Origin of the sequence: Virgibacillus oceani, assembly GCF_014638995.1 — a bacterium.
GTDB classification, from domain to species: Bacteria; Bacillota; Bacilli; order Bacillales; family Amphibacillaceae; genus Virgibacillus_E; species Virgibacillus_E oceani.
The window spans coordinates 1-57,671 of record NZ_BMFR01000014.1 but is presented as its reverse complement, the minus strand read 5'-3'; the positions used below and the strand labels follow the sequence as shown (position 1 = coordinate 57,671).

Annotated in this window: 63 protein-coding genes and 1 tRNA gene (1 of these 64 running past the window's edge); 57 read left to right on the top strand and 7 right to left on the bottom strand. The window is 38.0% G+C overall.

The window, feature by feature from the left end:
• From dnaX to IEV74_RS14895, 5 genes are all read left to right on the top strand, one after another.
• Nucleotides 1-71, top strand: the end of a protein-coding gene (dnaX, locus tag IEV74_RS14915; protein WP_188456176.1) for a DNA polymerase III subunit gamma/tau. Its footprint begins 1,615 nt before the window's first position; only the last 71 of its 1,686 coding nucleotides appear in the window; its start codon lies beyond the left edge, outside the window; it ends in the stop codon at nucleotides 69-71.
• A gap of 78 nt (nucleotides 72-149) precedes the next feature.
• Complete coding sequence (locus IEV74_RS14910) at nucleotides 150-461, top strand: YbaB/EbfC family nucleoid-associated protein (protein ID WP_188456175.1); 312 nt, start codon at nucleotides 150-152, stop codon at nucleotides 459-461.
• 11 nt (nucleotides 462-472) lie between these two features.
• On the top strand, nucleotides 473-1,069 hold the full coding sequence (gene recR / locus IEV74_RS14905; protein ID WP_188456174.1) for a recombination mediator RecR: 597 nt from the start codon (nucleotides 473-475) through the stop codon (nucleotides 1,067-1,069).
• A gap of 10 nt (nucleotides 1,070-1,079) precedes the next feature.
• Nucleotides 1,080-1,298: a YaaL family protein gene (locus IEV74_RS14900; protein WP_188456173.1), complete on the top strand. Its 219-nt coding sequence runs from the start codon at nucleotides 1,080-1,082 to the stop codon at nucleotides 1,296-1,298.
• A 72-nt stretch (nucleotides 1,299-1,370) separates the two neighbouring features.
• Nucleotides 1,371-1,637: a pro-sigmaK processing inhibitor BofA family protein gene (locus IEV74_RS14895; protein WP_188456172.1), complete on the top strand. Its 267-nt coding sequence runs from the start codon at nucleotides 1,371-1,373 to the stop codon at nucleotides 1,635-1,637.
• A gap of 213 nt (nucleotides 1,638-1,850) precedes the next feature.
• Here the strand turns inward: IEV74_RS14895 and IEV74_RS14890 are convergent, their stop codons facing one another.
• Entirely contained in the window at nucleotides 1,851-3,029 is a 1,179-nt protein-coding gene (locus IEV74_RS14890; RefSeq protein WP_188456171.1) for a hypothetical protein, read from the bottom strand.
• Between the two features lie 833 nt (nucleotides 3,030-3,862).
• Here IEV74_RS14890 and IEV74_RS14885 point away from each other — a divergent pair.
• The 11 genes from IEV74_RS14885 (at nucleotide 3,863) to rsmI (ending at nucleotide 11,365) form a co-directional block, all read left to right on the top strand.
• Nucleotides 3,863-4,054 carry a sigma factor G inhibitor Gin gene (locus IEV74_RS14885; RefSeq protein WP_188456170.1) on the top strand — a complete coding sequence of 64 codons (192 nt, stop codon included), beginning with the start codon at nucleotides 3,863-3,865 and terminating at the stop codon, nucleotides 4,052-4,054.
• A 167-nt stretch (nucleotides 4,055-4,221) separates the two neighbouring features.
• Entirely contained in the window at nucleotides 4,222-5,658 is a 1,437-nt protein-coding gene (locus tag IEV74_RS14880) for an aminotransferase class I/II-fold pyridoxal phosphate-dependent enzyme (protein ID WP_188456169.1), read from the top strand.
• Nucleotides 5,655-6,293, top strand: coding sequence for a dTMP kinase (tmk, locus tag IEV74_RS14875; protein ID WP_188456168.1), 639 nt, complete (start codon nucleotides 5,655-5,657; stop codon nucleotides 6,291-6,293). Before IEV74_RS14880 ends, tmk begins: the two co-directional genes overlap by 4 nt.
• Before the next feature lie 14 nt (nucleotides 6,294-6,307).
• Nucleotides 6,308-6,637 (top strand): cyclic di-AMP receptor DarA, encoded by a 330-nt coding sequence (gene darA / locus IEV74_RS14870; RefSeq protein WP_099158919.1) that lies wholly within the window; start codon nucleotides 6,308-6,310, stop codon nucleotides 6,635-6,637.
• 42 nt (nucleotides 6,638-6,679) lie between these two features.
• A complete protein-coding gene (locus tag IEV74_RS14865; RefSeq protein WP_188456167.1) occupies nucleotides 6,680-7,117 on the top strand; it encodes a YaaR family protein in 438 nt (145 codons plus the stop codon).
• 19 nt (nucleotides 7,118-7,136) lie between these two features.
• Complete coding sequence (gene holB / locus IEV74_RS14860; RefSeq protein ID WP_188456166.1) at nucleotides 7,137-8,126, top strand: DNA polymerase III subunit delta'; 990 nt, start codon at nucleotides 7,137-7,139, stop codon at nucleotides 8,124-8,126.
• Nucleotides 8,127-8,131: 5 nt separating this feature from the next.
• The gene (locus IEV74_RS14855; protein ID WP_188456209.1) at nucleotides 8,132-8,959 is read left to right on the top strand and encodes a PSP1 domain-containing protein; all 828 of its coding nucleotides are present in this window, start codon (nucleotides 8,132-8,134) and stop codon (nucleotides 8,957-8,959) included.
• Nucleotides 8,960-9,017: 58 nt separating this feature from the next.
• On the top strand, nucleotides 9,018-9,329 hold the full coding sequence (gene yabA, locus IEV74_RS14850) for a DNA replication initiation control protein YabA (protein WP_188456208.1): 312 nt from the start codon (nucleotides 9,018-9,020) through the stop codon (nucleotides 9,327-9,329).
• A gap of 159 nt (nucleotides 9,330-9,488) precedes the next feature.
• Nucleotides 9,489-10,232, top strand: a complete 744-nt coding sequence (locus IEV74_RS14845; protein ID WP_188456165.1) for a tRNA1(Val) (adenine(37)-N6)-methyltransferase — start codon at nucleotides 9,489-9,491, stop codon at nucleotides 10,230-10,232.
• Nucleotides 10,222-10,515: a GIY-YIG nuclease family protein gene (locus IEV74_RS14840; protein WP_188456164.1), complete on the top strand. Its 294-nt coding sequence runs from the start codon at nucleotides 10,222-10,224 to the stop codon at nucleotides 10,513-10,515. Before IEV74_RS14845 ends, IEV74_RS14840 begins: the two co-directional genes overlap by 11 nt.
• A complete protein-coding gene (gene rsmI, locus IEV74_RS14835; protein ID WP_188456163.1) occupies nucleotides 10,493-11,365 on the top strand; it encodes a 16S rRNA (cytidine(1402)-2'-O)-methyltransferase in 873 nt (290 codons plus the stop codon). The genes IEV74_RS14840 and rsmI overlap by 23 nt, the downstream gene beginning before the upstream one ends.
• Before the next feature lie 63 nt (nucleotides 11,366-11,428).
• On the opposite strand, the gene abrB is transcribed toward rsmI, so the two are convergent.
• Nucleotides 11,429-11,707 carry a transition state genes transcriptional regulator AbrB gene (abrB, locus tag IEV74_RS14830; protein WP_188456162.1) on the bottom strand — a complete coding sequence of 93 codons (279 nt, stop codon included), beginning with the start codon at nucleotides 11,705-11,707 and terminating at the stop codon, nucleotides 11,429-11,431.
• Nucleotides 11,708-12,096: 389 nt separating this feature from the next.
• Between abrB and metG the strand changes: the two genes are divergently transcribed.
• The 5 genes from metG (at nucleotide 12,097) to rsmA (ending at nucleotide 18,060) form a co-directional block, all read left to right on the top strand.
• The gene (metG, locus tag IEV74_RS14825) at nucleotides 12,097-14,055 is read left to right on the top strand and encodes a methionine--tRNA ligase (RefSeq protein ID WP_188456161.1); all 1,959 of its coding nucleotides are present in this window, start codon (nucleotides 12,097-12,099) and stop codon (nucleotides 14,053-14,055) included.
• A 250-nt stretch (nucleotides 14,056-14,305) separates the two neighbouring features.
• Nucleotides 14,306-15,076 (top strand): TatD family hydrolase, encoded by a 771-nt coding sequence (locus tag IEV74_RS14820; protein ID WP_188456160.1) that lies wholly within the window; start codon nucleotides 14,306-14,308, stop codon nucleotides 15,074-15,076.
• 279 nt (nucleotides 15,077-15,355) lie between these two features.
• Nucleotides 15,356-16,549 carry a resuscitation-promoting factor gene (locus tag IEV74_RS14815; RefSeq protein WP_188456159.1) on the top strand — a complete coding sequence of 398 codons (1,194 nt, stop codon included), beginning with the start codon at nucleotides 15,356-15,358 and terminating at the stop codon, nucleotides 16,547-16,549.
• A 67-nt stretch (nucleotides 16,550-16,616) separates the two neighbouring features.
• Nucleotides 16,617-17,186, top strand: coding sequence for a ribonuclease M5 (gene rnmV, locus IEV74_RS14810; protein ID WP_188456158.1), 570 nt, complete (start codon nucleotides 16,617-16,619; stop codon nucleotides 17,184-17,186).
• Nucleotides 17,176-18,060, top strand: a complete 885-nt coding sequence (gene rsmA / locus IEV74_RS14805; RefSeq protein WP_188456157.1) for a 16S rRNA (adenine(1518)-N(6)/adenine(1519)-N(6))-dimethyltransferase RsmA — start codon at nucleotides 17,176-17,178, stop codon at nucleotides 18,058-18,060. The genes rnmV and rsmA overlap by 11 nt, the downstream gene beginning before the upstream one ends.
• A 36-nt stretch (nucleotides 18,061-18,096) precedes the next feature.
• Here rsmA and IEV74_RS14800 read toward each other — a convergent pair whose 3' ends face one another.
• Nucleotides 18,097-18,255, bottom strand: a complete 159-nt coding sequence (locus IEV74_RS14800) for a hypothetical protein (RefSeq protein ID WP_188456156.1) — start codon at nucleotides 18,253-18,255, stop codon at nucleotides 18,097-18,099.
• Nucleotides 18,256-18,372: 117 nt separating this feature from the next.
• Here IEV74_RS14800 and yabG point away from each other — a divergent pair, with 117 nt between their 5' ends.
• The 4 genes from yabG to IEV74_RS14780 all read left to right on the top strand — a co-directional run bounded on the left by yabG (nucleotide 18,373) and on the right by IEV74_RS14780 (nucleotide 20,424).
• Nucleotides 18,373-19,248 (top strand): sporulation peptidase YabG, encoded by an 876-nt coding sequence (gene yabG, locus IEV74_RS14795; RefSeq protein ID WP_188456155.1) that lies wholly within the window; start codon nucleotides 18,373-18,375, stop codon nucleotides 19,246-19,248.
• Between the two features lie 195 nt (nucleotides 19,249-19,443).
• Nucleotides 19,444-19,710: a biofilm formation stimulator Veg gene (gene veg, locus IEV74_RS14790; RefSeq protein ID WP_188456154.1), complete on the top strand. Its 267-nt coding sequence runs from the start codon at nucleotides 19,444-19,446 to the stop codon at nucleotides 19,708-19,710.
• Between the two features lie 66 nt (nucleotides 19,711-19,776).
• The gene (locus IEV74_RS14785) at nucleotides 19,777-20,079 is read left to right on the top strand and encodes an SCP2 sterol-binding domain-containing protein (RefSeq protein WP_188456153.1); all 303 of its coding nucleotides are present in this window, start codon (nucleotides 19,777-19,779) and stop codon (nucleotides 20,077-20,079) included.
• Between the two features lie 165 nt (nucleotides 20,080-20,244).
• Nucleotides 20,245-20,424, top strand: a complete 180-nt coding sequence (locus IEV74_RS14780; RefSeq protein WP_188456152.1) for a small, acid-soluble spore protein, alpha/beta type — start codon at nucleotides 20,245-20,247, stop codon at nucleotides 20,422-20,424.
• Between the two features lie 215 nt (nucleotides 20,425-20,639).
• Here IEV74_RS14780 and IEV74_RS14775 read toward each other — a convergent pair whose 3' ends face one another.
• Nucleotides 20,640-21,137 (bottom strand): hypothetical protein, encoded by a 498-nt coding sequence (locus IEV74_RS14775; RefSeq protein ID WP_188456151.1) that lies wholly within the window; start codon nucleotides 21,135-21,137, stop codon nucleotides 20,640-20,642.
• A 566-nt stretch (nucleotides 21,138-21,703) separates the two neighbouring features.
• Between IEV74_RS14775 and ispE the strand changes: the two genes are divergently transcribed.
• The 17 genes from ispE (at nucleotide 21,704) to IEV74_RS14690 (ending at nucleotide 37,926) form a co-directional block, all read left to right on the top strand.
• Nucleotides 21,704-22,561, top strand: coding sequence for a 4-(cytidine 5'-diphospho)-2-C-methyl-D-erythritol kinase (ispE, locus tag IEV74_RS14770; protein WP_188456150.1), 858 nt, complete (start codon nucleotides 21,704-21,706; stop codon nucleotides 22,559-22,561).
• A 68-nt stretch (nucleotides 22,562-22,629) separates the two neighbouring features.
• Nucleotides 22,630-23,445, top strand: a complete 816-nt coding sequence (gene purR, locus IEV74_RS14765) for a pur operon repressor (RefSeq protein WP_188456149.1) — start codon at nucleotides 22,630-22,632, stop codon at nucleotides 23,443-23,445.
• Between the two features lie 157 nt (nucleotides 23,446-23,602).
• Nucleotides 23,603-23,893, top strand: a complete 291-nt coding sequence (gene spoVG, locus IEV74_RS14760; RefSeq protein WP_099158900.1) for a septation regulator SpoVG — start codon at nucleotides 23,603-23,605, stop codon at nucleotides 23,891-23,893.
• 171 nt (nucleotides 23,894-24,064) lie between these two features.
• Nucleotides 24,065-25,438, top strand: a complete 1,374-nt coding sequence (gene glmU / locus IEV74_RS14755; RefSeq protein WP_188456148.1) for a bifunctional UDP-N-acetylglucosamine diphosphorylase/glucosamine-1-phosphate N-acetyltransferase GlmU — start codon at nucleotides 24,065-24,067, stop codon at nucleotides 25,436-25,438.
• Between the two features lie 22 nt (nucleotides 25,439-25,460).
• On the top strand, nucleotides 25,461-26,414 hold the full coding sequence (locus tag IEV74_RS14750) for a ribose-phosphate diphosphokinase (protein WP_188456147.1): 954 nt from the start codon (nucleotides 25,461-25,463) through the stop codon (nucleotides 26,412-26,414).
• Between the two features lie 147 nt (nucleotides 26,415-26,561).
• A complete protein-coding gene (locus tag IEV74_RS14745) occupies nucleotides 26,562-27,197 on the top strand; it encodes a 50S ribosomal protein L25/general stress protein Ctc (RefSeq protein WP_188456146.1) in 636 nt (211 codons plus the stop codon).
• Nucleotides 27,198-27,314: 117 nt separating this feature from the next.
• Complete coding sequence (gene pth / locus IEV74_RS14740) at nucleotides 27,315-27,884, top strand: aminoacyl-tRNA hydrolase (protein WP_188456145.1); 570 nt, start codon at nucleotides 27,315-27,317, stop codon at nucleotides 27,882-27,884.
• 77 nt (nucleotides 27,885-27,961) lie between these two features.
• Nucleotides 27,962-28,192, top strand: a complete 231-nt coding sequence (fin, locus tag IEV74_RS14735; protein ID WP_188456144.1) for an anti-sigma-F factor Fin — start codon at nucleotides 27,962-27,964, stop codon at nucleotides 28,190-28,192.
• Between the two features lie 111 nt (nucleotides 28,193-28,303).
• Entirely contained in the window at nucleotides 28,304-31,828 is a 3,525-nt protein-coding gene (mfd, locus tag IEV74_RS14730) for a transcription-repair coupling factor (protein WP_188456143.1), read from the top strand.
• Between the two features lie 294 nt (nucleotides 31,829-32,122).
• Entirely contained in the window at nucleotides 32,123-32,659 is a 537-nt protein-coding gene (gene spoVT / locus IEV74_RS14725; RefSeq protein ID WP_188456142.1) for a stage V sporulation protein T, read from the top strand.
• 164 nt (nucleotides 32,660-32,823) lie between these two features.
• On the top strand, nucleotides 32,824-34,413 hold the full coding sequence (locus IEV74_RS14720; protein WP_188456141.1) for a putative polysaccharide biosynthesis protein: 1,590 nt from the start codon (nucleotides 32,824-32,826) through the stop codon (nucleotides 34,411-34,413).
• The gene (gene yabN, locus IEV74_RS14715; RefSeq protein ID WP_188456140.1) at nucleotides 34,410-35,858 is read left to right on the top strand and encodes a bifunctional methyltransferase/pyrophosphohydrolase YabN; all 1,449 of its coding nucleotides are present in this window, start codon (nucleotides 34,410-34,412) and stop codon (nucleotides 35,856-35,858) included. Before IEV74_RS14720 ends, yabN begins: the two co-directional genes overlap by 4 nt.
• Before the next feature lie 5 nt (nucleotides 35,859-35,863).
• Nucleotides 35,864-36,124, top strand: coding sequence for an RNA-binding S4 domain-containing protein (locus tag IEV74_RS14710; protein ID WP_188456139.1), 261 nt, complete (start codon nucleotides 35,864-35,866; stop codon nucleotides 36,122-36,124).
• A 59-nt stretch (nucleotides 36,125-36,183) separates the two neighbouring features.
• The gene (yabP, locus tag IEV74_RS14705; protein ID WP_188456138.1) at nucleotides 36,184-36,486 is read left to right on the top strand and encodes a sporulation protein YabP; all 303 of its coding nucleotides are present in this window, start codon (nucleotides 36,184-36,186) and stop codon (nucleotides 36,484-36,486) included.
• On the top strand, nucleotides 36,483-37,082 hold the full coding sequence (gene yabQ, locus IEV74_RS14700; protein WP_188456137.1) for a spore cortex biosynthesis protein YabQ: 600 nt from the start codon (nucleotides 36,483-36,485) through the stop codon (nucleotides 37,080-37,082). The genes yabP and yabQ overlap by 4 nt, the downstream gene beginning before the upstream one ends.
• Before the next feature lie 6 nt (nucleotides 37,083-37,088).
• Entirely contained in the window at nucleotides 37,089-37,469 is a 381-nt protein-coding gene (locus IEV74_RS14695) for an FtsB family cell division protein (RefSeq protein ID WP_188456136.1), read from the top strand.
• A gap of 73 nt (nucleotides 37,470-37,542) precedes the next feature.
• Nucleotides 37,543-37,926: a S1 domain-containing RNA-binding protein gene (locus IEV74_RS14690; protein WP_099158886.1), complete on the top strand. Its 384-nt coding sequence runs from the start codon at nucleotides 37,543-37,545 to the stop codon at nucleotides 37,924-37,926.
• 259 nt (nucleotides 37,927-38,185) lie between these two features.
• Here IEV74_RS14690 and IEV74_RS14685 read toward each other — a convergent pair.
• The 3 genes from IEV74_RS14685 to IEV74_RS14675 all read right to left on the bottom strand — a co-directional run bounded on the left by IEV74_RS14685 (nucleotide 38,186) and on the right by IEV74_RS14675 (nucleotide 40,430).
• Nucleotides 38,186-38,259, bottom strand: a tRNA-Met gene (locus IEV74_RS14685).
• 175 nt (nucleotides 38,260-38,434) lie between these two features.
• On the bottom strand, nucleotides 38,435-39,988 hold the full coding sequence (locus tag IEV74_RS14680) for a DHA2 family efflux MFS transporter permease subunit (RefSeq protein ID WP_308419003.1): 1,554 nt from the start codon (nucleotides 39,986-39,988) through the stop codon (nucleotides 38,435-38,437).
• Nucleotides 39,978-40,430, bottom strand: coding sequence for a MarR family winged helix-turn-helix transcriptional regulator (locus IEV74_RS14675; RefSeq protein WP_188456134.1), 453 nt, complete (start codon nucleotides 40,428-40,430; stop codon nucleotides 39,978-39,980). Before IEV74_RS14675 ends, IEV74_RS14680 begins: the two co-directional genes overlap by 11 nt.
• Before the next feature lie 455 nt (nucleotides 40,431-40,885).
• On the opposite strand from IEV74_RS14675, the gene spoIIE reads away from it, so the two are divergent.
• The 15 genes from spoIIE (at nucleotide 40,886) to lysS (ending at nucleotide 57,241) form a co-directional block, all read left to right on the top strand.
• Complete coding sequence (gene spoIIE, locus IEV74_RS14670) at nucleotides 40,886-43,336, top strand: stage II sporulation protein E (RefSeq protein ID WP_188456133.1); 2,451 nt, start codon at nucleotides 40,886-40,888, stop codon at nucleotides 43,334-43,336.
• A 433-nt stretch (nucleotides 43,337-43,769) separates the two neighbouring features.
• Complete coding sequence (locus IEV74_RS14665; protein ID WP_188456132.1) at nucleotides 43,770-44,510, top strand: vWA domain-containing protein; 741 nt, start codon at nucleotides 43,770-43,772, stop codon at nucleotides 44,508-44,510.
• The gene (gene prkT / locus IEV74_RS14660) at nucleotides 44,473-45,417 is read left to right on the top strand and encodes a serine/threonine protein kinase PrkT (RefSeq protein WP_188456131.1); all 945 of its coding nucleotides are present in this window, start codon (nucleotides 44,473-44,475) and stop codon (nucleotides 45,415-45,417) included. Before IEV74_RS14665 ends, prkT begins: the two co-directional genes overlap by 38 nt.
• Before the next feature lie 58 nt (nucleotides 45,418-45,475).
• Nucleotides 45,476-46,870 carry a tRNA lysidine(34) synthetase TilS gene (tilS, locus tag IEV74_RS14655; protein ID WP_188456130.1) on the top strand — a complete coding sequence of 465 codons (1,395 nt, stop codon included), beginning with the start codon at nucleotides 45,476-45,478 and terminating at the stop codon, nucleotides 46,868-46,870.
• Nucleotides 46,871-46,881: 11 nt separating this feature from the next.
• Complete coding sequence (gene hpt / locus IEV74_RS14650; RefSeq protein WP_188456129.1) at nucleotides 46,882-47,430, top strand: hypoxanthine phosphoribosyltransferase; 549 nt, start codon at nucleotides 46,882-46,884, stop codon at nucleotides 47,428-47,430.
• Between the two features lie 221 nt (nucleotides 47,431-47,651).
• On the top strand, nucleotides 47,652-49,673 hold the full coding sequence (gene ftsH, locus IEV74_RS14645; protein WP_188456128.1) for an ATP-dependent zinc metalloprotease FtsH: 2,022 nt from the start codon (nucleotides 47,652-47,654) through the stop codon (nucleotides 49,671-49,673).
• Between the two features lie 122 nt (nucleotides 49,674-49,795).
• Complete coding sequence (locus tag IEV74_RS14640; RefSeq protein WP_188456127.1) at nucleotides 49,796-50,578, top strand: type III pantothenate kinase; 783 nt, start codon at nucleotides 49,796-49,798, stop codon at nucleotides 50,576-50,578.
• 21 nt (nucleotides 50,579-50,599) lie between these two features.
• Nucleotides 50,600-51,481: an Hsp33 family molecular chaperone HslO gene (gene hslO, locus IEV74_RS14635; RefSeq protein WP_188456126.1), complete on the top strand. Its 882-nt coding sequence runs from the start codon at nucleotides 50,600-50,602 to the stop codon at nucleotides 51,479-51,481.
• A 14-nt stretch (nucleotides 51,482-51,495) separates the two neighbouring features.
• On the top strand, nucleotides 51,496-52,395 hold the full coding sequence (locus IEV74_RS14630; RefSeq protein WP_188456125.1) for a peptidylprolyl isomerase: 900 nt from the start codon (nucleotides 51,496-51,498) through the stop codon (nucleotides 52,393-52,395).
• Between the two features lie 145 nt (nucleotides 52,396-52,540).
• Complete coding sequence (cysK, locus tag IEV74_RS14625) at nucleotides 52,541-53,467, top strand: cysteine synthase A (RefSeq protein ID WP_188456124.1); 927 nt, start codon at nucleotides 52,541-52,543, stop codon at nucleotides 53,465-53,467.
• A 214-nt stretch (nucleotides 53,468-53,681) separates the two neighbouring features.
• Entirely contained in the window at nucleotides 53,682-54,509 is an 828-nt protein-coding gene (folP, locus tag IEV74_RS14620; protein WP_188456123.1) for a dihydropteroate synthase, read from the top strand.
• Nucleotides 54,510-54,875: a dihydroneopterin aldolase gene (gene folB, locus IEV74_RS14615; protein ID WP_188456122.1), complete on the top strand. Its 366-nt coding sequence runs from the start codon at nucleotides 54,510-54,512 to the stop codon at nucleotides 54,873-54,875.
• On the top strand, nucleotides 54,872-55,384 hold the full coding sequence (folK, locus tag IEV74_RS14610) for a 2-amino-4-hydroxy-6-hydroxymethyldihydropteridine diphosphokinase (protein WP_188456121.1): 513 nt from the start codon (nucleotides 54,872-54,874) through the stop codon (nucleotides 55,382-55,384). Before folB ends, folK begins: the two co-directional genes overlap by 4 nt.
• Complete coding sequence (locus IEV74_RS14605) at nucleotides 55,354-55,578, top strand: helix-turn-helix domain-containing protein (protein ID WP_188456120.1); 225 nt, start codon at nucleotides 55,354-55,356, stop codon at nucleotides 55,576-55,578. The genes folK and IEV74_RS14605 overlap by 31 nt, the downstream gene beginning before the upstream one ends.
• A gap of 181 nt (nucleotides 55,579-55,759) precedes the next feature.
• Nucleotides 55,760-57,241, top strand: a complete 1,482-nt coding sequence (lysS, locus tag IEV74_RS14600) for a lysine--tRNA ligase (protein ID WP_188456119.1) — start codon at nucleotides 55,760-55,762, stop codon at nucleotides 57,239-57,241.
• Nucleotides 57,242-57,671: the final 430 nt, after the last annotated feature.

The following is a 57,671-nucleotide window of genomic DNA, read 5'->3' as shown; positions in this document are numbered from 1 at the left end:
AACAAGCAGACCCATTCATTGAGGAAGCTAGGAAACTGGTTGGGGATGATTTGCTGGAAATACACGATTAGAAAAACACAATCCGTTTTATTCTGGAAGTAAAAGTACCGATTTCTTAGTCGAATGATAAAATTTTGGGAGGCGTTATAATGAAAGGTAATATGGGAAACATGATGAAGCAAATGCAAAAAATGCAAAAGAAAATGATGAAGGCACAGGACGAGCTTCATGAGATGAGCTTTGAAGCATCTGCTGGCGGCGGAATGGTTACTGTTCTCGCTAATGGGAAAAAAGAAATTACGGATGTACAAATTAAAGAAGAAGTAGTAGATCCAGACGACATTGAAATGCTGCAGGATCTTATTTTAGCAGCGACAAACGATGTATTAAAACAAATTGATGATAAAACAAATGAAACAATGGGACAATTCACGAAAGGGTTACCTGGAGGAATGTTCTAGGAGGCATACGTATGTATTATCCAGAACCGATTTCCAAATTAGTTGACAGTTTTACAAAATTGCCAGGGATCGGACCGAAAACTGCAGTCCGACTGGCTTTTTTTGTGATAAATATGAAGGATGACGATGTATTGGACTTCGCTAATTCGTTAGTAAACGCAAAACGGGAATTAACACATTGTTCCGTTTGTGGTCATATTACAGATCAGGATCCATGCTCGATATGTCAGGATGATTCGCGGGATCAATCAGTTATTTGTGTTGTTCAGGATCCTAAAGACGTTATTGCTATGGAGAAAATGAAAGAATTTAATGGAAAATACCATGTTTTACATGGTGCCATTTCCCCGATGGATGGAATTGGACCAGAAGATATCAATGTTCCTGATTTACTGAACCGTTTAAAAGATGAAGATGTGGAAGAATTGATTTTAGCGACTAATCCAAATATCGAAGGTGAAGCAACAGCAATGTATATTTCCCGCCTCGTCAAACCATCAGGTATTCGGACCACACGAATTGCTCATGGACTTCCTGTTGGTGGAGATTTGGAATACGCTGACGAGGTTACGTTGTCTAAAGCTTTAGAAGGCAGAAGAGATTTGTAGGAGTGGCAGCATGAGTAGAAAAATAAAAAAGCGTGATGTGGATGAACAATTATTAGATTCTCTTATTACAGCGGAGCAGGAATGGAAACAAATCCGCTCTATTATGGAGAAAAGTATTGATCCAATGGGGAATGGGCTTTACCATGAACATCTTGCTAGAGCCAAATATTTATTTTTATTAAGAGAGGCACGGCACCGAAAAATTAGTGCAATTCGATACAATAAATAGCGATTTCAGTTCTTTTTCTAGATTTCCTTTCATATGTAGTAGAAAGGGGACAAGGAGAAGGAGTTGATAGATTTGAGCTCTACAGTAGTTATTTCCATTATGGTTGCATTAATTGTATTGCTGCTAGTTGTTGGTGCTCCTATTAAACCAATGCGCCTAATCGCGCATGGTACAGTTAAAATAGGAATTGGCATTTTGTTTTTGTTTTTCTTCAATGTGTTTGGTGGTGCAATTGGATTACACATTCCTATCAATCTATTTACCACTATTGTATCAGGATTTTTAGGCTTGTTTGGCGTAGCCTCACTCGCTGCCATTCATTTGTTTTTAATATCTTAGAATTAAATTAAAAAAAGACTGAGAATGTTCTTCTCGGTCTTTTTTGGATTAACTATATTTATATCCAAAACGTATCATCACATTTGGAAAAAATTGTGTTTTTTCAAAGTCAGCTATTTTATTCATGCTTGGTTACATAACCCCGGAATGTCTTGGACGTTTTTATACTTTAGAAAAAATTGTATTGGGTATAGTAGAAATGTACATAAGATTTCAATTAATTTCTTTTAAATTTAAAACATGAAATTTAGTGATTTCATTTTTATCCCTTGTAGCAAAACTTACTAACCCGTTATTTTCAATCGGTTTAGATACGATGGAATTGTTTTTCGTTAATTTATAATAAATTTTCTTTCGAAGATCTCCAATATATACATCATTCATAGCAAAACGAAAGATGATGTAGTGATCACCGAAAAGAATAGGGGAATCAACTGTTAATAAGTTATCGGTACTATAAATAATTTCATCATTATTAGAGTCATGACTTTTTGCTTTCAAATAACCTTCACCTGTATAGACGAAGAACTTTTCATTTGAAGTAAAATCCAAAATTTTGTCTTTTTGAATATAGCTCTTATGGTTACCCTTATTACTATATAAGCTTATATCAAAGTTTTTCTGGTCATTCTTAAATATAGATTTATATAACAAGACCCCATTTTTGATACCCTGTTGGATGATAAAATATTCACCTTTTTGTTTAACGGTCTCATGTAGAGTAGCTTTTGAAAGTATTTCAGGCTCATTGCTATTAAGATCCAATTTTACTAATTGTGAAATAACTTCACTATTCGTTGTGGTGTATTCTATCCAATTAACTGTGCTATTATTTGCTCTTACAGTAGGCGGAGGAGTATCTTTATAACTTTTACCAGTTCTAACCGTTTTAACATTATGGTTTTCAAAGTCATATGATTTTATTTTCCAATCAACATTTGTAATACTCCTAGTATCATATTCTGTCCAAAACAACTTTCCATCTGTCCCCGTCATGTTACCGATTCCTTTTGTCTCATATAATACTTTACATTTCATATCTGTCCGAGAGAATTCAATAATTCGATCCTTTTCATTTAAGTCTTGAATAAATACAATTACGTTTTCATCCGTGTAATCTGGTGCTATTAAGGACTTCGACTCACATGATTCACTTATATTATATACATCTTCCTTGATAGGGTGATCCCAGGTAGATACTAAGTCCATCTTATTATCATTATCTAAATGGTTATTTTTGTTTTCTTCTTGGCTTGAATTTTTGGACGTAGTTTGAACATCTTTTTCTATTGAATTCTTATTATCAACACTATTATTATCACATGAAACTAAAATAAATAATAACATTATATATATTGATAGATGAATAAAAATCTTAACTTTCTGTTTCAAGTTTTATCAACTCCATAAAATAGGAACCCGTCATTAGTTTAATGACGAGTCCATTTTTTTTACCAAATCATTGCTCTTCTAAAGTGTGCACTGTTAGCATCATAAACACCGCGATGAGGATGCCAAACATTTCCAAGAGTAACTCCTCTATTGCCCTGATCAAATGGATCGGTCAAACGTATTCGTGCAGGAGCAGTTCTAGTATCATAACCAGACACATTAAGAATATGACCTTCAACAGTTCTTGTATATTTAGGCATATACTGAGGAGGAATTTTTAAATCTAATACGGTTGGATAATTTTTCTTTGAATTAAATTCAAGCAGACTTGTATACGCGATGGTAAAACATCTCGAAAATTACCTTTTCATATTCAATTTGTTTTTTAGAATGCTTTGTTCGTTTAAACAAATATCATTCCCCCTTTTGGAACAGATCCAAACTACTATTTTTAATTAATTTATTATCTTTAATCCTACTAAAGTAATGATACATTTTCTACAATAAATTTGAAAAATTAGTAAATATTCTTCGTGTTAATAAAAATATTTTGATTACTTTATGGTTTATGATATCTATTGAATTTTTATATCCTTAACCCAATGATTGATCATATTTGCGTTTTATTCTTTGGAGTCTTGTTCTTTTCATACTATTAATTTCTTTCTATTTTAAGTTAACTAAAGCTGTCCAGGTTTATTTTGGTGCTTAAGATGTGGAAACAACCAAGCACTTTCTACATATAGTAAAGAATAAGAAAGTTTCTTTGATTCAAAGATTGCATGTATATATTTCGTTAGATTAGGAGATACTAAGCTAACGGAGGTGGGGAGATGAAACAAACTATTATTCATGAACGTTGTGGCATTTGCGAGGAAGAAAAGGAACAAGGAATTCACTTATACAAACTATTTATTTGCTGTGAATGTGAACGAAACATGATTCACACAGAGCCAAGAGAAGAAAAGTATCATTATTATCTGGAAAAGTTAAAAAACATGAATCAACCAAAATTATATTCATAGATTTCCATATGTCTAGCGAAAGTAGCCGGCCCCCTTGAGGTTTTACTTAGACTTGTCGGGGGTGAACAAGGCAATTGCGCTTTTCTTAAGGTCTTTGTAGCGAATTTACAAAGGCTTTTTTTGTTGCCATAATATAAATGTAGATGAAAAAAGAGGACGGAGACATTATGAACCATAAATCTATACCACTATTCCAAAAACTATCCGAATTTAGCAAGCAAAATCCAGTTTCATTCCATGTTCCAGGGCATAAAAACGGCGCAATTTTTCCGGAGAAAGCAATCGAAAGCTATGATCAGCTATTACCCCTCGACTTAACAGAATTAACTGGGTTAGACGATTTACATGCGCCAAGTGGGGTCATTACCGAAGCGGAAAAATTAGCTGCAGACTTTTTTGGAGCTGATCACACATTCTTTCTTGTTGGCGGGAGTACTGCTGGAAATTTAGCCATGATTCTGGCTGCTTGTAATGCCGGAGATAAAATCATTGTCCAGCGCAATTGTCATAAATCCATTATTAATGGGTTAGAATTAAGCGGGGCTATGCCTGTTTTCATCAATCCAGAATATGATAAATCTGTTGACCGTTACACAGCACCAAATTTAGCAACGCTTAAGCAGGCACTCGAGGAAAACAGTGATGCTAAAGCGGTAGTGTTAACCTATCCTGATTATTTCGGAAAAACATATGCGATAAAACAAATGATAGAAATAGCACATAAACATAATATACCAGTGCTTGTTGATGAGGCACATGGGGTACATTTTTCACTTGGGGAACTGTTTCCTTCATCATCTTTAGATCTTGGAGCCGATGTAGTCGTTCAATCCGCACATAAAATGGCCCCTGCTATGACCATGAGTTCATTTTTACATATCAAGTCTACGCGTATCGAAATGGGAAAGATCGCACATTATTTACAAATGCTGCAATCAAGCAGCCCTTCCTATCCTTTGATGGCATCGCTCGATATTGCGCGTTCCTTTTTAGCAGGGCTGACGCCGATTGAATTGGAAAACATACAAGCAAGTGTCTATCAGGTTAGAGAGTTAATGCAATCTAATGATGTCTGGGATCTCTTAACCTATGTGGAAACGGATGATTTACTAAAAATAATCATTCAAGTAAAGGATGGGTTATCTGGCCATGATGTGGCGCAAGCGTTTGAAAAAGAAGGGATTTACCCGGAGCTTGCAACCCATAATCAGGTACTGTTTATTCATGGACTCGCCCCGTTCAATGAACATTCCAAATTAAACCGTGCGATAAAAAGAATCAAGGAACAATTAAAAATCAGCTCGTATCATGCTACAATAGATATAGGAAGGTTATTTGTAAAGCCTATACAGAAACTAGCAGTATCCTATCAAACGATGAATCAATTACAGCCTGTATATGTACCGTTAAAAGAGGGAACAGGATATATAGCAGCGGAAGCAATAATTCCATATCCACCTGGAATCCCCTTGATATTAAAGGGTGAAATAATTACAACTGAACATATAGAAATAATCGAACAATTACTCGAACAAGGTGTTACGATACAGCATCGTGATTTAAATAAGGGTATTGGCGTTTTTAAAGGAGAAGAAGTTACGTGAACGGACATTTTATAACATTTGAAGGTGGCGAGGGTGCCGGAAAAACATCAATTCTCCCTTTTGTAGCTGCAAATTTAAGTAAACTTGGGCATGATGTGCTGACAACACGTGAGCCCGGTGGCATTGAAATAGCGGAGAAAATAAGACATATCATACTTGATCCTGTAAATACAAAGATGGATGGACGTACGGAAGCATTGTTATATGCCGCAGCAAGAAGACAACATTTAGTCGAAAAGGTATTACCTGCCTTAAAAAAAGGGAAGATAGTATTATGTGACCGGTTTGTCGATAGCAGTCTTGCCTATCAGGGGTATGCGAGAGGAATTGGGATGGAGGAAGTATTTACAATAAATCAGTTCGCCATCCAAAACTGTATGCCAAACCTTACTTTATTTTTTGATATTGAACCAAAAAAGGGATTACAGCGCATTGCGGCGAATAAAGATAGAGAAAAGAATCGTTTAGATTTAGAAACGATTCAGTTCCATGAACAGGTATATGAAGCATATAAAATAGTAGAGAGAAAATTTCAAGACCGCTTTAAGACGATAAATGCAGAACAGTCATTTGAACGAGTAGAATCAGATGCTACAAATGCAATTGTTTCTTATTTGGAAAAGACTAAATCCTAAGGGAGGTTCGAACGATGAAATTAATCATTGCGGTTGCACAAGATAAGGATTCCAATCGTCTTGTCGATGCACTTGGTGAGGAAAATTTTAAAACGACGAAGCTTGCGACAACTGGTGGTTTTTTAAAGGAAGGAAACACAACACTTATGATTGGTTGTGAGGACGAATACGTGGATGAGGCTCTACAGATCATTCGAGATAACTGCTCACAGCGCGAACAAATGGTAGCACCAATTTCTCCAATGGGCGGCAATGCAGACTCATACATTCCAAAGCCTGTTAAGGTAGAAGTTGGCGGAGCTACAGTGTTTATTCTGCCAATTGAGTCATTCTTTCAATTTTAAAACAAGGTTAGCCTAGCCACATCCTAAGGAGGGACTGATCCTATGAAAATAAGTCAGGAAATGCGTTCACAAATAGAAACAACAACAAAAAACGTTCGAACAGCGACAGGTCAGCAGACATTTGACGGCATAGTTCAGTCCCAAACACAAAAGCTGAAGCAGCAGGAGCTTCAGCAATTAATGAAGGACATTACCGCACAGGGAGATAAACTTGCCCGATTTCGTTCATTCCGGGATTTGGTCAAATTCAAACGCCTGGTGAAAGGCTTTTTAAAAGAAACTGTTTATAATGGACTTGATTTACAGAAATCGTACGGCTTCAGCTTGGATGGACAAAACCGTAAATTAGCCATTGTCAAAGAAGTAGATGAAAAGCTTGTTGAACTAACGGAAGAAATTATGAATCAGGAACAGAAAACCGTTGATTTACTAGGGATCATAGGTGAAATCAAAGGGCTTCTAATAAATTTATATACTTAGCATACAAGGATGGGAAACGATGAGGACATGGTCAGACGTAGCCGAGGTTCAGCCATTGGCGAGCAGAATAATAACGAATAGCATAATGAAAAATCGTATATCCCACGCCTATTTAATTCAAGGGGAACGTGGCACTGGGAAAGAAGAAATTGCTACGTTACTTGCAAAATATCTGTTTTGCGAAAATATCAATGGTACAGAACCATGTCAGCAATGTAATGCCTGTAAACGGATAGCTTCCGGTAACCATCCCGATGTTCATTGGATTGAACCAGATGGCTTATCCATTAAGAAAGATCAAATCGATCAATTGCAAAAAGAGTTTTCATACTCAGGCCTAGAATCAAATCGAAAGGTGTACATCATTAAAGATGCTGACACCCTAACTGCCAACGCAGCAAATCGCATCTTAAAATTTTTAGAAGAACCTAGTAAAGAAACTACTGCTATTATGCTTACAGAAAATGGTCAATCGATAATTTCAACCATTCGCTCACGCTGCCAAATCATAGATTTACAGCCATTAAATAGCCAACTTTTTGAACGGCAATTAATCGAATCTGGTATATCGGCGGGGAGTGCAAGACTTTTTAGTGCATTAACAAATAATTTTGATGAAGCAGTCGGTTTGAATCAAGATGAGTGGTTTGCGCAAGCTAGAAAGTTAATGGTACAATTAATAGAAATGTTTTCAACAAAGCCTGCTGATGCTTTTTTATTTATTCATAATAGTTGGTTATCTCATTTTAAAGAAAGGCACCAGCTTGAACAAGGATTGGATTTATTGCTGTTAGCATTTAAAGATATTCTTTATTATCATATGGGTAATGAAGGGGCAATGGTTGTTTTTACTAGTGATAATGCAAAACTGGAAAAGGCTAGTATGGTTTTTTCACAGGAAAAACTATTATCTATCTTACATACCATATTGCAGGCGAAACGAAAACTAAAGCAAAATGTTCATCCAGCATTAGTGATGGAACAGCTTACACTTCAAATACAGAGGTGAGAAAATTGGTTGAAGTGATTGGGGTTCGCTTTAAAAAGGCGGGTAAAATATATTATTTTGATCCAAGTGGTCATGATATTGTTATAGATAGCTATGTGATTGTGGAAACAATTCGTGGCATTGAGTTTGGAAAGGTTGTCATTGCCAGCAAGCAGGTTGATGAGGAAGATGTCGTGCTGCCTTTAAAGAAGGTTATTCGAATAGCTGATGAAAAGGACAAGCTGACAGTTGCCGAGAACCAGGAACGGGCAGGAGAAGCTTTTCAAACATGTTCAGAAAAAATTATCGAACATAATCTGGACATGAATTTAGTTGATGTAGAATATACATTTGATCGAAATAAAATAATTTTTTATTTCACAGCGGATGGACGTGTAGACTTCCGTAATTTGGTTAAGGACTTAGCTGCACTGTTTAAAACACGTATTGAGCTTAGACAAATTGGTGTCCGGGATGAGGCGAAAATGCTTGGCGGGATTGGCCCATGCGGACGAATGCTTTGCTGTTCAACATTTTTAGGAGATTTTGAACCAGTGTCTATTAAAATGGCAAAAGATCAAAATCTTTCGCTTAATCCAGCAAAAATTTCTGGTTTATGCGGCCGATTGATGTGCTGCCTAAAATATGAAAATGACGATTATGAAACAGCCAAGCGTGTATTGCCTGATTTAGGCGAGACTATTAATACACCGTTTGGTGATGGAAAAGTGGTCGGATTAAACATCCTCGAGCGGGTCATCCATATTGAAATACCGGAAAAAGAACGGGTAATCGAATATACATTAGATGAACTAATCGAAGAGGGAATTATTACAGCGCAAGCCACAGAATAGTGGGGTGTAATGAGGCGTGAACAAAAGTAAACGACATATTTTTGACCAAGTATCAGATATGGAAACACAAATTGGCGAACTATATGAACGACTAGGTGATTTAAAAGGAGAATTAGGTGAACTATTAGAGGAAAACCACCGCCTTGCCATGGAAAATCATCATCTGCGTAATCGCCTTAATAGCAGCAGCGAGGAGATCGAGGATTTAGATTATCAGGAGCATCCGTCAAAAGGAATACCTGGAGAAGGCTATGATAACTTAGCAAGGCTTTACGAGGAAGGCTTTCATATTTGCAACCTGGAATTTGGCAGTCCAAGACGAAATGAAGATTGCATATTCTGTCTTGATTTCTTAAGCAAAACGAAATAAAGTATGACATATAAGCTGTCTCCATGTCTTTTTACAAGACAAAGCGGGACAGCTTTTTACAATCAAATGTAACGTGAGATTGAAAAATTGAAAAATGGCTATTTCCCCCATTTTTTCAAACCCGATATCTTTCTGCGTTCTGTATGAAAGGAATATAACATGGTACAACTATTTGATGATGAACGACTTGATTATTTATTAGCTGAAGAAACGATGCAGATTATTCAAAGTCCGTCTGCCTTCTCTTTTTCTCTTGATGCTGTATTACTTGCTCATTTTGCTTATGTTCCTATCAAAAAAGGAACGATTTTAGATCTGTGCACGGGAAATGGTGTTATCCCATTATTATTATCGAGAAGGACAAACGCCAATATCAGCGGTGTAGAAATTCAAAAAAGATTATTCGATATGGCAGCAAGAAATGTAAAATTGAATGAATTAGAAAAACAGATCAACATGATACATGGTGACTTAAAGGAAATGCAGGAAATTTTAAAACAGAGCAGTTTCGATGTGGTCACTTGTAACCCGCCGTATTTTCGTACACCGGGTAAAATGGAGCATAATAAAAATGAATACTTAACAATTGCCAGACATGAGGTGTTTTGTTCGTTAGAAGATGTTGTACAAGCAAGTAAGCTGTATGTGAGACCTGGAGGTAAGGTTGCGATGGTTCACAGGCCAGGCAGATTGGTCGACATTATATCCTTATTCCGAAAATACAAGCTTGAACCAAAACGGATGCAGCTAGTTTATCCGAAGATGGGAAGGGATGCTAATATGCTTCTTATTGAGGGAATCAGGGATGGGAAAGCGGATCTCACCATCTTGCCGCCATTGTATATTTATAATCACGATAACACATATACCAAAGAGGCAGAGGATATTATTTATGGCAGATAAGGAGCATGTTGTATATATTTTAAAATGCAGAGATAACACGCTGTATACAGGATATACAAATGATTTATCTAAAAGACTCAGTATGCATGAAGAAGGCAAAGGAGCAAAGTATACAAGAGGCAGGGGCCCATTTGAAATTGTGTTTGTTAAATCATTTGTTACAAAAGAGGAAGCAATGCAAAGTGAGTACGCAATTAAACAGCTTTCCAGACGCCAAAAAGATCAATTGATACGGATGACCAAGAAAGAAGGGAATCGGAATGAACGTTCAAAAGAGCTTTGAGCAACATGCCAGTGGAACAATATATGTTGTTCCTACCCCAATCGGCAACTTAGAGGACATTACATATAGGGCGCTAAATACGTTGCATACCGTTGCCGTTATTGCAGCAGAGGATACCCGAAATACGAAAAAATTGCTGAATCACTTTGACATCAACACACCATTAGTTAGTTATCATGAGCACAACAAAGAAGTGAGAGGACAGCAGCTGCTAGTACGATTAGAAAATGGAGAATCGATAGCTATAGTTAGCGATGCTGGTATGCCCGGAATATCAGATCCAGGGTATGAATTGATAAATGCGGCTGTTGAATCAAATTTACCTGTTGTGGTATTACCTGGTGCAAATGCCGCGTTATGTGCTTTAGTGGGCTCCGGGCTGCCATCAACGGAATTTCTGTTTTATGGGTTTCTGCCAAGGAAAAAGAAAGATAAGCTTAGAGAGCTGGAACGGTTAGGTGTACATAAAGCTACTTTACTATTTTACGAATCACCATTTCGGGTAAAAGAAACCATTTCAGCGATATATGAACAGCTTGGTGATCGGGAATTGGCTATTGCCAGGGAATTAACAAAAAGATATGAAGAATTTGTCCGCGGAACTGCAAGTGAAATAATATCTTGGACAAACGATAAGGAATTAAAAGGTGAGTTTTGCATTGTAGTTGAAGGAAGTAAGGTAAGTGATGAAAGCCATGATCTTTGGTGGAGCCACCTGTCAGTAGTCGATCATGTAGCACATTATATGGAACAGGAGAACATGAAAAGTAAAGACGCGATTAAACAAGCAGCAGTGGATCGAAAAATGCCAAAACGTGAGGTATATCAAACATACCATATAGAAAATTAAAAAGTGGCCAACGTTAAGTAAAAAGAGCGTTGGCCACTTTTGGCACATCTGCATTTTATCTGCTTATTTGTTTAATCTAGATTGGATTTCTTCGATTAATTCTTTTGCTCCCTCAGGGCTAAGTACTAGTTTACCGTCCGCAAGCGAAAAGTTTTCATCGGATGTTTCCCCAGTAATATGGCATGTCATATTCGGTGTGTATTTTTTCAAAACAATTTTGTCGTTATCAACGTAAATTTCTAATGAGTCTTTTTCATGAATATCAAGTGTACGTCGCAGTTCAATTGGAATTACAACACGGCCAAGTTCATCAACTTTTCTTACAATTCCAGTGGACTTCATGTTTTTTATTCTCCCCTCATAGGTAAAAAAATGAATTTCGTCAAGTTTCGACAGGTTTCTAAGCAATATAGTACCAACCTTTACCATAAGTGTCAATAATTTTTTAGTTAAAAATAAAAATAAATGCGAAAATTGTATCACCTTATTTATCCCTTGTTTGCGGGCTCTGCAGTTGTTTTAAACAAATGCGTTAGTGGGTATAAATGGATGGTGTGGAAATATTTACATTATTACTTTATTCGACACAAATTGACATCACCGCTTGTACAGAATTAATGGGGAAAATTTGGGTTATTAAACACACGGCATTGGAAATATTGTGGTAAAATCGCTACAATAGTAATAATTTAAAAAAGAGTGATGGTAGGATTTTGAGGAGGTAAAAAATAATGCCGAAAGAGAAAAATACGTTTTATATAACGACACCTATTTATTATCCTAGTGGTAATTTGCATATTGGGCACGCATATTCCACTGTAGCTGGGGATGCGATGGCCCGTTATAAGCGGATGCGTGGATTTGATGTTATGTATCTGACTGGAGCGGACGAACATGGGCAAAAAATTCAGCGAAAAGCCGAAGAAAAAGGTGTTTCACCGCAGGAATATGTCGATGAAATTGTAGGCGGAATCCAGGATTTATGGAAAAAACTTAAAATAACGAACGATGATTTTATTCGAACAACGCAGGAGCGCCATAAAAAAGTTGTGGAGAAAATATTTGCTCAACTTGTAGAACAAGGTGATATTTATTTAGATGAGTATGAGGGATGGTATTGTACGTCCGACGAGTCTTTTTTTACAGAGCGACAGCTTGAGGATGGTCATTGTCCAGATTGCGGAGGATCTGTAGAAAAGGTAAAAGAAGAATCCTATTTCTTTAAAATGAGTAAATATGTTGATCGGCTTGTGCAGTATTATGACGAGCATCCTGATTTTATTCAGCCTGTAAGCCGTAAAAAAGAAATGTTAAGCAACTTTATAAATCCCGGTTTAGAGGACCTAGCTGTTTCACGTACCACCTTTGACTGGGGTGTAAAGGTACCTGGTGATCCTAAGCATGTCATCTATGTTTGGGTTGATGCATTAAGTAATTATATTACAGCACTTGGATATGGAACAGACGATGATGAAAAGTTTAAGAAATATTGGCCTGCCGATGTTCACTTAATGAGTAAGGAAATTGTTCGTTTTCATACGATATATTGGCCAATTATGTTAATGGCATTAGATTTACCCTTACCGGAAAAGATTTTTGCACACGGCTGGATTTTGATGAAGGACGGGAAAATGTCCAAATCAAAAGGAAACGTAGTCGATCCTGTCAAGCTTACGGACCGTTACGGATTAGATGCATTACGCTATTATTTGCTACGCGAAGTTCCATTTGGTTCTGATGGCGTCTTCACTCCTGAAGGCTTTGTTGAACGGACGAATTTTGATTTGGCAAATGACCTTGGCAACTTATTGAATCGAACAGTTGCAATGATTGAAAAATACTTTGATGGTGAAATTCCTGCATATACTGCAGCTGAAACAGATGTAGATCAATCACTTGAACAATTTGCCGAAGAAACAATTGCAAAAGTAGAAGATGCTTTAGAGAACATGCAGTTTTCCGTTGCACTAGCATCTTTATGGCAATTAATTAGTCGAACAAATAAATATATTGACGAAACAGAACCATGGATTCTAGCGAAGGATGACAGTAAAAAAGCACGTCTTGGCAATGTAATGGCACATTTAGCCGAGTCATTACGTGTTGCTGCTGTAATGCTGCAGCCATTCTTGACAGAAGCCCCGGATGAGATCTTTAGACAATTGGGAATTCAGGACAATTCACTAAAAGTATGGGATAGTGTTCATAAAGCTGGACAAATTAAAGCTGGAACAAGGGTAGTAAAAGGTAATCCGATTTTCCCTCGATTAGAAGTGGAAGACGAGATCAAAACGATCAAGGCTATGATGCAAAATCCAGCAGCTGAGAAAAAGGAAGAACAAGCTCAAGAACAAGACCGGAAAGATCAAATTGTCTATGATGATTTTATGAAGCTTGACATGCGGGTAGCAGAGGTCGTTAAAGCGGAAAAAATGAAAAAGGCAGACAAGCTGCTTAAACTTCAGCTTGACCTGGGTACTGAAAAACGCCAGGTAATTTCCGGAATCGCTGAACATTATCAGCCAGAGGAACTTACTGGTAAAAAGGTTATCTGTGTAACAAATCTAAAACCAGTTAAATTACGCGGTGAAATGTCAGAAGGAATGATTCTTTCCGGTGAAGACACTGACGGCAAGCTTTCACTTGCAACAGTTGAACAGACACTGCCAAATGGGTCAGTTGTCAAATAAATTGTAAAAAGGGTCAAATTCCTAAATTTTTAGGGATTGGCCTTTTGTTGTAAGAAATGGCTATTTTATAAACCTTGTTGCTTTTTGGCCACATAGTTACCGTTAAATGCCACGTGGTTTAATGCGGTTTTATGAAATAATCTATTCTTTATGAAGGTTGGCTTTTCAGATATTTAACCATTAATTATTGATTGAAACAGTAGAAACAACTGCTATAATTGACTACTTATAAAAATAAAGGAGCAATCGTATGCTATTCGACACTCACGTACACTTAAACGCAAGACAATTTACCGAAGATCGCGAAGAAGTGATCAAACGTGCATTTGACACAGGTGTTAACTATATGGTTGTAGTTGGATTTGACAGGGAAACGATTCCGCTTGCAATTGAAATTGCTGAGCAAAATGAAACAATTTACGCTGCAGTTGGCTGGCATCCTGTTGATGCAATTGATATGACCGATGAAGAACTGACATGGATTGAGGAACTATCCTCACACCCGAAAGTCGTTGCAATTGGTGAAATGGGGCTTGACTATCATTGGGACAAGTCACCAAAAGACATTCAAAAGGAAGTTTTCCGCAAACAAATCCGGCTTGCCAAAAAAGTGAAGATGCCGATCATTATTCATAACCGGGAAGCAACGGGAGACATCATCGAAATTTTGCAGGAAGAGGATGCCAAACAAGTAGGCGGAATTATGCATTGTTACAATGATTCTGCCCGGTATGTTCAAACATGTTTGGATATGAATTTTTATATATCACTTGGCGGACCCGTTACCTTTAAAAATGCACCACTGCCTAAAGAAGTCGCAGTACAGGTGCCGCTTGACCGTTTATTAGTAGAAACCGATGCACCGTTTCTCGCACCCCATCCCAATCGCGGTAAACGGAATGAGCCAGCGTATGTAAAACTAGTTGCAGAAAAGATAGCAGAACTAAGGGAAATGCCTTTCGATGAAATTAGTAAAATTACAACAGAAAACGCTTTTTCTTTATTCAATATTAAAAAATAATAGCGAAAAAGGTTGTAAACTATCGTAATTTTGGTGTAATAAAACAAACCGTAAAAAGGCTTCATTTATTGAGATTGGTGAAAAAACCAGTCTCTTTTTTATTGTTTAAGCAGCTGAATAAACATAGTCGTAACAAGGGATACAGCTCTATTAACAGAGAGGTGATAACTATTTACTTATTAAATGTAATCTTTTTGTAAACAAACCGTAATCGGAATAACTTTGACTTTTGCATATGGATGTTACTATAATCGATTACGGTTAAAGGAGGCAAGAAGCATGAAAATTTTTTCAAAGCTATTGCCGGCGTCGAAAAAGAAGCTGGTTATTTCTAGTATTGGTGTAGTGGCACTTGTTGTTTTTTCTAGTTTACTACTATTTGAAGCTACGAAAGCAGAAGTAGACCTAACAGAAAACGGAGAAAAACACACAGTAAAAACACACGCAAATACTGTTGGAGAACTACTTCAGGAACTTGGGATTCATGTAGGAAAGCATGATGCACTCTCAGTCGAAACAGATGCCAAGATTAAAGATGGTATGCAATTGAAGTATGAAAAGGCAAAGCAGATTATCGTATCCATTGACGGTAAAGAACAAGCATATTTTACAACGCTTGATACGGTAGGAGAATTCCTAACAGAAAACGAGCTGTCTTTTTCCAAACATGATGAAGTATCACATGAACCTGATGATGCAATCAAGAATGGTTTAAAGCTGACTGTTGCAAAAGCATTTCAAGTCAAATTAAATGATGGCGGCGACGAAAGTAAAGTCTGGGCCACTGGCGGCACTGTAAAGGAACTAATACATAAAAATAATATTACATTAAACGAATTGGATAAAGTCAAACCAGCTAAAGATGAACAAGTAACGAAAAATACGAAAATAAGTATCGTGCGTGTTGAAAAGGTAACGGACGTTGTAGAAGAAACCGTCGCATTTAAAACGGAGACTAAAAAAGATGCTTCTCTCACAAAGGGTAAAGAGAAAGTACTTGAACCGGGAAGCAAAGGAATCGTTGTTAAAAAATATGAAGTTATTATGGAAAACGGCAAAGAGGTCAGCCGCGAGTTAATTAGCGAAAAAGTAGAAGAAAAAAGCGAAACCCGTGTTGTGGCAATTGGAACAAAACAGCCAGAAGTTGTTGTGGAACAGGTATCACGCAGCAATGATAGTAATGGTAAGGTATTGTATATGACTGCAACAGCTTTTACGGCCAATTGCAGTGGGTGTTCTGGTCATACGGCAACAGGAATAGACTTACATGCAAATCCAAATGCGAAAGTCGTTGCCGTTGATCCAAATGTTATTCCACTTGGCTCTAAAGTATGGGTGGAAGGCTACGGCTATGCAATTGCTGGTGATACCGGCGGATTTGGTGGAAACCATATTGATGTGCACGTACCAACAAAAGCAGATGCATATCAATTTGGCAGAAAGAAAGTAAAGGTAAAAATAATTGGTAAATAACTGATAAAAATACTCTTGCCGTGTTAAAATGGTAAGAGTATTTTTTTAGGAGAAAAGGAAGAGGATTTTGAAAATCAAAGAAGTTATTGTAGTTGAAGGCCGTGACGATACTGCAAAAATTCGTCAGGCTGTTGATGCTGATACAATTGAAACGAACGGATCTGCGATAAATGAAGGGATTCTTAATCAAATTCGTCACGCACAAGTAAAACGAGGTGTGATTATTTTTACTGATCCCGATTATCCTGGGGAGCGAATCCGTCATATTGTTGATCAAGCTGTCCCGGGGTGTAAGCATGCATTTCTGACACGTGATGAGGCAAGAGCAAGAAATCCCCATAACAATAGTCTAGGTATTGAGCATGCATCGGTAATTGCTATTAAGCAGGCGTTGCAGGATGTATATGAACTAAAGGAAAATGAAACAAACGAAATAACGAAGGAAGATTTAGTAAAACGTGGACTTATTGGCGGACCGAATGCCAGTTCAAGGAGGGACAGACTTGGTGAGCTCTTGCAAATTGGGCATACTAACGGAAAACAATTATTGAAACGATTAACCATGTTCCAAATAACTTATTTACAGTTTGACAATGCGATTAAGCAAGTACTGCAGGAGGAAACAAATGACAAATAAAAGGCATATCGCTACACCGAAACGTACGAATGAAATCCTTAAGAAATATGGGTTTTTCTTCAAGAAAAGCTTAGGCCAAAATTTCTTGATTGATGTAAATATACTTGAAAATATTATTAAACATGCAGGGATTGATAAAACATCAGGGGCAATTGAAATTGGTCCTGGTATTGGGGCGTTAACTGAGCAATTGGCGATTCATGCTAAAAATGTAGTAGCGTTTGAGATTGATCAGCGGCTATTGCCAATTTTAAATGACACACTTTCTGATTACAGCAATGTCAACGTGATTCATCAGGATATTTTAGAAGCGAATGTGAAAGAAGTTATCGATACACACTTTTCCTCAGATCAGGAAATCCATATTGTAGCCAATCTGCCGTATTATATTACAACACCAATCCTGACAAAGCTATTACGCGACAGACTTCCAGTTTCAAGCTATACGGTGATGATTCAAAAGGAAGTTGCGGATCGGATGGCGGCTAAGCCTAATACAAAAAGCTATGGATCCTTAACGATTGCAATGCAGTATTATACACATGCTGAGGTAGTTATGCATGTGCCAAAAAGTGTTTTTATGCCACAGCCGAATGTTGACTCCAGTATTTTAAAATTAACAACTAGAGCTCATCCTCCTGTTGATGTTTTGGATGAAAGCTTTTTCTTTCGGATTGTACAGGCTAGTTTCGCTCAACGAAGAAAAACACTACGGAATAATTTAACCAGTCATTTTAAAGAAAAATATAATAAAGAAACGATTTCAACTATTTTGGAGCGTATCGGAATAGATGGAACGCGTCGCGGAGAGTCATTAACTATGGAGGAATTCGCAACATTGGCCAACGCGTTTTTTAAACTATCTAACGAATAAATAGAGCTATTGCTGCTGATTAGTGGCGATAGCTTATTATTTTCCCTGAAAATCGCGGCTCGTATTTCCATATAATTGGAAATACGAGCCGATTTTGTCCGAATACGATCCGAAAAACTGAAATACGATCCAAAAACGGTCAAATACGAGCGGAAAAACTGAAATACGATCCAAAATCCACAAAATACGATCCAAGTAACATAATACAGGGCATTTCTAAAGTTCAATAGGCACATAGCAGTTTCCATTCACATAGGCTATTCATAGAAGGAACGCTTTCTCCGAACAGAGGAAGGCTTGTGGGGTGGATGAATGGATTTTACAATTGGAGATTTGGTAACGCGTGCTTCATATAATCATGATTTATTGTTTCGTGTGGCATCACAAACAGATGATAATGCCATCATACATGGGGAGGATATTCGTTTGGAGGCTGATGCTCCGATGGAAGATCTAATACCTGTACAGGACCGTGATTTAGAGAAACGAAGGAAAACGGTAAAAGAACAAGAGGAATTTTCCTATCGTTTATTTCGTCAGGACTATCAATTGATGAAGGAAAAAAGGGATTATCAGACAACTGAAGGCTATCATTATCCAGCGAGATTTTTCCAGTTGCCAGCAAAGGTCCTCCATATTGATGGTGATCGAATGTATTTACGAAAGTGTATAGAGCTATATCAACGGATGGGCTTACAGGTTCATGGTATTTATGTGAACGAAAAAGAAATGCCATTTGAGATTGGGCCATTAGTTGAGAAAATTCAGCCAGATATAATTGTTATAACAGGGCATGATTCATTTTCCAAAAATAAAGGTGTAAAAAGTGACCTCCGTGCTTACCGCCATTCAAAATACTTTGCTGAAACGGTTCGTGCTGCCAGAAATATTGTTCCGCATTTGGATCAATTAGTTATTTTTGCGGGTGCATGCCAATCACATTTTGAATCTTTAATTCGTGCAGGTGCAAATTTTGCCAGTTCCCCGTCAAGAATTAATATTCATGCTCTTGATCCAGTATACATCGCAGCGAAAATAGCGTATACACCATTTATGGAGAAGGTCAGTGTTTGGGATGCATTACGCAATACGTTAACTGGTGAAAAAGGAATGGGAGGAGTAGAAACGAGGGGACTTCTAAGAACAGGAATGCCGTATCTTGAAGAAGAATCGACCGATTTTGAATAATTAAATGGCTGATGATATGAAGCATCAGCCAAATTATTTTAAAAAAACGTACATAAATTTTAATATTTATGAAATAATAATGGACAAAATTGCTTTTCAGTATTGACATGAAAAAAGGTATATTGTTATAATATAAAGTTTCATTTGACGATTATACAAGCATGTGATATACTATACACAGTGAGGTGGAGTGTAGTGGCTAAAACATTAGTTGAAATTAAGCAGGGTCTTGAAGGTCAGATTGGTCAACGGCTTAAATTAAGAGCCAATGGTGGAAGACGTAAGACTATTGAACGAAGTGGTATTTTAGCAGAAACGTATCCTTCCGTTTTCGTTGTTGAATTAGATCAAGATGAAAATTCGTTTGAACGCGTTTCGTACAGCTATGCAGATGTTTTAACAGAGACTGTAGAACTAAGCTTCCAAGATGAACGAACAAAAGCGATGATAATGGAGCAGTGAACATTCTGTTTACTGCTTTTATTTCGGATAAATTTATCAGAAAATTGTAAAAGCGGGGATGTACATATGATTTCAATTGAATCCAGTTCAGTAAAAGATATTTGGCAGTTTATTGAACAGCAGCTGCAGCATAATAATGAGCCGTATAAGGATGTTACCGCTGTATATGAATTCCGGATTCTTGATGAGGATGATGGTGTATATCAGCTGGATTTTGCTGATCAACAGGCTTCTGTACATTACACAAACGAAAAAGAGGCTGATTGTGTCCTCAAAATGAAAGAAAAATATTTTAAATTATTTTTGTTAGGCGACCTTAACAGTACAAAGGCATTTATGACGGGGAAACTTAAAATAAAGGCAATCTAAGCCTGGCGCTTAAATTGGAAAGTATGCTGAAGCAATATCAACTGGAACATTTACATTAAAATTTTCCTTTTTTGCATACATATAACGGGTGTATGTTTTACTATGTGGCATAAGCTAATAATGTCGTAAGAAGGTAAACTCAAATAGGAAAGGGGTTGTTCTTTCATGGGTAGGCGCAGCATGATGTCAGACCAATTGAAAGAAGAAATTGCCAAAGAGTTAGGTTTTTACGACACGGTTCAAAAAGAGGGATGGGGCGGCATCAAAGCGCGAGATGCCGGAAACATGGTGAAACGAGCAATTGAAATGGCCGAGCAGAACATGCAGCATGGAGGCAGACCCTAGAAGGGTTTGCCTTTTTTCCTTGTATGCGCAAATCAATTATTGAATAAAGTTATCAATTAAAGGTGCTTCAGAGTTATTTTCCATTCCATATTTAAAGTAATCTAAGGTTTCATAATTTTTGTGGCCATTTTCCATTATTACGATTGTAAACTTTAATTTCAATGAATCATTAATATTAAATCTGTTAGTTAAGTCCCCTTTGAATAACCATTCAGTTATATCCCATCTTGGTTTTCAAAACCAATGTAAGTCGCATCATCATCTGAATCGTAATTCAAGCTTTTAATTTTATCCTCAAATATCAACTTCTCATTAATTCCGTAATCTTTAAAGTTATAAACATCTGTATTAAAATTAACATCGAATGTTTGAGCTTCTAATTGCTTATAGTCAAGTATTCTGTTAAGAGAAGTATTGGATGGATTTAAGTGTTTATCGGAAGGAATGATATAGGGTGACCCTTTTATCATTTCTGCCTTATAGCTTTTTCCATCTTGGTCATATAACCGAATGTTTTCGTCGGTACTACATGGAACGTATGTGGGTTCATTACCTTCTGAGTATCCTGAACACTCTCGGTAGTTTTCATTGTGGCTGTAGCCAATCCAAGTATTCCAAGTCTGTTTACTATTTTGAACGTATCTTTTTTGTGGTATAAAGTTTATTAAAAATCTGGGATAAGGGGATGTCTGTATGAAAGTATTTTTAAGCATTGTTATTTTTTGTGTGTTATTCTTAGCCTTGAAATGGATTTATAATTCTTTTGGTCTACATTCTTCAGTGAGATGTTATGTCTATAGTTATTATGTTCCTCCTTCTTTTGTTTTCAATATTAATCGGAAACGTGCTAACAAGGTATTTTAAAAGTAAAGGATAAGCATTTATAACACCTCCTTGTAAATATAATAATATAGCAAATAATAATTTTGTTTGTATTGGGAAAGTTCCCTCTTTTTTATAAATAGTTCAAAACTCATTGAAGTTTTCGAGAGATCAAACCTCAAAAATTTATCGGTCCAAAAGTTTACTACTACTAACAAATTCTACTAAAACGTATCCTCACATAAGACCATGGTAACTATTGCTCCCCCAACCAGTCGCCTCCGCTTTTCTTGATCCAGCCGCGGCTCCTAGAGGTTGCCGTCATAAGCAATGGACATTCCGAACGCCAAACCCATGCGTTCTCCAGTCCCTTGCTTATGCGTCCGCCTCTAACCAGTCGCCTCCGCTTTTCTAATATGTTACAATTTGGTATAGTTTTATAAAGTGGGTGACGGAGATGGTTCTTTTTGAGAAAGCGCCAGCCAAGATTAATTTATCATTAGATGTCCTTGGTAAAAGGGATGATGGTTTTCATGAAGTAGAAATGATCATGACTTCTATTGATTTAGCTGATCGTGTTGAGCTATATCCCTTAAACAAGGATTGTATTAAGGTGTCTGCCGATAATCAATACGTGCCAAACGACGAACGGAATCTGGCATATAAGGCGGCGCTTGCTTTTAAAAATAAGTACCATATTGATCATGGTGTACGGATAGCTATTGAAAAAAATATTCCTGTATCGGCTGGATTAGGCGGAGGAAGCAGTGATGCGGCGGCTGTATTGCGCGGGCTTAACCGAATGTGGTGTGTCGGTGCAACAATGGGAGAGCTTGCTGATTTAGGTGCTTCTATTGGGTCTGATGTACCATTTTGTATTTTTAGCAAAACAGCATTAGCGACAGGGCACGGCGAAATTCTCCGCGACATAGCTTCTCCCCCGCCATGTTATGTAGTGCTGGCAAAACCGAATATTGGTGTATCAACAAGAATAATTTTTCAGCAAGTTGATGTGGGGGAACTTAAACATCCAAATACACAGAAAATTATTCGTTCACTGGAAAACAAGGATTTTACAAAATTATGCGAGAATGTAGGCAATGCATTAGAAAGTGTAACATTTTCATTGTTTCCGACTGTCCAGCGAATAAAGGAAAAAATGATTCAGGCAGGAACAACTGGTGTTTTAATGAGCGGAAGTGGACCTACTGTAGTTGGATTAGTGGAACATTATAGCAAAGCAAAGCGTATCTATAATGGATTAAGGGGTTTTTGTGAAGAAGTATACATTGTTCAGCTCCTTGATCGCCGGTAATACTTGCTTAAAAACGTACAATAATGGTATATTTGTTAGTAAATATTCGGTTTTAAAGGTGTGGTTGTATGAAAAGAAGTGACCGGTTAGTATCGATGACAAACTACTTTTTGGAAAATCCTAGAAGGCTTAATCCATTGCCGCGTTTTACAGAAATGTATCAAGCCGCTAAGTCTTCCATTAGTGAGGATCTCGTTATAGTAGATAGAGTATTTCAAGAGGAAGGTATCGGACATCTGCAAACAATAGCTGGAGCAGCAGGTGGTGTCAGATATATCCCGGAATTCTCAACAGATAGCAGTCTTCATTTTATTAATGCGTTATGCAGTAAATTGGAAGACCCAGTCAGGATCCTTCCTGGCGGTTACCTGTACATGAGTGATATTTTAGGGGACCCAAAGATGGTTAATCAAATTGGACGTGTACTTGGTTCAGCGTTTTCTGATGCGGAAATAGAGGTCGTTGTGACGGTAGCAACTAAAGGAATTCCGTTAGCATATGCAGTCGCATCGTATTTGGCTGTTCCTGTTGTAATTGTCCGCAGAGATCCTAAGGTAACGGAGGGATCTTCTGTAAGTATTAATTATGTTTCGGGGTCATCCCGCAAAATTCAGACAATGGTATTGCCAAAGAGAAGCCTCAAGGAAGGGGCAAATGTCTGTATTATAGATGATTTTATGAAAGCTGGGGGTACGATCACAGGTATGACAAGCCTGCTTGCGGAGTTTAATGCCAATGTAAAAGCAATTGGTGTACTGGCAGAGGCTGATGATGAAGAAGAGGACCGGGTTGTTGAGAACTATACATCACTGATTAAAATATCGAATGTAGATATTAAACAAAAAAGGATTCAAGTATTGCCTGGTAATTTTAATCAAAAATAAGTTTGTTTCCATAAAAATCTTTCTGAATTAGAGAAAGATTTTATTTTTTTGCTATTTTTATGTAATTATTTAAAATTTTTTTTAAAATTAGGCAGGATTTATCAATGTTTTGTTGAATATTGGTAATAAGCTAAAAGGGAAAAGGTGGTGAAACATCATGGAAGTAACTGACGTAAGATTACGCCGCGTCGCTACAGAGGGAAGAATGCGTGCAATTGCATCGATTACATTGGATCAAGAATTTGTAGTCCATGATATTCGTGTTATTGACGGGAACAATGGATTATTTGTAGCTATGCCATCCAAACGCACTCCTGACGGCGAATTCAGGGATATTGCACATCCGATTAATTCGAACACACGTGCAAAAATTCAGGATGCTGTACTAGAAGAGTACCGCAATGCTGGTGAAGCAGAAGTTGAATACGAGGAAGCAGGTGCTTCCTAAAGATGTAAACAACTAGAGGACTAATCTGAACTGGATTAGCCTTCTTTTTTTGTATAGAATAATTCCCTATTTTTAGCAGAAATTCACTGACCTTCATTCGCTTGTATCTGTTGAAATAATCCACTTTTTAAGATATATTCATAATGGATAATCAGAATGGAGGTTTACTTCATGGCAAAACGCTATGCTGTTATTCTAGCAGCAGGTCAAGGGACCAGGATGAAGTCGAAATTATATAAAGTACTTCACCCAGTGATGGGTCGGCCGATGGTACAGCACGTAATTGACCAGGTTAAGGAAGTACAGCTGGAAGAAGTTGTAACAATTGTTGGCTTTGGCGCTGATAAAGTGATTGAAAAAATAGGTGACACAAGTCAATTCGTTGTACAGGAGGAACAGCTTGGAACAGGACATGCTGTTCAGCAGGCAGAAGAAATTTTAAAGGATAAAGATGGGACAACAATTGTAGTTTGTGGAGATACACCTTTGATTAGGGCCGAAACATATCAGGCATTGTTCGATCATCATGAAAATGAGGGTTCTATGGCCACTATCCTTACAACAGAAGTTCCTGACCCAACTGGTTACGGAAGAGTAATCCGCAACAAATCTGGTGAGGTTGAACGTATTGTTGAACATAAAGATGCTAATCAGAATGAGCTGCGTGTGAATGAAATTAATACGGGAACTTATTGTTTTGATAACAAAGCCCTATTTAATGCTTTAAAAGATGTTTCAAACGATAATGCTCAAGGTGAATATTATTTGCCAGATGTAATTGAAATTTTACGAAATAAACATGAAAAGGTTAGTGCGTTTTTAACTCCTGACGTTGAAGAAACATTAGGTGTCAATGACCGCGTTGCACTAGCACAGGCTGAAAAGACATTGAAAAGACGAATTAATGAAAAACACATGCGCAATGGTGTGACAATCATTGATCCTGATAACACATATATCGGGCCGAGTGTTACAATAGAACAGGATGTTGTTATTCATCCTGGATCAATCATCTCTGGATCAACTATCATTAAAACAAATGCTGAGGTTGGTCCGCATACAGAGATAACTGACTGTCTAATTGGTGAAGAAACCGTTATCAAGCAAAGTGTGGCAAACGATAGTCAAATTGGTGATCGTGTAAAGATTGGACCATTTGCTCACATTCGTCCGGAAGCATCAATCGGTAATGAAGCTAAGATAGGTAACTTTGTAGAAGTGAAAAAGTCAACGTTAGGCGATAAAAGCAAGGTATCTCATCTAAGCTACATAGGTGATGCAAAAGTAGGAAGTAACGTGAATATTGGGTGTGGGACAATTACTGTCAATTATGATGGTAAAAATAAATTTTTAACAACAATTGAGGATGACGCATTTATCGGGTGTAATTCAAATTTAATTGCACCAGTAACAGTTGGTAAAGGTTCTTATGTTGCAGCCGGTTCAACGATAACGAAAAATGTTCCAGAGGACGCATTATCGGTTGCCCGTGCTAGACAATCAAATAAAGAAGGCTATGCATCAAAAATAAAAAATAGAAAATAAGATTAACGGAGGGTTTTACACCATGGCATCAAGCTATAAGGATCCATCTTTAAAAGTTTTCTCATTGAATTCAAATCGTAAACTAGCAGAAGATATAGCAAACCACATTGGAACAACGCTTGGTGAGTGTACTGTTTCAACATTTAGTGACGGTGAAGTACAAATTAACATCGAGGAAAGCGTGCGTGGCTGTGACGTTTATGTAGTTCAATCAACATGCTCTCCTGTTAACAAACACATCATGGAATTGCTTATCATGATTGATGCATTAAAGCGTGCCTCAGCAAGATCTATCAATATCGTAATGCCATATTACGGGTATGCAAGACAAGATCGTAAAGCACGAGCAAGAGAACCAATTGCCGCGAAGCTTGTTGCCAACCTTTATGAAACTGCTGGAGCTAACCGAGTGATAACACTCGATTTACATGCGCCGCAAATTCAGGGTTTCTTCAATATACCGATCGACCATCTGCAAGGTGTACCAATTCTTTCGGATTATTTCATTAAGAAAGACGTTGAAGATCCAATTATCGTTTCACCGGATCATGGTGGGGTAACCAGGGCACGGAAAATGGCAGAACGGCTAAAAGCACCAATTGGTATTATTGATAAACGCAGACCACGTCCTAATGTTGCAGAAGTAATGAATATTGTTGGTAATATTGAAGGGAAAACAGCAATTTTAATCGATGATATTATCGATACAGCAGGGACGATTACACTTGCGGCAAACGCCCTAATTGAAAATGGTGCGAAGGCTGTATATGCCTGCTGTACACATCCGGTTCTTTCAGGTCCTGCTATAGAACGTATTAGGGACTCCAAAATAGAGGAATTGATTGTTACGAATACGATTCCGCTTTCAGAAGACAAGCAAATTGAAAATATTAAACAATTATCGGTAGCTCCACTAATTGGTGAAGCAATAATCCGTGTTCACGAATTACAATCTGTAAGTATCCTGTTCGATTAAAGGTTTAGAAATGTGCTGATTCGGGAAATATCTATTATAGGCATTTAATGCTTAATAAGAAAGATAGAATACATCGATATACATTAATTCTAATGATGACAAAACTTAACACGTTTAAGTTTTTCAAATAATTGGAGGGTGATGAACATGGCAGTAAAGCTTAAAGCAATTGCAAGAGAAGATCAAGCAAAATCAGCTACAAGGAAGATCAGAGAAAATGGACAGGTTCCCGGTGTTGTTTATGGGAAAGCGAAAGATGCCAAATCTATCGCTGTAGATAGTATTGAATTAGTTAAAACGGTCCGAGATGAAGGCCGTAATGCTATTATTTCACTTGATATTGAAAATGGTAAACCTGTAGATGTTATGCTGCATGAATATCAAATGGATCCAATTAAAGATGAATTGGTCCATGTTGACTTCTATATTGTAAATATGTCTGAAGAAATGGATGTCGCGGTTCCGCTTCACTTGGAAGGCGAAGCGCATGGTGTGAAGGATGGCGGCGTATTACAGCAGCCACTTTACGAATTGCAGGTCCGCGCAAAGCCAGGTAACATTCCGGATGAAATTTCTGTAGATGTATCTAATCTTGGGGTTGGCGATAGTATTGCAATCGCAGATATTCCCGCAGCTCAGAACTATGAATTTCTTGAAGACGTCGAAACAACGATTGCTACAGTAATACCGCCTGACACACTGGACGATGTTGAAGAAGCACCAGATGAAAACGCAGAACCTGAACTAGTCGATCAAAAAGGTGACGCACAGGAAGACCGATAATTTAGTAATCAGTATAATTTATACCCCTCCTGTAAGACGGGTTAATCTTATAGGGGGGTTACTTGTATATTCTTTGGTATACTGTTCGCGGGAATACAACTAAAAGGAAGTTATGAAATGAAATGTATTGTAGGACTGGGAAATCCAGGTAAAACGTATCAAAGCACTCGTCACAATATTGGTTTTATGGTAATTGATGAACTGCTGAATCGCTTTCACTGGGATTTGAATAAGAAAAAATTTAATGGCAAGTATGCGATGGAAAGGGTTGCGGGTGATAAGGTCATCCTTTTGAAGCCGCAGACATACATGAATCTGTCGGGTGAAGCAATACGGCCATTAATGGATTATTATAATATTGATACGGAGGACGTTCTTGTTATTTATGATGACTTGGATCTCCCTGCTGGTAAAATCCGTCTTCGGGGAAAAGGCGGTCATGGCGGTCATAATGGAATTAGATCAATGATTGACCATTTAGGTACAAAAGAGTTTAAACGGATCAGAATTGGCATAGGGCGCCCCATTACACCCCAGCCAGTTGTCGATTATGTACTTGGCGGATTTCCTAAGGATGAACATGAAGATGTTATAGCAAGCATTAAAAAATCTGCAGATGCGTGTGAAGCATGGTTTGACCGGCCATTTGCTGATGTCATGAATGAATTTAACAGCCGATACATATAGTACGTACTATACGTATAAAATATAACTTTTCGGATAAACCTAATGGTACCCCATGTTTATTCGAGGAGGATTGTTTTATGTCTTTTGTCTATCAATGCAGGCATTGTGGACAAACGCTCGGTAAAATCGAGCAGCAGGTTGCAGATGCGGCAATGCTTGGTTTAGATAAATTATCAATTGAGGATAAGAAAGAAATGATTCAATACCAGGAAAATGGAGATGTTCAGATTAAGACAATTTGCGAGAGCTGTGAAGAGTCATTAGGAACAAATCCACATTATCATGAATTAGATTTTTTCATACAATAAAAGCGCACAATAATAGCTTTGGTTTCCAGCCAAGGCATATTTGCGCTTGTTAAAGCGAGCCTATTTCGTTATGAAAAGGATGGGTCGCTATGATTACGGTGGGGGTTTACAATGAAAGGGATTAATAATTATTTACAATCAAAGGAAGATATACAATCAATTATAAGTGGAATTTCCAGTGGTATGAAGGAACAGCTTGTTGCCGGATTGGCGGGTTCTGCTCGAAGTCTGCTTGTTTCTATCATTAACGAATCCACTAATAATCAAGTGTTGCTTGTTACGCATCAATTAGTTCAGGCACAGCAATTATATGATGATTTAGCGGAATTAGTTGGCGAACAGGATATTCATTTATATCCTGTAAACGAGTTAATCGCTTCAGAAATTGCGATCGCTAGTCCGGAGCTGAAAAGTCAGCGTATCGAGTCATTAACAGCATGGTCAAGAAGGAAATCGGGAATATTAATAGCTCCTGTTGCAGCATTAAAGCGTATTCTGCCGCCGCCTAGCTACTTTCAAAAATATCAATTGAAATTCAGTTATGGTGAAGAAATAGATATAAAGGCATATTTAACATCTTTAGTAGATATGGGTTACGAAAGAGCAACAATGGTAAACACACCAGGTGAATTCAGTCAGCGTGGTGGCATTATTGATATTTATCCAGTTACAGAGGAACACCCAATCCGTATAGAGTTATTCGATGATGAAATCGATTCTATACGTTATTTTGATGCAGAGACACAGCGTTCCTTAGAACAAAAAAAGGAGATTACGATTGGTCCTGCCACAGAGCTGCTTTTAACGGATGAAGATATTATTGCAGGTGCCGAGCGTATGGAAGATGCGCTGGCAGCAACGTTGAAAAAATTAAAGACGAAACAAGCAAAAGAAAAGCTAATCGAGGTTATGGAACACGATATAGGTCGTTTGAAGAATTTAGAGCATTTTCAAGAAATGTACAAATATATTGGATTTCTTTATGAAAACCCTGCTAGTTTATTAGATTATTTACCGTCAAATGGATTAATTATTATGGATGAAATGAGCAGGATACATGAGACGGCGACCAATTTAGACACAGAAGAAGCCGAATGGTATAACAGTCTACTGGAATCGAATCAAATGGTCAGAGACAGCAGATTTTCATTTGATTGGCATGATGTATGGGAGCATATGAATCAGCAGCGCTTGTATTTATCTGTATTTTTGCGCCACATACCAAATACCCAGCCGCAAAATATTATTAATTTATCATCAAGGGCAATGCAGGAATTTCATGGTCAGATGAATTTGTTTAAAAACGAACTAAAGCGTTGGGAAAAGGGTGACTTTTCTGTTGTTATACTTGCCCCAAATGAAAAACGGGCCGAAAAGATCCAATCTATTTTTACCGATTATGATATGGAAGCAGCCATTACAAAGCAATTGGAATTACCTGTCAAAAAACCAACGATAGCTGTTGGTAATATTAACAGTGGTATAGAATTTCCGATGCATAAGCTTGTAATTATTACCGAAAATGAATTGTTTAAAAAGCGGATAAAACGTACTAGAAAAAAACAAAAAATATCGAATGCCGAACGAATTAAAAATTACCAGGAATTAAAAGTTGGAGATTATGTTGTACATGCAAATCATGGTATTGGCAGATATCTAGGAATAGAAACGCTGAAAGTTAATGATCTGCATAAGGATTATATGCTGATTAAGTACTCTGGTGATGACAAGCTTTTCGTACCAATTGATCAAATTGATTTAGTGCAAAAGTTTGTTGGCTCGGAAGGAAAAGAACCTAAGCTTTACAAACTTGGCGGCAGTGAATGGACAAAAGTAAAACGAAAAGTACAATCATCAGTTGAAGATATTGCCGACGATTTAATCAAGCTTCACGCTGAAAGGCAAGCGAAAAAGGGGTACGCGTTTTCACCTGATTCAGAGATGCAGCGTGAGTTTGAAGCATCGTTCCCTTATCAGGAGACAGAAGACCAGCTGCGGTGTATTGAAGAAATCAAACAGGATATGGAAAAAGAACGGCCAATGGATCGTTTGCTTTGTGGTGATGTTGGTTACGGGAAAACAGAAGTAGCGATTCGCGCCGCCTTTAAGGCAATAGCAGATGGGAAACAGGTTGCTATACTGGTTCCAACGACAATTCTTGCGCAGCAGCATTTTGAAACAATTCGTGAACGGTTTCAGGATCATGCCATTACTATTGGTCTATTAAGCAGATTTCGAACTAAAAAACAACAAAAAGACACGATAGAAGGATTACGCAAAGGGTTAGTTGACGTTGTTATTGGCACACATCGCATATTGTCAAAAGATGTACAATACCATGATTTAGGCTTGCTTGTAGTAGATGAAGAGCAGCGTTTTGGTGTAAAGCATAAAGAAAAAATCAAGCAATTGAAAACGAATGTTGATGTTTTAACATTAACAGCGACACCAATTCCAAGGACGCTTCACATGTCAATGCTTGGTGTACGCGATCTGTCTGTGATCGAAACACCACCTGAAAATCGTTTTCCTATTCAAACGTACGTTATGGAGTACAATCCAGTCTTTATCAGGGAAGCAATAGAACGTGAAATGGCCAGAGGCGGCCAAGTATTTTTCTTGTTTAATCGTGTTGAGAACATTGATGCTATTGCCCGGGAAATCGGTATGCTAGTCGATGAAGCGAAAATTGCAATTGCCCATGGTCAAATGAATGAGACAGAGCTTGAAAGTGTTATGTTCTCCTTTTTAGAGGGGGAATTCGATGTTCTTGTTAGTACAACAATTATTGAAACAGGTGTAGACATTCCAAATGTTAATACATTAATCGTCTATGATGCTGATCGTATGGGATTAAGTCAATTGTATCAATTAAGAGGCCGTGTGGGACGGTCAAATCGAGTTGCTTATGCATATTTTACCTATCAAAAAGATAAAGTGCTGACAGAGGTTGCTGAGAAACGACTGCAGGCAATCAAAGAATTTACGGAGCTTGGATCAGGATTTAAGATTGCAATGCGGGATTTATCCATACGTGGTGCAGGGAATCTATTGGGTGCACAGCAGCATGGATTCATCGATTCTGTCGGTTTTGATATGTATTCACAAATGCTAAAGGATGCAATCGATGCTCGTAAAGCTGGAAAAGAACTAGATGACATCAAGCCATTTGAACCTGAACTGGCATTGGATTTAGATGCATACATCCCAGATGAATATATTAAAGATGAAAAGCAGAAAATTGATATGTACAAACGGTTCCAAACGGTTGAAAGCACTGATGATATAGAGGAATTGAAAGAAGAATTGATGGACAGGTTTGGGGATTATCCTAGTGAAGTAGAAAATTTATTCATTGTTTCCTCATTGAAAATGCATGCGAAGCGGGAGAGAGTCGAATCGATCAGTGAAAAGAACAAGAAGATTGAAATGCTTGTTGATGAACAGCGCAGCCAGGAAATCGATGGCTCGAAATTGTTTACACTTGCCAATACATTCGGCCGCGGCATACAGCTTGGTACGGAAAATCAAAAATTAAAGATAATGTATAAGTGGGCACGGGATGCGGAATACCAACGTTATGAAACGGTAGAGGAATTTATTAAACAATTAAGTACTGTCAATCGGGATGATTAAAAACAATTTTCTTAGTCGCCAGTCAATGGGCGTGTTGTGGCTGGTCTACCCTTATTTCTTTAAATTTCTGCCGGTTAGTTGTTAACAGGAAAGCTATATTCGATAAATATGGTGGACCTTTTAGGCTTCACATGATTAGGTCAGCATTTCTTGTACTAGAAAAATAACGCTTCGATGTATAGTTCTTACAATATGAATCATACTAAAACCACAACTGGTGATTTTTTACTTGTTTTAAGTAAAAGTGGAAAATCAGCAGATACGATCATCATATGAAAGTGAGGCATCACCCGAATGAAGGCAACAGGAATTGTACGTCGAATTGATGATTTAGGCAGAGTAGTTATCCCAAAGGAAATAAGGCGAACATTGCGTATCCGAGAAGGTGACCCGTTAGAAATTTTTGTTGATAGAGAAGGCGAAGTAATTTTAAAAAAATATTCACCTATAAATGAGTTGGGAAGCTTTGCGCAGGAATATGCTGAAGCATTGTTTGATTCCCTCCACCATCCAGTTTTTATTTGTGATCGTGATGAAATTATAGCTGTGGCGGGAGAATCAAAGAAGGATTACTTAAATAAAAATATTGGTGCAAAATTAGAAAAAGCAGTGGAAAATCGGTCTTCCCTTTTTGAGACTGAAAAAACGACATTAGAAATGTTAGAAGGTAAAGAGGAAGAAATAGCTTCCTATTGTTTAAGTCCTATAATCGCTAACGGTGACCCAATTGGCTGCGTTATAATGTTCGCAAAAGGTGATAAACAGCTTAGTAATGTGGAACAAAAGTCTATCGAGACAGCTGCAAGTTTTTTGGCAAAACAAATGGAATAAACTACTTAGATGAAGACAAAAATCAGCGCGCCAACGCGCTGATTTTTTGTTGTTTTAATGACAATAGAAATTGAGTAATGGACGGTATCGTGTTCGTTCAAGCTCCGTTCCCATATATGCTATAATGAAATAAAATTTTTTATTGGCTAAGAAAGGCGTTTGACATGGATGGAAACGAATCAAACAAGTTAGTAAAAGGTGCCTTGCTGCTGACATTAGCAGGACTAATAAGTAAGGTCTTAAGTGCTGGTTACCGGATACCACTGCAAAATCTGACTGGTGATATTGGGTTCTATATATATCAGCAAGTGTATCCCATCCTTGGTATGGCATTGGTTTTATCTCTTTATGGATTTCCATCTGCTATATCGAAAATGATGGCAGATTTAAAAGTGCAGGGCATAAATCCCTCACTCAGAAACTTTTATGTACCTATTTTCTCTATTTTATGTTGTATAAACGGTGCACTATTTATTTTTCTATTGTTTAATGCAGACTTTATCGCTGTTTGGGTGGGAGATGAAAACCTTAAGGGAATATACCGGTTTGCCGCCTTTTTATTCTTATTCATTCCTTTTTCCGCGGTATTACGAGGAGGTTTACAAGGGAACAATTATATGAAGCCAACAGCTTATTCACAGGTTGGGGAACAGCTGGCTCGTGTTTGTATTATCATTTTTGCTGCTGTATTTATCTCCGTCCAGGGTGAAAGGTTATATAGTGTAGGACAAGCAGCAGTAGTCGCATCAATTTTAGGTGCCATTACGGCTATCTTGATTCTTAGTCTATTTTTTATAAAAAATAAACCATACACAAATGATCTAAGTACGATTCCATGGAATTATTATGTGCGAACACTTTTGACGCTAGGTATAGTGGCAGCCCTTAACCATATGGTCTTGTTAGCTATTCAATTTGCGGATGCCTTTACATTAGTGCCAAGTCTAAGAGAATATGGCTTATCACAACTAGAATCAATGGAAGCGAAAGGAGTTTTTGATAGAGGGCAGCCTTTAATCCAGCTGGGAACTGTAATAGGTTCATCATTTGCTTTAGCACTGATCCCAACCATTTCAAGGGAAAAGCTGCAAAGGGATCATGAGACGATTTACCATTACATTCGCAGTGCCTTACATTTTAGTCTATATTTGGCGATTGGTGCTACAATCGGCTTAATATTAATTTTTCCAGAAGCCAATACGCTGCTATTTGAAAATGGTAAAGGAACAACTAGCTTGCGAATCCTGGTAATGGCAATTTTGCTTTGTTCAGTTGCTATTACGGGGGCTTCTATTTTACAAGGACTTGGGTACATAAAACGGACAGCAGCTTTTATTCTTATTGCTATATTTGTAAAATGGATATTAAATCAATTGATTGTACCGTTCTTGGGAATAACAGGTGGTGCGTTGGCAACAGTTCTCAGCCTGCTTGTTCTTTCGATATTGGTCATACTGGAACTTGAAAGAAAATTGCCCGGTTTACGTTACCTTGAACAAATTAAATGGCGGTCCCTTTTCATTGCTTGTGGCACTATGACGATATATATATGGGTGATGGACCATTTATTCTCTATTGCAAACCTGTCATCTCGCATTGAATTATTAGTTTATGTTATGTTTATCGCAATAACAGGTGCAGCTGTCTATATTCTATTATTGATTAAATGTGGTGCATTTTCGGAAAGAGAATTATCTATGCTGCCATTTGCAGCATTCTTCATTCGATTGCATAGAGGGAGGAACAAGAAATGAGCAGAGAAATCCAAGTTTTGGGATTAGGTGCAGGTGATATTAACCAGCTCCCTCTTGGAGTTTATAAAAAATTAACTGACACCAAAAACACGATTTATGTACGTACCCTGGACCACCCAGTAGTCAAAACATTGGAACGTGAAGGGATTAAATTTGAATCCTATGACAATATCTATGTGGCACAGGATCAATTTGCCGGTGTCTATCAGAGCATTGTTGAAGATTTACTAGAGAAAGCTAGACAATCAACAATTATTTATGCTGTACCAGGCCATCCTATGCTTGCTGAAAAAACGGTTCAGCTTTTACTGGAGCAAAACGAAATAGCTGTGGAAATTAGTGGTGGACAGAGCTATTTGGATGCCCTTTTTACAACATTAAAAATAGACCCTATTGATGGGTTCCAATTTGTTGATGGAACATCATTCAAGCGCAGCCAGCTCGAATTTAGGCAACACTTAGTATTTTGTCAGGTTTATGACCGTTTTATTGCCTCTGAAGTAAAGCTTGCTCTATTAGAGGATCTACCAGCAGATTATCCTATAATGATTGTCGAAGCAGCTGGAAGTGTGCAGGAAAAGGTTACAAAAGTACCATTGGAAGAGTTAGATCATTCGTTAGAGATTAGTAATTTAACTAGTGTGTATGTTCCACCTGTTAATGCCAGTCAGCTTAACCATAAATTTGCGCGTCTCAGGGAGGTAATTGCACAGCTGCGCGGACCAAATGGCTGTCCGTGGGATCGGGCGCAAACCCACGAAACCCTTAGAGAATATGCTGTAGAAGAGGTATATGAGCTTATCGACGCTATTGACGAACAGGATGATGAAGGAATTGTGGAGGAACTAGGAGATATTCTTCTGCAAGTAATGCTGCATAGCCAAATTGGCGAGGACAATGGTTATTTTATGGTCGACGACGTTATCAAATCGATTACTGAAAAAATGATTCACCGTCATCCGCATGTGTTCAGCGACACAACGGTAGAATCTGTTGACGATGTTTATCAAAACTGGAATAAGCTTAAACAGGAAGAAAAAGGTGATAAACGGAAATCTGTTCTGGACGGTGTTCCCAAAAGCCTGTCAGCCCTTGCAAGAGCAGCTAAGCTGCAGCACAAGGCGGCAAAAACAGGCTTTCAGTGGGATGATGTAAAAGATGTGTGGGATAAGCTTGCTGAAGAGCTGGAGGAAGTTAAAGAAGCAATTTCAGACAAAGAGATAGATGAGATTGAATCCGAGTTAGGTGACGTTCTATTTGTACTAGCGAATATATCAAGGTATTATAAAATAAACCCGGAAGTTGCTTTAAACCGAACCAATCGAAAATTCATTTCCCGTTTTTCGTATATCGAAGAAAAATTAGATGAACTCGGAAAAGATATAAATGAAGTGCCATTAGAGGAAATGGATTATTATTGGAATCAAGCTAAAAGAAATGAGTGATACAATTGCGCTTAGATAAGTTTTTAAAGGTATCTCGTTTAATTAAACGCCGAACACTAGCAAAAGAGGTTGCAGATCAGGGACGCATAACAATAAATGGCAATCAGGCTAAGGCTTCTTCAACGGTAGAAGCAGGTGATGAGCTAGTAATTAAATTTGGCCAGAAACTAGTAACCGTTGAAGTAAACAATTTACGAGAAACCGTGAGGAAAGATGAAGCTGAAACGTTATACAAGGTTCTAAAAGAAGAAAAAATTAATAGCTAGAACTGTTCTATACTTGTCCCTCCTTTCATAAAGTAATAATGATAAGGAGGGCGATGCATATGAATAATTATTATGAGAAAGAAACGGTAAATCGTGTTCAGCAGGACCATTATGTTAAAATTAATAATCGAAAAAACTTAGAGATTACTGGTGTTAAGGAAGTAGACAGCTTTGACAATGAGGAATTTCTATTAGAAACCGTTATGGGCTATTTAATTGTTCGCGGCCAAAATCTCCAATTAAAAAATTTAGATGTTGGTGATGGTTTGGTTACAATTAAAGGGAAAATCTATGAGCTTTCCTATGTGGATGAACACCAGCAGGAGAAAGCTAAAGGGTTCTTTAGCAAGCTATTTAGATGACACTCAGCGTACAATTTATGACCATGATTGCCATGGTTTTGGCCGGTTTTTATTTGGGAATAATACAGGATACGTACAGGCGCTTCACAAGGCATTGGAAAGGTAAAGTTTTTTTAACGTACTTTATTGAGGTATTGTTCTGGCTTTCACAGACATTGATTCTTTTTTATGTATTGTTTCGTGTTAATGCAGGAGAGTTAAGGTTTTATGTTTTTCTTGCATGTTTATTGGGATTTGCAGCATATCAAGCCCTTGCAGCTAACTTGTACAAGCGGTTGCTGGAACGTGTTATCAAAATAGTGTTAGTATGTTTACGTTTTATAAAGAAATTAGTTCAAATGATTATTATTAATCCTATTAAATTTGTGATACAGACCTTAATTACGGTTATTTTGTTTATTGGCCATGTTCTTGTTACTATTTTACTGTTTATCCTTAAGCTTCTCTATACACCGCTAAAATGGGTTTTTATGACAATTTACCGATTCCTGCCAAAAAAAATTCAAAACTTTTTACACAAATTAGCAGGTTTTTATAGTACAATGAAGAATATATGTATTAAATGGTTAAAGTATTTTAAATTTAAGAGGAGGTAGCCATTAGTGTCTACAAAGAAAAAAACGGTAACAAGATTAGATTCGAATTATATGCAGCAATATGATGCACATATAGAAAGACAAAAGAAGAAGAAAAAGCGTTTAATTCGCCGTCTTGTGTTATTTTCTATAGTAGCAGTCCTTGCTATTGGCAGTATGGCTACATATCATGTGAAGCAGCGTGCTCTTCACGCTGAGAAAAAGGGCCAGTATGAACAGCTTCAGGACGAGCTTGCCTCTTTAAAAAAGCAGGAAGAGAATTATCGTGAGGAAATTAACTTGCTGGAAGATGAAGAATATGTTTTAGAGATAGCCAGGACGAACTATTTCTTCTCCAAAGAAGGGGAATTAATCTTTAAAATCCCTGATGAAGATCCCTCTTATTGACACCCTTTTATATGCTTAGCTATAATATATTAGTACTATATATTGAAAAATTTTAAGGAGGAGCATTTTTTTTATGTCAATCGAAGTAGGCAGCAAGCTGCAGGGAAAGGTAACTGGTATCACTAATTTTGGGGCTTTTGTAGAGCTTGGGGAAGGAAAAACTGGCCTTGTCCATATTAGTGAGGTTGCCGACAACTATGTTAAAGACATTAATGAACACTTAACCGTTGGTGATGAAGTATTGGTTAAAGTGATCAATGTCGAAAAAGATGGCAAAATTGGATTATCGATCAAGAAAGCGAAGGATAAGCCAGTACGCCAAAGAAACAATCGTGATCGCGGTGAATCTTTTGAATCTAAAATGAATAAATTTCTAAAGGATTCAGAGGACCGTTTAGCCTCTTTGAAGAAGCACACAGAATCCAAACGTGGAGGTCGAGGTGCTAAAAGAGGATAGCAACTGCTGTCTATAGACGATGCTCTATAATCATAAATGTAAAAGCAGGTACCCACTTTTATAGCGGGTGCCTGCTTTTGTTGTAAATGTATCGTTATTAGTATGGAATCCGAATAATCAGTCGCCACCAGTTAGGACGGTAACTTCTATAAACTAAAGAACCTGCTGGAATGTTCTCAGGCAGGTTCTTGTCAATTGCAAGATAACAGATTATGTTACCAATCAGCATAACATATTTTGGTTATCTTTTACTTTTGGATAGCGGCGGAGGGGATCGAACCCACGACCTCACGGGTATGAACCGTACGCTCTCGCCAGCTGAGCTACGCCGCCAAAATCAGTCACAAAAAGTATCATACAACAGTGATAGATTTGTGTCAATAGAATTAATCTTTTTTGTAATTTTTAATCAATGGAAAAGTGCCGCCTACTATGGAGACAGCACTTTCTAGTTCATGGATGACAACAACCGAATCAGATAAAGGCAAAGCCTGTTTGGTGTTTACTTTCACCCATTTTGTGGTTTTGCTTCATGGGTAACATGAACTTTCCCTTGTTCCTCTGTTTCGCGACTTCTTTCCTGATTATATGCATCGTCCTCAGCATCAGGCTTTGTACGTTTAATGAAGAACGATAGTATAAAGCCAAAAATAGCAAATACGGTGGCAACCATAAATGAATCGTTTATTCCTTCAATGGTTGCAAGTCCTTTGATCACTGCAAATTCCTGTTCACTGGGCATCCCCGTTTTTGGCATGAAATCAGCAATATGATCAGCTGCACGGTTACTCATTACGGTTATTAAGAAGGCAGTACCAATAGCACCTGATAGCTGTCTAAGTGTATTGGCCATTGCAGTACCGTGTGAATATAAACGTCTCGGTAATTGGTTTAATCCCGCTGTCATAATTGGCATCATGATCATGGAAATACCGACCATTCTAGCTGTGTACAACAACATCATAAACGTATACGTTGTTGAATCTGTTAAATCCGTAAAAAAGTAGGTTGTTACAGCAGTAATTCCTAAACCAAGCAATGCTAATGGTCGAGCACCAATTTTATCGAAAAGTTTCCCGGTAATTGGTGACATTATACCAGAGACTATCGCACCAGGTAATAATAACAATCCTGATTCCATTGGTGTAAATCCTCTGACATCCTGTAAATATAGTGGTATCAACAGCATAGCTGCAAACATTGCCATCGTTACGACAACGTTTATAACAGTCGTTAGTGAAAACATACTATATTTGAAAACACGAAATTCCAGCATTGGTGTTTTAATTCGCAGTTGTCTAAATACAAAAATGATCATTGTAACAGCACCGACAGCTAAAGTTGTGAGTACAATCGGATCTGACCAGCCGTCCTGACCAGCAGCACTAAATCCGTAAAGTAATCCACCAAATGCAATTGTAGATAAAATAATGGATGCTATATCAACTTTTGGATTTGATAGTTTGGTAACATTCCGTAAAAGGAAGTATGCTAGAATAACGTCAATAATAGCAATTGGCAATACAATAAAAAATAGTAAACGCCATGAAAATGTTTGTACAATCCACCCAGATAAAGTTGGACCAATTGCAGGTGCCGCCATCATTGCTAGACCAATTAACCCCATTGCACCTCCACGTTTTTCAATCGGGAATAGACTGAGGATTACATTCGTTAATAATGGCATCATAATACCTGCTCCAGCAGCTTGAATAACTCTGCCAATTAAAATAAGAGTGAAGCCTGGTGCTATACCACAAATGAGTGTACCTACAGCAAATAGTGACATAGCCACTAAAAATAATTTCCTGGTTGAGAACTTTTCCATTAAAAAAGCAGTAATTGGAATTAAAATACCATTTACTAGCATAAATATTGTTGTTAACCATTGAGCTGTGGTCATGTCTATTTTTAAATCTTCCATCATTACTGGCAATGCGACATTCATAAGCGTTTGGTTTAAAATCGCTACAAAGGCTCCAAGTACCATTACAAATATAATAGGACCTTTTGGCACTTTTGAAGCATCAATATATGCTGATCTAGTTGTACTATCTAACACGTTCATCATCTCCGGTAATCTTGATTTTTTCTTTGATTAATTGATGGTATTCAATTAACTTTTTTACATCGTCTTCGCTTATCTCATTAAGTTTTGCGAGGCGTTGCATAAACATTGCATGTGCTTCCTTCCTTTTTTCTTCCCCAAGAGGCGTCAAATTCAAAATGATTACGCGTCTGTCCTCAGTTGAGCGTTCTCGCTTAACATAATCTGCCTTGACCAGACGATCAACTGTGCTGCTAACAGTACTTTTACCCGCGCTCATTTTTTTTGTGAGGCTCAGCAAACTTAAATCAGGTTCTTCAGATAAAATTTTAAGTATTTGCAGCTGAACGATTGTTACACCTAACTCGTTTGCATGTTGCCACATTTGTTTATAAAAGAAACGATTAACCTCTCGAAATGAGAAAATAATGTCTCGGATTTTTTTATCGGAATCCATGTAATATCCCCTTTAAACAAAAATAGTTCACACACGAACAATTCGCATAAGAACCATTATATGAAAATGCAGCTTATAATGCAAGAGTTTTTTTCAAAATTGCTATAAAAGCTGATTAACATGGAATGAAATTGGCACGCACACCGCGTACATATGGCGGTCAATTGATGTTCACTGTCTAAAAATTGATTTGTCCAACATTCGAGTATTCTTGATAGAAATGAACAACAAATTTAATTTATATAACGTAAAGCTTTGGATGGAAAATATAGTAATTAACAGGCTATTAGCCAGTAGATACGTGATTTTACAAAATGGTAGAATACGTTGCTAATTGTAGAAAAACCGCTTGTCCAACAAAAGTAAGTCGAACGATTTTATGAATATGCTCTCTTGTTTTGACAAAAAAAGGGCACATAATGTGGTTTAATAACTCAGGAGAGGGAGTGGTTTAGATGATGGATTCAATTCCAGGAGTAGAATCGAAAGCGTTTGGAAGAGAGCAGCATGATATGAGTAAGTTCCGCAGAAAAATCAATTCCACAGCCAGGGCAATTATGCTTGAAAAAGGCTGGTTATTTTTTATTGTCGGCTTTCTATTAGGACGAGCTGTTATCCTATCCGTTGTATCCCCGTTTGCTGTAGCATTTTTGGCAACAATATGGATTGTACATAAGGAAAAGTCAGCTAAAGTAATGCTAGCTGTACTTGCGGGTGCTTGTACATATTCCTTCAATCAAGGCGTATTTGCTGCACTTGCAATGATTGTCTTTATATTTCTTGCCGGCTTGTTTAAAAATGCAAAAAATCAACAAATTATTATTCCACTGTTTGTATTCCTATCCACCATAGCACCACGATTGTTTCTATATTCGATAACGGATCAGCTCACATCTTATGAATGGATGCTTTTATTTGTAGAGGGAGTTCTTGGCACTGTACTTGTACTGATATTTATGCAAAGCATTCCATTATTATCACCAAAAAGATATAAACCTACATTAAAAAATGAAGAAATTGTTTGTATGATCATTCTGCTTGCTTCTATCTTGACTGGGACAATTGGGTGGGACATATATGATGCTTCTATTGAACAGGTTCTTTCGCGTTATTTTGTATTACTTCTTGCATTTATTGGCGGAGCTGCTGTTGGGTCTACGGTTGGTGTTGTGGCAGGATTAATTTTGTCACTAGCAAATGTAGCCAATTTGTATCAAATGAGTCTGCTGGCATTTTCCGGACTGTTAGGTGGGCTGCTAAAGGAAGGCAAGAAAATGGGAGTAAGTGTAGGGCTATTGGTTGGGACGTTTTTGGTCGGATTCTATGAAGGCGCTTCCACATTATTCCCATCTATAATCGAATCATCTATTGCAATTTTATTTTTCTTTCTTACTCCTGCTAGCTTTTTTAAAAAGCTTTCCCGTTACATTCCTGGTACGGAAGAATACACAAACGAGCAGGAACAATATTTGCAAAAGGTACGAAATGTCACAGCAAAGCGGGTCGAACAATTTTCAGATGTATTTGAGGCATTATCGAAAAGCTTTTCATCGAATGAAGAATTTCCACAGGAAGATATGGATCGGAAGCGGGAAACGGACTACTTTTTAAGTCAGGTCACCGAAAAAACGTGCCAAACCTGCTTTATGAAAGACCGATGCTGGCAGCAGCAATTTGATAAAACGTATTCATTAATGGAAAACATGAAAGATGATCTTGTTGATGAACGTGAACCTAATCGCAAGCTGATGCGCGATTTTGAAAACCATTGTGTCAAATCCAAAAAGGTAGTAGATGTAATGAAAGAGGAAATGTCATTCTTCGAGGCAAATCAAAAGTTAAAAAAACAGGTGATGGAAAGCAAACGATTTGTAGCGGATCAGCTGCAAGGTGTATCAGAGGTAATGGAAAATTTCGCAAAGGAAATTTTAAAAGAAAGGCAGCATCACGAGAACCAGGAGATTCAAATTGTTAATGCATTAAAGCACATGGGAATAGATTTAGAGAAATTAGACATTTACAGATTGGATAAAGGAAATGTAGATATCGAAATGACCGTCTCTTTTTATGATTATCATGGGGAGGGTCCAAAGTTAATTGCCCCGGTGCTTTCTGATATTTTAAATGAAATGATCGTTGTGAAACAAGAAGAAATTTCACCTTTTCCAAATGGTTATTGCTATTTATCGTTTGGTTCTGCCAAAGAATTTGTGATTGAAACAGGTGTAGCTAACGCTGCAAAAGGCGGCGGGCTCATCTCTGGTGATAGTTATACAACGATTGAACTAGGTGCTGGGAAATACGCAATGGCGATTAGTGATGGTATGGGTAATGGGAAACGGGCACACGAAGAGAGCAATGAGACGTTACGATTGCTCCAGCAAATCCTGCAGACAGGTATTCCGGAAAAGGTTGCTATTAAATCGATAAACTCCATTTTATCACTACGTTCAACAGATGAAATGTATGCAACGCTGGATCTTGCGGTAATCAATTTGCATAATGCGTCTGTAAGGTTTTTGAAGATTGGTTCAACGCCTAGCTTTATTAAACGCGGTGAGGAAATGCTAAAGGTAGAGGCTAGTAATTTGCCTATGGGGATTATTCAGGAATTTGACGTCGATATTGTCAGTGAACAATTGAAGTCAGAGGATATATTGATCATGATGAGTGATGGAATATTTGATGGACCGAAGCATGTTGAAAATACGGACGTGTGGTTAAAGCGAAAAATTCGGGAAATGAAAACAGACGATCCACAGGAAATGGCTGATTTATTATTAGAAGAAGTCATCCGTACCAGGTCTGGTGCAATAGTTGATGATATGACAGTCATGGTAGCTAAAGTTACAAAAAATTCACCACAATGGGCAGCTGTTCCTGTATATGAAGGAAAGGCTCAGTGAATCTTTCTAGCGTTTGAGCTTTCGTGTCTAGTTGCGCGAGGGCTAGCAACTCCTGCCATAGTCAATTGGCATTCCGAGCGCCAACCCCAGCGCTCTCAAGCCCCTTGACTATGGCCTCCGTCGCTGGGCAAGCCCGCTGCACTTTTCCATGTTTAGCTTCGGCTCCTAGAAGCTGCCGTCATAAGCAATGGACACTTCAAGCGCTAAACCCCTGCGCCTTACGGTCCCTTGCTAGTGTTTTAGCTTTCGTGTCTAGTTGCGCGAGGGCTAGCGACTCCTGCCATAGTCAATTGGCATTCCGAGCGCCAACCCCAGCGCTCTGCAGCCCCTTGACTATGGCCTCCGTCGCTGGGCAAGCCCGCTGCACTTTTCCATGTATACATTTTCGTCATTTTGGTGATGATGGTAGTGGATTAGTTGGGAGGTAGTTTTTGTGAAAAAAGGGACGTTGAAGCAGATTTTGCTGATTACGGATGGCTGTTCAAATAAGGGGGAAGATCCTGCGGCAACAGCGGCAATTGCATATCAGCAAGGGATAACCGTAAATGTAATTGGAATCTTAGATGATGATCAGACAGAAGAACCAGAGGGGTTGCATGAAGTAGAGGATATTGCACTTTCGGGTGGCGGAGTAAGTCAGCTTGTTTATAAACAGTCGTTATCACAGACTGTTCAAATGGTGACTAAACAGGCAATGACACAGACGCTACAAGGATTTGTTAATCAGGAATTGAAACAAATTTTAGGACCAAAGCAATCGATGGAAGATTTAGATCCGGAAAAACGCGGCGAGATAATGGAAGTGGTTGAGGATTTAGGTGAGACCTGTGATTTAGAGGTACTCGTTCTTGTTGATACAAGTGCTAGTATGCATGATAAATTACCAACTGTTAAGGAAGCATTAATTGATCTATCTATTAGTTTGAATGCTCGTATTGGCAGAAATCGGTTTTGTATTTATAGTTTCCCGGGTAAACGGAAGGATATACAAAAAGTATTCGATTGGTCACCTAAACTTGATGCTATTTCATCCATATTTCCAAAGCTTACAAGTGGCGGAATAACACCAACCGGACCAGCAATTCGTGAAGCAATGTACCAATTTGGCAAAAAGAGCTTGCTAAGGAGCTTGAGGGATGAAGATGAACCAAACGTGGAAGAAGCAGGATATTGAACTTAAACCAGGTATGAGTATTAGCGGTAAATGGCATAAGCGGTCGTTTATCATTAAGCGCAAATTAGGCAGCGGTGCTATTGGTTCAGTATTTTTATGCACCTGCAGTGGTAAGGAATACGCTTTGAAAATCAGCGATAATAGTACATCGATGACGATGGAAGTAAATGTGTTAAAGTCTTTGCAAAAGGTCCAAGGAAATCGTCTTGGGCCTTCTTTGTTCGATGTTGATGATTGGATTACCCCGCGTGGAACAAAATATTCCTTCTATGTTATGGAATATGTAAAAGGCGAAACAATGGGCAGCTATATTAAAAGAAATGGTAATGCGTGGGTAGGTGTATTTATGCTTCAGCTTCTTGACGACCTGGAGCGTCTGCATCAAGCTGGATGGGTGTTTGGTGATCTAAAAGCGGAGAACCTTCTAGTGCTTGCTTCACCACCAAGAGTTCGATTTATTGACGTTGGCGGCACAACTCAAAAGGGAAGGGCAATTAAAGAATACACCGAATTCTACGACCGTGGCTATTGGGGAATGGGTTCAAGGCGTGCTGAACCAAGCTATGATTTATTTGCATTTGTTATGGTATTCATAAATTTGTATTTTCCAAAACGGTTTGACAAAGGACCGAATGGGGAAAGGACCCTTTATGCAAAGCTAAAGGAAGTGAGAGCGTTAAGGGTGTTTAGTCCATGCCTTATCAAGGCAATCCAGGGAAAATATCAATCTAGTGCACAAATGAAAAATGAAATAGCAGGTTTGATGTATCAAGCACAAAGAACAAATTCCGCTAAACGGACAGCTTATACGAGAAAGGCAAAAACGAAAAGTCCCGTAATTGTTGAGACAAATGCTATTTTCTTACTGGCATTATTTTATTATTTGTCATCATTATTGGTGCCTTAACGGGTGGCGAATATGTTACGATTATAATGTTACAAACTTTAAATAGGGATGGCACAAAATGAGACAATCTGTAATTTCATTTATCCAAAAGCACAAATTATTATCGCCGCACAAAACGATTTTAGTCGGGGTTTCGGGTGGCCCGGATTCTATGGCACTGCTGCATTTTCTTTGTTCAATTCAAAACGATTGGGGCTTGAAAATTGTTGCCGTTGCAATTGACCATCAATTAAGGGGTGACGAATCAAGAGGAGATATAGATTACGTTAAATTAATGTGTGAAAAGTGGAATATTGATTTTTATGGAACCTCGGTGGATGTTCCATCGTATAAGATAGATAGGCAAGTTGGAACAGAGCTTGCAGCGCGTGAATTACGTTATGGAGTTTTCGCGGAACAGATGAAAAAATACAATGCTGATTACTTAGCACTTGGGCACCATGGTGATGACCAGGTTGAGACAATGTTAATGGGAATTACTCGTTATGCTAACTCAAGAGCACTGGGTGGCATTCCGGTAAAACGTAATTTTTCAACAGGTAAAATAATTCGACCGCTTTTATGTGTATCGAGGATGGAAATTGAAAGGTATTGCTCCAGGAATCATATTATTCCGAGAAGAGATTCTTCCAATGAAGAGACGGATTTTACTAGAAATTATTTTCGGAAGTATATCGTTCCATTACTAAAAGAGCAAAACCGGAATATACATACTACTGTGCAGCATTTAAGTGAGTCGCTACAGGATGACGAACAATTTTTAATGAAGGAAGCACATAATCTATTCAAAAAGGTAATACTAACAGATGAAAAAAACAATAGAGCTTCATTGGAAATTAGTGAATTTGAAACATATTGCCGTGCTTTACAAAGGCGAGTCTATCATCTAATATTAAATTATCTATATGATGAATTGCCAAACCATTTATCGTATATGCATGAGGAGCAGTTCTTTGCATTATTAAAATCTAATAAGGCCAACGCACGAATAGATTTCCCGCACGGTCTGATCGTGGAAAAGTCATACCAAAGACTGAACTTTTACTTTTCCAACCATGATCAAAAGCTATATCCCTTTCATAAAACAATCACGTTACCCGGTAAAACAGATTTGCCAAACGGATCGAAATTAATGGCTATTCATACGGAAGATCCAGAGGCACAATCTGAACGAAATTACTTATGTGGAGTCGATCAAGTTGACCTGCCGTTACATATTAGGACACGTCGTGCAGGCGACCGGATGCGCTGGGCGGGGTTAAACGGAAGTAAAAAAGTTAAAGATATATTTATTGATGCAAAAATTCCAGTAAACGAACGGGATAAATGGCCAATAGTTACCGATAATAATGGAGAAATCTTATGGCTTATAGGTTTGAAAAAAGGAACACCAGCGAGAAAGACCAAAAGCACCTCATTTATTCAATTATACTATGATAACGGCAATCTGTAGGAGGAACCAAAATGCATCACGATATTGAAAAAGTACTAATATCTAAAGAAGAAATTGCAAAAAAATGCTCTGAGATTGGAAAACAGCTTACTGAAGAGTATGACGGCAAATTCCCATTAGCAATTGGTGTGTTAAAAGGTGCAATGCCTTTCATGTCAGATGTTCTAAGATACACTGAAACCCACTTGGAAATGGACTTTATGGATGTATCAAGCTACGGTGGCGGCATGCGTTCATCCGGCGAGGTGAAAATTGTTAAAGATTTAGACACAAAAGTAGAAGGCCGCGATTTATTAATTATTGAAGACATAATTGATAGTGGGTTAACATTAAGTTATCTGGTTGATTTATTTAAATATCGTAAAGCAAGATCAATCAAAATTGTAACACTATTAGATAAGCCATCTGGAAGAACGGCAAACATTAAAGCAGATCTCATTGGCTTTCAAGTTCCGAATGAGTTTGTCGTAGGGTATGGATTGGATTATCAGGAGAAATATCGGAATTTACCATACATAGGTGTGTTGAAGCCAAAGATTTATGGTGGGGAAGAAGCGTAAGGCAAAAATCGTTACGGTCAGATTAGGTGGCGGTAAATGAATAGGATGAAATAGGCTCATGTATTAACTCGCTAGCATTCTGACAGATATATCAGCATTTTTCCATCATTGATAAATTTGCAGGCAGAATTATTTTAAAATATAAGTGGAATTAGTTGTATTGCAACTTTTTCTTATGGTACTATGTACTATAGTTTTTCCCGCTTGGGAGGAGGTAGGCAATGAACCGATTATTTCGGAATGTGATCTTTTATTTCCTTATATTTCTAGTCATTATTGGCGTTATAGGAGTATTTAAAGGACAAAATGATCAAGCAGAACAATTCAATGTAGAACAATTTATGCAACATTTAAATAATGGTGAAATCGAAGAAATGACGATGCAGCCAGCTAATAAAATCATGCGAATTACTGGTACGCTTGAGGAAGATGATAAGCAATTTATCGCACAGGTTCCCGATAACACAGAAATCATCGCTAATATTACAGATATAGCAAATGAACAAAGTGTGCTAAAGGTAGAACAAGAGGAACAGCCAAGCGGATGGGTTACCTTTTTAACAACGATGATTCCATTTATCATTATTGCGTTATTTTTCTTCTTTATACTTAGTCAATCACAGGGCGGCGGCGGTCGCGTAATGAATTTTGGCAAGAGTAAAGCTAAAATGTACAGTGAAGAGAAGAAAAAGGTACGTTTTAAGGACGTTGCAGGAGCTGACGAAGAAAAGCAAGAGCTTGTTGAAGTTGTTGACTTTCTGAAGGATCCCCGCAAGTTCGCACAAATCGGTGCGCGTATCCCTAAGGGTGTGCTATTAGTAGGACCTCCAGGAACAGGTAAAACATTACTGGCAAGAGCGGTTGCTGGGGAAGCAGGTACGCCATTCTTCTCTATTAGTGGTTCCGACTTCGTTGAAATGTTTGTAGGTGTTGGGGCTTCACGTGTACGTGACTTGTTTGAGAATGCGAAGAAAAATGCACCTTGTATTATATTTATTGATGAAATAGATGCGGTTGGGCGTCAGCGTGGTGCCGGTCTTGGCGGCGGACACGATGAACGTGAGCAAACGCTGAACCAATTGCTTGTTGAAATGGATGGGTTCGGTGCAAATGAAGGTATCATCATAATTGCCGCAACCAACCGTCCAGATATTCTTGATCCGGCATTGCTGCGTCCTGGACGTTTTGACCGTCAAATTACGGTTGACCGACCAGATGTTAAAGGCCGTGAAGAAGTATTAAAAGTACATGCACAAAATAAACCGATCGATGCAACTGTCGATTTGAAAACAATTGCACTTCGGACACCTGGATTTTCCGGTGCCGATTTGGAAAACCTGTTAAACGAAGCAGCATTAGTAGCAGCTCGTCAGGATAAAAAGACAATTGAAATGCTTGATGTAGATGAAGCAATTGATCGCGTCATTGCAGGTCCAGCTAAGAAAAGCAGGGTTATTTCTAAAAAAGAGCGAAACATTGTTGCATACCATGAAAGTGGCCACACTGTTATAGGTATGGTGTTAGATGATGCAGATATGGTTCATAAGGTTACTATAGTTCCACGTGGCCAAGCTGGTGGTTATGCTGTAATGCTTCCTAAAGAAGACCGTTACTTCATGACAAAACCAGAGTTATTTGATAAAATTACTGGCCTTTTAGGTGGACGTGTAGCCGAGGAAATCATTTTTGGGGAAGTAAGTACTGGAGCTTCCAATGACTTCCAGCGCGCAACAAATATAGCAAATAAAATGATTACCGAATACGGTATGAGTGATAAAATCGGTCCGCTTCAATTCAGCAGCGGCGGCGGAGGCAACGTCTTCCTGGGTCGTGACATTCAGAACGATCAAAACTATAGTGATGCCATCGCACATGATATTGATACAGAAATGCAGAATTTCATTAACTATTGTTATGACCGTGCTAAAACGATTCTTACAGAGAACAAGGAAAAGTTAGAATTGATTGCACAAACCTTACTTGAAGTAGAAACGCTTGATGCGAAACAAATTAAAGGATTGTTTGAAGATGGAAAACTTCCGGATCCAGAAGAATTAGATGAAAAAAACAATAAATCAGTTAATCTTGATGAAGATAACGATTTACGTGTTAACATCAATTCGAAAAAAGATGACGATGAAGTTCCTGAAACATATGAAGAAGCAAAAGAAAAGTCAGAACAACAGTTAAAAGAAGACATTAACGAAGCTAAAGACTTCGCTGATGATGATAAGAAAGAATAACTGGAATGGAATAAACAGCCTCTCATGAAAATGGGAGGTTGTTTTTGTGTAAAGGCACTTATGGTATAGTATAGAATAGAAAAATTCGTAACTATTATTTTCGGCAGAAAGGTTGATTTAGGATGCTATTTGTACTCGACGTGGGAAATACGAATACAGTTTTAGGTGTGTTTGAAAAAGATCAATTAAAGCATGAGTGGCGGATAAAAACGGATCGATATAAAACAGAAGATGAATTTGGCATGCTGATAAAATCACTATTGGATCATAAAGGCATTGCATTATCAGATATAAATGGCATTATTATTTCATCTGTTGTTCCCCCAATTATGTTTGCATTGGAAAAGATGTGTACAATATATTTTGATCAAAAGCCATTAATTATTGGTAAAGACACTGTCCATTCATTCCTAAAAATGGGCTACCCAAACCCGAAAGAAATCGGTGCTGACCGTGTTGTGAATGCAGTCGGCGCAATTGCAGAATACGGTGCCCCGTTAATCGTAATTGATTTTGGTACTGCCACAACGTATTGTTATATTAATGAAAAGCAAGAATACAAAGGCGGATCGATTGCACCGGGTATTCATATTTCCATGGAGGCCTTATACAGCAAAGCATCTAAGCTGCCAAAAATAGAGATTCAGGCACCGGATAGTGTGGTTGGCTCATCAACAGTCGAAGCAATGCAGTCCGGTGTGTTTTATGGATATGTTGGACAGGTAGATGGGATTGTCCATCGTATCAAACAGGAATCGGAAATAGAACCAAAAGTTATTGCTACTGGCGGACTAGCATCATTAATTTCGGATGCTTCCCAAACAATTGATCACGTAGACAAATATCTGACATTAAAAGGGTTATATTTAATTTATAAGAAAAATATGCAGTTAAAGAATGAATAGTATAAAGGAGTAGGTTTCAGCATGAATGATTACTTAGTAAAAGCTACAATATTTAATGGCATGGTACGCGCCTATGCTATTACCTCAACAGATACAGTAGAGGAAGCACGGAGAAGACAGGACACTTATGCGACTGCCTCTGCGGCATTGGGAAGAACAATCACAATAACTACGATGATGGGGGCAATGTTAAAAGGCACCGATTCGTTGACGGTTAAAGTGGAAGGGAATGGTCCAATCGGGGCAATTGTTGCGGATGCTGATGCTTATGGCAATGTTCGCGGATACGTGACAAACCCCCATGTAGACTTTGATTTAAATGATCGCGGTAAATTGGATGTTGCCAAAGCTGTTGGAACAGATGGAAGTTTAAGTGTTGTAAAGGATTTGGGTCTGAAGGATTATTTTACTGGACAAGTCCCAATTGTATCGGGTGAAATTAGCGAGGATTTCACCTATTATTTCGCTAATTCTGAGCAAGTGCCATCAGCTGTTGGTGCTGGTGTGCTTGTTAATCCAGATCATTCTATCTTAGCTGCAGGAGGATTTATCGTTCAGGTTATGCCCGGAGCTGACGAAGAGGTAATTGGGCAGCTGGAGGATCGAATCCAGTCATTTCCGGCAATATCTGGCCTTATACGCGAAGGAAACTCCCCTGAGCATATTTTAGAGCGCCTGTTTGGATCAGAAGAAATTAAATTTCATGAAAAGATGGAAGTGACATTTAAATGCAAATGCTCTAAAGAACGTTTTGAAAAAGCGATTGTTGGACTGGGAAATGATGAAATTCAGCAAATGATTGATGAAGATCACGGTGCAGAAGCGGTCTGCCATTTTTGTAATGAGACATATACGTTCACAGAAGAAGAATTAGAAAACCTGAAGAAGCACAATGAACAATAGGGAAGGAGCTGCTTATGTCTAAAAAATTGCTCTTAAGTGTAATAGTCGTATTGCTCATTACAAATGTTGCAACATTGTTATTTTGGAATAAAGACGATGAAAAGATAGTCGTTGATGAAGGCAATGCAAAAATTGACGCAAAAAAACCAGTTGCAACTATAGAAGGACAGGAAATTTCCTACAAAGATTGGATGGATAAACTCAGGGAGGCACATGGACAAAACCAGTTGGAAAAAATGATTGATCACGAAATCGTAACACAGCTTGCTGAAAAAAATAATATTGAAGTTAGTGAAAAGGTAATCGATCGTGAACTATCCTTGCTAACAGGCATGCAAGGTCCAATGTCAGAAGAGGAAGCAGAAAAAAAGGCAAAGAAATGGCGTAAGGATGTTATATATCGTTATCAGCTGGCGTCACTGCTGACAATGGATACCTCGGTCCCGGAAGAAGAGATGAGGACATACTTTAACGATTACCAAAATCAGTATAACTTTACTGCTTCGCTAAAATTATCACATATTATCGTCCCGGACTTTGATACTGCGGAAAAGGTAGAAAAGGAGTTAGACAAAGGTGCTTCATTTCAGCTGCTTGCTCAGGAATATTCCATTGATGAGGATACGAAGAAGGACGGCGGATATCTAGGCTATTTTACAAACAACAGTCAGTTTCTTCCGACAGGATACCGTGAAACAGCGTTAGAAATGAAAGAGCGTTCCTATAGTGAACCATTTAAAAGTGATACAGGTATTGCGATAATCTATCTCCATGCCAAGCTTCCGGATATTGAATTTACTTATGATGAGATAAAGCCGTATATTGAAAGTGAATTAGCTCTAGAGGAACAGAAGCAATCATTATCGGCAAAAGCCCTTTGGGACAAGCTGGATGTTGAATGGATTTATGAATAGAGATTTCACTATTATGGCTGCGAACAAATTAACCACAAGCCTAAAAAAACAAGCCTAATTGATGGGAATTGTTTGACATTTCGGCAGTAAAAACGTACATTATAATTAAATCCTATAAAAGTACTTGGAATTGGAGGGGAATAGTATGAGAGTTGCTGAAAATATTGCAGGATTGGTTGGTCAAACCCCAATTGTAAAACTGAACCATGCTGCCGACAAAGATAGTGCCGATGTTTATTTGAAACTGGAGTTTATGAATCCCGGGAGCTCTGTAAAAGATCGTATTGCGATGTCAATGATTGAAGCGGCGGAAGAAGCAGGTATTTTAAAAGAAGGCGATACGATTATTGAGCCGACAAGCGGCAATACAGGTATTGGTCTGGCAATGATTAGTGCTGCAAAGGGTTATAAAACGGTTATCGTTATGCCGGACACAATGAGTAAAGAGCGCCGCAATTTATTACGTGCATATGGTGCAGAATTGGTATTAACCCCAGGTGCAGACGGTATGAAAGGTGCCATTAAAAAAGCAGAGGAATTAAAAGAAGAAAACGGTTATTTCATGCCGCAGCAATTTAACAATCAAGCAAATCCAGAAGTACATGCCCGTACGACTGGTAAAGAAATTGCTGAGCAAATGAAAGACGGGCTTGATGCATTTGTTTCTGGAATAGGTACGGGTGGAACCATTACCGGTGCCGGAAAAGTATTAAAGGAACATTTTGATGATATAACGATTTATGCTGTTGAACCAGAGGATTCCGCTATATTATCTGGCGGAAGCCCCGGCCCCCATAAAATACAGGGACTTGGAGCGGGTTTTGTGCCTAAGGTTCTGGATACAGACGTATATGATGAGGTAGTACGTGTATCGAACGATGAAGCTTTTGCTGCTTCACGTGAAGCAGCAAAAGCAGATGGTATCTTGGGTGGTATATCATCTGGCGCTGCAATTGCCGCGGCAAAAAAGATTGCAAAAAAATTAGGAAAAGGTAAAACTGTTCTAGCGGTTCTGCCTGATAATGGAGAACGTTATTTATCCACACCGTTGTATCAATTTGACGAAGAATAAACAGAAAAAAACTGGGACCTGTTCTATCGGTGCCAGTTTTTTTGTTTAGGAAACTTAAAATTTGATTGCTGTAGGTAATTGAATTACCACATCAGTCACGTCCAGCTCCAGCGCTTTTTTTCCTGTTATTTTACCTTTTCCAGTGACTCTTCCGCTTTTAGCTTTGCTATGATACGATAATAAACGAATAATTGAACTGGAAGAAGGAAAGATTATGCCAGCGATTTTAATGACAAGGTCTAAACAATATAACTTATCTAACCGCACGCATATTATGGGGATTTTAAATGTAACACCTGATTCTTTTTCTGATGGCGGTGAGTATACATCACTCGAAAAAGCAATTAAACAAGCAAAGGCTATGGAAAAACAGGGTGCAGATATCATTGATATTGGCGGTGAGTCAACAAGGCCCAATCACGAACCAGTATCATTAGATGAAGAGTTAAGCCGGGTAATTCCTGTTATAGAAGCTATAAAAAAAGAGGTCCAGGTGCCGCTTTCGATTGACACGTACAAAGCAGAGGTAGCTAAACAAGCGATAGAAGCTGGCGCAGAAATTATTAATGATGTTTGGGGGGCAAAAAAGGAACCCAATATTGTATCTGTAGCTGCGGAATACAATGTACCAATCATCTTAATGCACAATCGGACAAATATGGATTACACATCAATCATTGAAAATATGAAAGCTGATTTCAAGGAGAGTATCGATATCGCTTTGAACGCAGGTGTATCCAAAACGAATATTATTCTTGACCCAGGTATTGGTTTTGCAAAGACAGCTCACGATAATTTAGTTGTCATGAATAACCTTGAAAAATTTAATGATTTGGGTTATCCAATACTATTGGCAACGTCCAGGAAGAGGTTTATTGGAAGTGTACTGGATCTTCCGCCAGCAGAACGCGATAACGGAACTGGCGCGACTACCTGTTTAGGAATTACCAAGGGCGCGCAAATTGTTCGAGTCCATAATGTGAGGTTAAATGCGGAATTAGCAAAAATGATGGACGCTATGTTAGGAAAAGAGGAAAGTTAAATGGATAAAATACTTATGAACCAAATGGAATTCTACGGTTACCATGGCCTTTTTCCTGAAGAGAATAAATTGGGGCAAAGGTTCTACGTAGATGTTGAACTTATGACCGATTTAAAAAAGGCTGGTAAATCTGATAATATGGCTGATTCCATTGATTATGGACATGTTTACGAATTAGTGAAAGAGGTTACAGAAGGGGAATCAAAAAATCTAGTTGAAACGGTTGCTGAGTCTATAGCTGATAGCCTCTTATCCACCTTCACTAACCTATCAGCCTGTACAGTAAAAGTCACAAAGCCGGACCCGCCAATACCAGGCCACTACCAATCAGTTGCTGTAGAAATTTTTAGGGAGAAATCTTTATGAAACATGTATACGTTGCATTAGGGAGTAATATTGAACCGAGATTCGAGCATTTAAACAGGGCAATAGATATGTTGAAAGAGCATGCTAAAATCACGGTTGTTAAAAATTCATCTATTTATGAAACAGCGCCGGTTGGTTATATAGAGCAAGCAGACTTTTTAAATATGGTTGTACAATTGGAAACATCGTTATCGCCAATTGAATTACTCGACTTTTGCCAATCAATTGAACATGAATTAGGAAGAAAAAGAGAAATTCGTTTCGGTCCTCGTACAATTGATCTTGATATTATAATTTATAATCAAAAAAATAGTAAAACAGAGCGGTTGACTATTCCGCACCCAAGAATGCATGAGAGAGCATTTGTTTTAATTCCATTAGCGGAAATTGAACCGCATTTATATATAGCCAATTGGAATAAAAGCGTGACGGACTTGATGAAAGAATTGTCGACTGAAGATATGAAGGATGTAACTAAATGGAGCCAAGACGGATTGGGAAAAGAATAAAAGCATTTCGTAAATTAAAAGGATATACGCAAATAGCATTTGCAAAAAAACTAGACGTTTCTATTGCCGTACTTGGGAATGTCGAGCGCGGGACAGAAGTGGCAGCGGATGATTTGCTGAATAAAATTGCCGATACACTATCTATCTCAAGGGAAGAATTAACGTTAGAGAATGAAGAAAATGGCATAGTGTAAATCGACATAAATGGTATCGTAAACACATTTTATTGACAGGCTATAATGCTTTTTTTATACTAATAAAGACACACCCTGCCAGTTCCAGCTGGCAGTTTTTTATTTATATATAACTTGGACTTATTTAATAGTTTGGGATTAGTTAAAATGATATATAAAATGAACAATTGGAGTGATGAAGGTGTCAGAAGAACTAAATGAACACATGCAGGTTCGAAGGGATAAATTAGAGGCATATAAAGAACAAGGCATTGATCCTTTTGGCGGGAAATTCGAACGCACTGATTTAGCGGATGCACTAATTGGGAAATACGATCAGTTTTCAAAGGAAGAATTAGAAGAGAAAACGGACACTGTTACGATTGCTGGAAGAATGATGACCAAACGCGGAAAGGGAAAAGCTGGATTTGCTCATCTCCAGGATTTGAGCGGACAAATCCAGATTTATGTTCGGAAGGATGCCATCGGTGAAGAGGCATATGAGATTTTTAAAACTACTGATTTAGGCGATATTGTTGGTGTAACAGGTGTAATGTTTAAAACAAAGGTTGGAGAGCTGTCTGTTAAAGCGACGAGATTCAGTTTGCTAACAAAATCATTGCGTCCATTACCTGAAAAATATCATGGGCTTAAAGATGTTGAGCAACGCTATCGCCAACGTTACTTGGATTTAATTACGAATTTAGATAGTAGAGAAACATTCGTATTGCGCAGTAAAATTATTCAATCTATGCGCCGTTATTTAGATGGACAAGGCTTCCTTGAAGTAGAAACACCAATGATGCATGGCATTCCAGGTGGTGCTGCTGCCCGGCCATTTGAAACACACCATAATGCATTGGATATTCCGCTATATATGCGTATTGCTATTGAATTACATCTAAAGCGCCTGATTGTTGGCGGATTAGAAAAAGTCTATGAAATTGGTCGCGTATTTCGTAATGAAGGTGTATCAACCAGGCATAATCCCGAGTTTACGATGATGGAGCTTTACGAAGCATATGCTGATTTTCATGACGTTATGTCCCTTACAGAGAACATGATTGCTCATATTGCAAAGGAAGTATTGGGCAAAACAACTATTATGTATGGAGATGAAGAAGTATCACTTGAGCCGGAGTGGAAAAGACTGCACATGGTTGATGCGGTAAAAGAATACACAGGTGCTGACTTCTGGAAAACAATGAGTGATGATGAGGCTAGAAGTTTAGCTAAAGAGCACGGTATTGAAATCAAAGAGGCCATGACATTTGGACATATTGTTAACGAATTTTTTGAGCAAAAAGTAGAAGAGAAATTAATTCAGCCTACATTTATTTATGGACATCCAGTGGAAATTTCTCCACTTGCAAAGAAAAACAAAGAAGATGCCAGGTTCACTGATCGCTTTGAACTGTTTATTGTTGGTCGTGAACATGCAAATGCATTTAGTGAATTAAACGATCCTATTGATCAGCGTGAACGTTTTGAAGCGCAAGTGAAAGAAAGAGAAACAGGAAATGATGAGGCACATTTAATGGATGAAGATTTTCTGGAATCGCTGGAATATGGTATGCCTCCAACAGGGGGACTAGGCATCGGGATTGATCGTCTCGTTATGCTATTAACCAATAGTCCTTCCATTCGCGATGTATTGTTGTTCCCGCAAATGCGTAATAAATAATGGATCTATTAATGTGATAGAAACTACATTATGCAACCCCTTTTCCGCTAGCTTTGTGGGAAAGGGGTTATTTCATATCTTTTATAAATAAGCTGATTAAAAACATGAAAAATTGGGAATATGTTAGTTACCATTTATTTCTTTGCATTTTCTCTTGCCATATGGAAATAATCATGGTAAATTAAATATCGTTGCTTAAGACAAGAAGCGGCAGCGATAAAAAACCTGAAAAAAGTTGTTGACTTCGATTGGTCGGCGTGGTATGATAATAAAGTCGCCAAAACGAGCGACAACAAACAAATTTGCTCTTTGAAAACTGAACAAAACAACCAGTATGTCAAGAAAAACATTCATGTTTTTCGAATAAAACGGATTAAAAGCAAATGATAGATTTTGTCTATTGTTAACCTTTTAACCCTGATTTAAATTT

Excerpts from the sequence above, each read along its gene's own strand:
- IEV74_RS14910 (WP_188456175.1), top strand. The coding sequence starts at position 150 with ATGAAAGGTAATATGGGAAACATGATGAAGCAAATGCAAAAAATGCAA.
- recR (WP_188456174.1), top strand. The coding sequence starts at position 473 with ATGTATTATCCAGAACCGATTTCCAAATTAGTTGACAGTTTTACAAAA.
- IEV74_RS14900 (WP_188456173.1), top strand. The coding sequence starts at position 1,080 with ATGAGTAGAAAAATAAAAAAGCGTGATGTGGATGAACAATTATTAGAT.
- IEV74_RS14885 (WP_188456170.1), top strand. The coding sequence starts at position 3,863 with ATGAAACAAACTATTATTCATGAACGTTGTGGCATTTGCGAGGAAGAA.
- IEV74_RS14880 (WP_188456169.1), top strand. The coding sequence starts at position 4,222 with ATGAACCATAAATCTATACCACTATTCCAAAAACTATCCGAATTTAGC.
- darA (WP_099158919.1), top strand. The coding sequence starts at position 6,308 with ATGAAATTAATCATTGCGGTTGCACAAGATAAGGATTCCAATCGTCTT.
- IEV74_RS14865 (WP_188456167.1), top strand. The coding sequence starts at position 6,680 with ATGAAAATAAGTCAGGAAATGCGTTCACAAATAGAAACAACAACAAAA.
- holB (WP_188456166.1), top strand. The coding sequence starts at position 7,137 with ATGAGGACATGGTCAGACGTAGCCGAGGTTCAGCCATTGGCGAGCAGA.
- yabA (WP_188456208.1), top strand. The coding sequence starts at position 9,018 with ATGGAAACACAAATTGGCGAACTATATGAACGACTAGGTGATTTAAAA.
- IEV74_RS14845 (WP_188456165.1), top strand. The coding sequence starts at position 9,489 with ATGGTACAACTATTTGATGATGAACGACTTGATTATTTATTAGCTGAA.
- IEV74_RS14840 (WP_188456164.1), top strand. The coding sequence starts at position 10,222 with ATGGCAGATAAGGAGCATGTTGTATATATTTTAAAATGCAGAGATAAC.
- rsmI (WP_188456163.1), top strand. The coding sequence starts at position 10,493 with ATGAACGTTCAAAAGAGCTTTGAGCAACATGCCAGTGGAACAATATAT.
- abrB (WP_188456162.1), bottom strand. The coding sequence starts at position 11,707 with ATGAAGTCCACTGGAATTGTAAGAAAAGTTGATGAACTTGGCCGTGTT.
- metG (WP_188456161.1), top strand. The coding sequence starts at position 12,097 with ATGCCGAAAGAGAAAAATACGTTTTATATAACGACACCTATTTATTAT.
- IEV74_RS14820 (WP_188456160.1), top strand. The coding sequence starts at position 14,306 with ATGCTATTCGACACTCACGTACACTTAAACGCAAGACAATTTACCGAA.
- IEV74_RS14815 (WP_188456159.1), top strand. The coding sequence starts at position 15,356 with ATGAAAATTTTTTCAAAGCTATTGCCGGCGTCGAAAAAGAAGCTGGTT.
- rsmA (WP_188456157.1), top strand. The coding sequence starts at position 17,176 with ATGACAAATAAAAGGCATATCGCTACACCGAAACGTACGAATGAAATC.
- yabG (WP_188456155.1), top strand. The coding sequence starts at position 18,373 with ATGGATTTTACAATTGGAGATTTGGTAACGCGTGCTTCATATAATCAT.
- IEV74_RS14785 (WP_188456153.1), top strand. The coding sequence starts at position 19,777 with ATGATTTCAATTGAATCCAGTTCAGTAAAAGATATTTGGCAGTTTATT.
- IEV74_RS14780 (WP_188456152.1), top strand. The coding sequence starts at position 20,245 with ATGGGTAGGCGCAGCATGATGTCAGACCAATTGAAAGAAGAAATTGCC.
- IEV74_RS14775 (WP_188456151.1), bottom strand. The coding sequence starts at position 21,137 with ATGCTTAAAAATACTTTCATACAGACATCCCCTTATCCCAGATTTTTA.
- ispE (WP_188456150.1), top strand. The coding sequence starts at position 21,704 with ATGGTTCTTTTTGAGAAAGCGCCAGCCAAGATTAATTTATCATTAGAT.
- purR (WP_188456149.1), top strand. The coding sequence starts at position 22,630 with ATGAAAAGAAGTGACCGGTTAGTATCGATGACAAACTACTTTTTGGAA.
- spoVG (WP_099158900.1), top strand. The coding sequence starts at position 23,603 with ATGGAAGTAACTGACGTAAGATTACGCCGCGTCGCTACAGAGGGAAGA.
- glmU (WP_188456148.1), top strand. The coding sequence starts at position 24,065 with ATGGCAAAACGCTATGCTGTTATTCTAGCAGCAGGTCAAGGGACCAGG.
- IEV74_RS14750 (WP_188456147.1), top strand. The coding sequence starts at position 25,461 with ATGGCATCAAGCTATAAGGATCCATCTTTAAAAGTTTTCTCATTGAAT.
- IEV74_RS14745 (WP_188456146.1), top strand. The coding sequence starts at position 26,562 with ATGGCAGTAAAGCTTAAAGCAATTGCAAGAGAAGATCAAGCAAAATCA.
- pth (WP_188456145.1), top strand. The coding sequence starts at position 27,315 with ATGAAATGTATTGTAGGACTGGGAAATCCAGGTAAAACGTATCAAAGC.
- fin (WP_188456144.1), top strand. The coding sequence starts at position 27,962 with ATGTCTTTTGTCTATCAATGCAGGCATTGTGGACAAACGCTCGGTAAA.
- mfd (WP_188456143.1), top strand. The coding sequence starts at position 28,304 with ATGAAAGGGATTAATAATTATTTACAATCAAAGGAAGATATACAATCA.
- spoVT (WP_188456142.1), top strand. The coding sequence starts at position 32,123 with ATGAAGGCAACAGGAATTGTACGTCGAATTGATGATTTAGGCAGAGTA.
- IEV74_RS14720 (WP_188456141.1), top strand. The coding sequence starts at position 32,824 with ATGGATGGAAACGAATCAAACAAGTTAGTAAAAGGTGCCTTGCTGCTG.
- yabN (WP_188456140.1), top strand. The coding sequence starts at position 34,410 with ATGAGCAGAGAAATCCAAGTTTTGGGATTAGGTGCAGGTGATATTAAC.
- yabP (WP_188456138.1), top strand. The coding sequence starts at position 36,184 with ATGAATAATTATTATGAGAAAGAAACGGTAAATCGTGTTCAGCAGGAC.
- yabQ (WP_188456137.1), top strand. The coding sequence starts at position 36,483 with ATGACACTCAGCGTACAATTTATGACCATGATTGCCATGGTTTTGGCC.
- IEV74_RS14690 (WP_099158886.1), top strand. The coding sequence starts at position 37,543 with ATGTCAATCGAAGTAGGCAGCAAGCTGCAGGGAAAGGTAACTGGTATC.
- IEV74_RS14675 (WP_188456134.1), bottom strand. The coding sequence starts at position 40,430 with ATGGATTCCGATAAAAAAATCCGAGACATTATTTTCTCATTTCGAGAG.
- spoIIE (WP_188456133.1), top strand. The coding sequence starts at position 40,886 with ATGATGGATTCAATTCCAGGAGTAGAATCGAAAGCGTTTGGAAGAGAG.
- prkT (WP_188456131.1), top strand. The coding sequence starts at position 44,473 with ATGAAGATGAACCAAACGTGGAAGAAGCAGGATATTGAACTTAAACCA.
- tilS (WP_188456130.1), top strand. The coding sequence starts at position 45,476 with ATGAGACAATCTGTAATTTCATTTATCCAAAAGCACAAATTATTATCG.
- hpt (WP_188456129.1), top strand. The coding sequence starts at position 46,882 with ATGCATCACGATATTGAAAAAGTACTAATATCTAAAGAAGAAATTGCA.
- ftsH (WP_188456128.1), top strand. The coding sequence starts at position 47,652 with ATGAACCGATTATTTCGGAATGTGATCTTTTATTTCCTTATATTTCTA.
- IEV74_RS14640 (WP_188456127.1), top strand. The coding sequence starts at position 49,796 with ATGCTATTTGTACTCGACGTGGGAAATACGAATACAGTTTTAGGTGTG.
- hslO (WP_188456126.1), top strand. The coding sequence starts at position 50,600 with ATGAATGATTACTTAGTAAAAGCTACAATATTTAATGGCATGGTACGC.
- IEV74_RS14630 (WP_188456125.1), top strand. The coding sequence starts at position 51,496 with ATGTCTAAAAAATTGCTCTTAAGTGTAATAGTCGTATTGCTCATTACA.
- cysK (WP_188456124.1), top strand. The coding sequence starts at position 52,541 with ATGAGAGTTGCTGAAAATATTGCAGGATTGGTTGGTCAAACCCCAATT.
- folP (WP_188456123.1), top strand. The coding sequence starts at position 53,682 with ATGCCAGCGATTTTAATGACAAGGTCTAAACAATATAACTTATCTAAC.
- folB (WP_188456122.1), top strand. The coding sequence starts at position 54,510 with ATGGATAAAATACTTATGAACCAAATGGAATTCTACGGTTACCATGGC.
- folK (WP_188456121.1), top strand. The coding sequence starts at position 54,872 with ATGAAACATGTATACGTTGCATTAGGGAGTAATATTGAACCGAGATTC.
- IEV74_RS14605 (WP_188456120.1), top strand. The coding sequence starts at position 55,354 with ATGGAGCCAAGACGGATTGGGAAAAGAATAAAAGCATTTCGTAAATTA.